This window comes from Deinococcus sp. Arct2-2, assembly GCF_004801315.1.
Taxonomy (GTDB): Bacteria; Deinococcota; Deinococci; order Deinococcales; family Deinococcaceae; genus Deinococcus.
Genome location: NZ_SSNW01000017.1, coordinates 1 through 57,671, shown reverse-complemented (window position 1 = coordinate 57,671; position 57,671 = coordinate 1). Strand labels below are relative to the sequence as shown.

Genomic DNA, 57,671 nt, shown 5'->3' with positions numbered 1-57,671 from the left:
GAACGGGGTGTAAAGATTATTGCGGGCTGCTGGGTCAGCTTGGGCGTGCAGCACGCCACTGGGCAAGCTGAGCCGTCAGCGACTCGGTGGCCTGTGCGGGTGAAACAGGCGTGGCGGACAACTGGGTGCGTGCCCACGTCAGTTGGCGTTTGGCATATTGACGAGTAGCGAGCGTAATCGCCTGCTGTGCGTCCTGTGCGGTCAATTCCCCCCGCCAGACAGCCAACGCCTCCCGGTAGCCGAGAGCTTGCCACGCGGTAGGCCGGGGCAGGGTTTCTGGGTCGAGCTGTGCCGCCAGCCAAGCCGCTTCATCGGGCCAACCCTGCGCCAGCATTGCGCCTACGCGCTGTTCTATTCGCCCCTCCAATTCTGCGGCAGGGCAGGTGAAGGCTGTGACTTGATATGAAAACGCGGGCTGCGTGCGGCCAAACTCGCCGGGAAAGCGTCCGGTGCGGCGGTAGACTTCCAATGCCCGGACGACGCGGCGGGGGTTACGCTCCATGCGGGCGGCTTCGGCAGGGTTAGCGGCGGCCATATCGGCCAAAAGTGCGTCTAGCCCGCGTGCGGCAAGCTCGGCTTCTACTTCGGCCCTCAACTCTGGTTCCGAGGGCGGCGTGAGCGGTAGCCCCCGAGTGAGGGCACTCAAATAAAACCCCGTGCCGCCTACCACCAACGGAATGTTTCCCCGCGCCAACACGCCCCGAATGGCCGCTTCGGCCTCCCGCACGTAGCGGGCCACATCGTATTCCTCGTGTACGTCGGCCACATCCAACAGGTGATGCGGCGCAGCCTCCCGTTCGGCGGCGCTGGGTTTGGCTGTGCCAATACTTAGCCCCCGGTACACGGTAAAGGCGTCGGCAGCGATGATTTCCAGATCATGTTGTGCGGCCAACTGGAGAGCTAGTGCGGTTTTTCCGGCAGCGGTGGGGGCAGTCAGAATGGGCAGAGCAGGAACGGATGGGGCGGGCGGGACAGACATCACACCCAGAAGTTTAGTAGCGTTGTGCCTATGAATGAGCCTGTGCTTGCCCGCCTGCAACAACTGATGAACCTGCGCGAAGAGGTCGAAACGCTGGGCAGTAGCCGCCCGTGGACGCCCGCCGCCGATTGGATAGACGGCGATTCTCACCTGATCTTGCTGCTGGACGTGCCGGGCGTGAATCTGGACACGCTGGCCCTGTCGGAAGAAGACGACACCCTGACCGTTCAGGGCGAGCGGCCCGCAGTAGATGAATCGCTGGGGCGCGTGCTGAGTGCCGAACGTGCCAGCGGAAAGTTTTCCCGCACACTGACATTTCCGGAAGCCGTGCTGCCCCAGAGTGGCGAGGCCCGCCTGAGTGCCGGAGTGCTGACCATTCAATTTGAAAAGCGCCACCCCACCATTGACGCTACTGCACAGGAACTTGGGGACGAAGCAGAGGGCTGAGCTTGAAGCTACGGCAGAGCAATCCGGCGTTGCTGACGCAATTTTGCAGCTGAGTTGGAAGGTGAACCCCCCGTTGCTGTGCAACGCCCCCCCTTAAGGGGAGGACAAGTGCTGTTGCGCTCCCCTTGAGGGGGGCTGGCTGCACAGCAGACTGGGGGGTTCACCCGGAATCGTCAACTTCAGACAGGACTGAGCTTGGCCACTTTTGGATGCTCAGTCGCCCAGTACGCTCTACGCCCGCTTCACATCCCCGTCCGCCGCCCACACGCTGCGGGGCTGCTCGGCGTGCTTCAGTTCCAGAAACTCTAGTCGCACCCGCGCAGAATCGCGCTGATAACGCAAGTCGTGATTTTGCTGAGCCAGCGCCACTACACGCGCCTCGGCCACGTTCAGGCGGGCTTCGGTTTCGGCCAACTGCTGCTGGGTATCGTGTTCTTTTTGCTCCGACACACTGCCGCCGCGCCACTCCCGAATGACGTGCGACAAGCCGAACAAGAGGGCGATGACGACAGTGGCTGCCCCGCTTTTGGCGATCAGTGGCAGTACAGCGGCAAGGTCTGTTCCGGTCATGACTGGCTCTCCTCTAGTGAATGTGGAAGCTTTAGCGAAATCTATTATTGATCTATTCCCAAGTTAGAGGCGAGAAAAATCGGCTTCCGCAGGTTTGGCCGGATGAAAGCGCCTGATCTTCAATTTGCGGCGGATCTATGAATAGAATAAGACTATATGTGCAAATTGTCAATCTTAATCTAGGTATAATCCTAATTTAGGCGTGACCCATACTCACTTCCGGTGCAATATGTTACACTTCAAATATGCATACACCAGACTGGGCTGGGAACAGATTCGGTGTCAGGGCGGTTTCAGATGACGACTGCTAAAGCGGCTCCTGCGGCCAAAGCTGTACGGGAAACCGATCCCCGCGCCGCGCAACATGGGCAACTGATTCAGCGGCGGCGCTTGGAATTGGGGCTGAACCGTCCGGCATTCGTGGCGCAGATGGAGAAGCATGGCCAGCAGATCACGCCGGATTATTTGAACAAGCTGGAACGCGGTACGGCAGCCCTCTCGCGGGCGTCTTTGGAAGTGCGGGAAGCGGTGCGGGCAGTGCTGGGGTATTCGCCGGAGCAGTGGCAGGCCAGCACCGGACTCTTTACGCCGACAGCCGTAGCCACCGCACCTGCACAGGCGTTCAGCGCGGCGGCGCGGGGTTACCGCTCGGTGCCCAAGCCTCTGCCGGAGCCTTTGCCAGAAGCACTCCAAGAAGCGGTGCGCCTGTACAGCGGTCAACCGGAATTCGCGGCGCTGGCCGAACCGCGCTGGCCCCGTTACCTTCACCGCCTGCACCACAAGCACCGCCCCACCACGCCCGATGGCTGGCTGGCCCTGTTTCTGCGCTACCGCCACGAGTTCGACCCACCGGAAACTGCGGCAGAGGCCGAATGATGGATGACGTGCTGCACGATCTGTTCCTGTATCACGTCGCCCGCCATGCCGAGGCGGAATTTACCCCGGAGATGCCCGAACTTGCCCGCAGATTGGGCATGCGCTACCGGGTCGGCCCCGACAGTTTGGCGACGCCAGAACGGGTGGTGTACGTGCGGGCCGATGCTTCTGCGCCCCAACGCCGCAGCGAGGCGGCCCACGAAATCAGCCACTTGCTGACGGCGGAAGCCCAACCCGGAGACCCCAGCTACGAGGAAATTATCCGCTGGTATCACGCCAGCGTGCCTGATATGCAGGCGCACTTAGAGGTGTTGGCCGACCACGGCGCAGACCGCCTGCTGATGCCGGAAGCTTTGGTGGGGGCCATCTTAGGTCACTGCGGCTACTCCGGGCGGGCGGTGTGGGAACTGGCCCGCTTTGCCGATGTGCCCACCGAAGACGCGCTGCGCCGCCTCGTGTACTTCGACGAATCGGTGAAAATCGGCGGCTTCATTTCGCACGGCGGCTTTATTCAGTCGGCTTTTTCCAAGCGCTGGCGGCTGCCGTTCTGGTTGGGAGACCGCGTGCCAGAGCCTCATATCTTGGTAGATGAAGGCGTGTCGCTGTTCGCCGTTCCGCACAAATCGCGCCAATTGATCGGCGTGATTACGGTGGGCGAATTTGATGCGGCTTGAGGCTTGCGCGTGTGCTGGCTCGCCCTAATATTCCGAGTCGTTTGGCCGAGTGGTCAGGCGGGCCTGTGTCCAGAACACCACGAAGTCTTCAATTTGGGTCAGAAAGGTTTGGAACTCTACCGATTTGACTAGGTAAGCGTTGGCATGGAGCGTGTACGCCTTGCGGATGTCTTGCGGCGCAGAGGAACCGCTGAGCATCACCACTGGAATCGGGCGGAGATGTGGCTGCGCTTTCATGGCTTCCAGCACGGCGAAACCGTCCATACCGGGCATATTGATATCCAGCAGCACCACGTCGGGCCGAATCCCATTTTTGTCCATCAGTGCTGCCAGCGCGTCGTCGCCGCTTTCCATCATCACGACTTCGCAGGGCTGCCCAGACAACGAAAACGCTTCCTCGGCCAGCCCACGCGCCGCCGGGTTGTCATCGACCAACAAGACTTGAAGAGGGCGCATCAGGCCCCAGCACACGGGCTGGCAGGCAACCTGAAGAAGGAGTGGGCGAACATAGGCACAGTCTAATACCGATTCCGGTAGCAGGGCATGAATTTTGGGGAAAGAGGACGAGCCACACGATATGAATGCGTAGTCAGTGAGCTTGTCGGGCGTGGAGTGAAACCGGTAGAACACGATAAGCACTATTGCAAAGAAGCTCCGCCGAGCTGGGCAACGGCCTGACGACGCCTCCGCGTGGCTGGGGCCGCCGCAGGACGTGAAGCGAGGGCCAATGGCCGCAGCCCGCTCCCCACTTTTACAGCGCACCCGCCTCTTTTACACTGCCGCATGCCCTCCACTGACAACACTGCTCAAAGCGAAACCGCACCCAACCTCAGCGCCGCCGCAACGCAGATTCTGGATTTTCTGCGTCAGGAAGGCAATAAGCAGCACAGCGCCGATGAATTGACGGCCCTCTTGTCGCTCGAACAAGGCCAAGTGGATCAGGCGCTCGCAGAGTTGCAGGCTGCTGGACTTGCCGCCCCGGAAGTGGTGACTGGGTACGGCGGAAGCGCGACCATGTGGGGCGTCAGCGCGACCTGAGTTCGTCCATTTCAATCCTTCACGCCGCAGTAAGGCGGGTTTGTACGGGCATCAGTTTGCTGTTCAGTTCTGTCAATTCTACGCGGGCGGCCCTCTCTTCGCCCCGGTTTTTTCCCTGATTCACAGCGCTTCGGAGCCGCGTTTCGGCCTGCACAATTTCCTTTTGCAGGTCGGTTCGGATCATTTGTAAGCCAGCCAAATCGGTGGGCAGCGACGCAAGCCACCGTTGCCACTCCACGGCCTTCATGGCGGCCCTTTCTGCGGCTGAGACTTGCTCTGGACTCCGAACAAACGCATGAGGCTTAAGTTAGAGCCGCAGACCTGACGCCAACCGCCTGAAAGATGAACGCAAGCTTGAGGCAAGGAGGAGCCCCCGGCAGCGTAAACCAACCTTAACCTGAGGGCCGGGGCCACCAAAGCTGCAGCTCCAACCCTATTTACCGTGCCGGGCGGCAGAACCCACTCAAAAACTCAGCTCAGGCTGACAAATTTTATAGAGTGACGCCTCTGTCAGAGGACTCCCGGTAAAGTCAGGGCATGACCTTTCAAGAGGGCTTCGGACGGCACGCGGTACGCCTCAGAGACTGGGATGAAGTCCAAGAGACGGTCACTGACGCCAGCGGGCCAACGTTGACCGCACCGCCGGAATTGGCAGGCGGCGCTTCCTTGCCACTCGCCAACCCAGCCTTTTTGCTGGAAGAAGACGAGGAAAAACGCAAGCCGATGATGGGCTGGGAAGTGCGCTTTTCAGGTGTCGCCGCACTGTTTTTCGGCACCTTAGTGGTCATGGGCTTCGTACTAGGCCGCTGAATTACCAAGCATCAACGCGAAGTTGACTCAAACGAAAGCCGCCCATTGTAGGGCGGCTGGAATTAGGCACAAGCTCAGGCAGCAACGATAGCTACAACAACGTGAATATTGTGTCCCTCACGCAGTTGTTCCACAATAGCCTGCCTGTGTTCATTGGCAGCTTCCAAGCCCATATCTTCAATAAGCCTGACGAAATCCACTTCACTTAAGGGCTTGCTGCTATCCGGTTGCGCCAGCACGAAGTAAGAGACCAACTCCTCAAGCTTCAGATGTGTCATTTGTTTAGATATTCTAAACGTATTTTTAGAAAAAAGTGCAAGTTGTGGTTCGGTTTGAACGGAACCTCGGGCGACAGGGTTTTTTGAACGAGGGTCGATCAAATGCGGCCCGTTTGTTGAGTCTTATTGTGTAGGGCGCATGTTGGCGTGCAAACAGCGCGGCTTCGCGTTCCGCACGGCACGCTTCCAACCCTTTATGGCAAACGAAAAAACCCCGCCAGAAGCGAGGTTTGGTGGTGGGCGGTGAGGGATTCGAACCCCCGACCCGTCGCGTGTAAAGCGAAAGCTCTACCGCTGAGCTAACCGCCCCACCCGACTGGACTCCCCTTCTCAGGATCATCCGGCCCCACATGGTAGGGACTGCGGGGCAAAACGTCAAGCGGGGGGCTGGGGTGGCGCAGCAGGGAGAGCGGGATCGAGCGGAAATTGCAAGCCGCCGAGGGCTGTATTCAGGTGGGCAGCGAGGGCCATCAGGCGGGCGTCGCTTCCGGCAGGGCTGGTCAGCAGGATGCCGCAGGGGGGCGCGTCGGGCAGAGGAATGGGCAGGGCGAGGCTGGGATATCCGGCCTTTGCGACGATGCCGTACCCGTGAATGCCGGGAAACACGATAGCGTCCAGACCCTCGGCGTACAGGGCGTCTAGGCCGCGTCTGGCACTCAGGTCGAGGTCACGCTCACGGGCGTAGGCGTAGCTGCGTTCGCTGAGGTCGCCGCGTGTGCCCTGCGCCGCATGCAGCAGCGTTTGACCGTAGGGGGCGAGGCGGGCCGGGTCTTCGTCGATTTGATCCAGAAGATCAGCCATAGAGCGCGGGCCATGCTGCACGCCGCCGAGGTAGGCATTCAGGGTTGCCTTAAACTCGTATTCCAGCACTTCCAGTTGCCAGCCCGACAACTCGGCGCGGGTGGGGAAAGTGAGGTCGTGCAGGGTAGCGCCCGCTGCCTTCAGGTGGGTTTCGGCCACTGCTAAGGCCGCCGTTTCCTCCGGGGTCAAGTGGGGTTCATCCCGAATAATGCCGATGTGTGCGCCTTCTAAAGCGTTGGGGGCCAGAATCAGATCAGGCACAGGCAGGCGGCGGCTGGCCGCGTCTTGTTCGTCGGGGCCAGCCATCACCGACAGCAGCAGGGCCGCGTCGCGCACCGAGCGGGTCAGCGGGCCAGCCGTATCCTGACTGGAACTGATGGGCACCACGCCTGTACGCGGCACGAGCCCCACCGTCGGTTTGACGCCTACTACGCCGCTCTGGTGCGCCGGACTGACGATGCTGCCGCTAGTTTCGGTGCCGATGGCCGCTGCACACAGCCGGGCCGCTACTGCTACGCCGCTGCCGCTGGAGCTTCCGCCCGTATCGCGCACGCCGCCGCCGAGCAGCACGTTCCAAGGATTCACCGTTTGGCCGCCTGCGCCGCTAAAGCCGTTGGGCATCCCCAGCGTCATAAAATTGGCCCATTCGGTCAGGTTGGCTTTGCCCAACAGCACCGCGCCCGCCGCCCGCAACCGGGCCACCAGCGGCGCGTCAGTGGCCGGAACGTGCGCCAGCATCAGCAGGCTTCCGGCGGTAGTCGGCAGGCCCGCGACGTCTATGTTGTCCTTGATCAGTAGCGGAACGCCGTGCAGCGGGCCACGCTTGGTGTCGGGCAGAGTATCCAGACGCGCGGCGTCGGCTTCGGCCTGCGGATTCACGGTAATGACCGCGTGTAGGCGCGGATTGTGGGCGTTCAGGCGCGACAGGTACGCCCGCGTCACCTCGCTGGCAGTCAGGTCGCCACGGCGTGTGGCCGCCGCCAACGCACACACGTCGAGATCTAGGATCGGGTCAGGCAGAAGTGAGGTGGGCACGCCCGAAAGTGTAGACCGGAGGCGGAATGGATTGTGTACCGGATGAAGAATTGCAGGGGAATGGAGAATGGAGAGCAGACGTAGGCAAGAGGGTCAGTGACGCCAAGTCGTGAGCGCGAGCGGCGAGGGCCAGCCCTCCAGACCCGTAATTTTTTAATGGTGTATGCAGAGGCGAAAACTGAGATTGGACGTATTTTTCTGCCCACCTTGTTCCTCCCTTTCTCAGCCCACTTCTCACCACCGCCCTAGCCCAATTCCAGACCACTTTCGGCACGGGGGCAGCCTGTGCGCTAGCCTCGCTGCCATGAGTCACGGCGAGATCGGTCACACTTCTGAGGACACGGCGGCACCGCAGGGCGTCACGGTGGCGTTTCAGGGCAACCCCGGCGCATACGGCGAAATCGCGGCGCTGAATGCCGTCCCCCATACGGCGCACACTCGCGGCTATCCCACTTTTCATGAGGTGGCCCGCGCCGTGGAATCGGGCGAGGCCGACTACGGCGTGCTGCCTGTGGAAAACAGCCTGATGGGGGCCATTCATCAGGCCATAGACCTGCTCTCGGACACCGAACTGCATGTGATCGGGGAAGTGGTGGTGCGCGTGAGCCACTGCCTGATGGCGCTGCCGGGGGTGGCCCTAGAGGACGTGCGGCGCGTGTCGTCGCAGCAGCCCGCGCTCGATCAATGCACGGGCCTGATTCGCAAATACAACTTTCAGCCGGTGGCCGCGCACGATACGGCGGGCAGTGCCAAAGACCTCGCTGCACGGGGCGCACGCGATGAAGCCGTCATTGCCTCGGCCCGCGCCGCCGAGCTGTACGGCCTGAATATCTTGGCAAGCGAAATCGAGGATGAACCCTTCAACCTGACCCGGTTCATGATTTTGTCGCGGCATGAGGGCCAAATCTCGGACGCGCCGCACAAGACCAGCCTGATTTTTGCGGTGCGCCACACGCCCGGTTTTTTGGTGGAAACCTTGAACGAGTTGCGCGGCCTGAACCTCTCGCGCATCGAGTCGCGCCCGCGCCGAGACCGGGCGTGGAGTTACCTGATGTACATAGACATCGAGGGCGACGCCCGTGACCCCAAGGTGGCGCAGGCGTTGGCCGGGGTGCTGCGGAAGGCCAGTTATGCCCGGATTATCGGCAGCTATCCGGTGGCTCAGCACACGGTTGGGTAAGGTTCAGGCTTATTGACTTCTGCTGAGTTGGGTAACACTTGAGGGACGTGAAGTTACAAGGTGAACCCCCCCGTTGCTTTGCAACGCCCCCCTTAGAGGTGGGATAAAAGCTGTTGCGCTCCCCTCAAGGGGGGCTGGCTGCAAAGCAGACTGGGGGGTTCGCCCGGAAGCATCAACGGTCAATGCTTGCCGAACTTGGCGATCGGTGGCTTGGATTAGTGTCTGTGGCTCAGCCGGGCAGGAACCAAGAGGCCGGAATCAGACGGGGCGCACCAGCACGCTGTCTCCTGCCCGCAGGCCAGTACGCATCAGTAGGTCGGTGGGAATCAGGAGTTGTGCGCCTAAATCGGGGCCACTGCGAACAGGCAGCGTGTATACGTTTCCGGCGTCGTCACGGATGGCAATGTGTTGCGGGGGCCGCACAAGATCCTCCTTCCAGCGCCTTAAGATCAGATCGTCGATGACCACCACACCGCGTACCGTGCGCGTCACGGTGACGTTCAGGCGGGCCACACGGGATTTTCGGGGCGAGAGCAAACGCATTCTCACTAGCTTGGCAAGCATCCGGCTGGTGTGGGAGTCGCGGGTCAGATCAGAGAGCGGGCGCTGACTTTCGATCTGGCGCAGCACATCCTGTTCTTGCAGCGTCCAGCGCATGGCGGCCACACGCTCCGGCGACGTGATGCGGGCGGGGCCATCAAACAGCGGCTTTTGCTCGGTCAGCACGTCCAAAGCCTCAAACGCCACTTCATCTAGGCTGGCATCCATTTGGGGCGCAGGGTGCGTCAGGCCATCATCGAATTGAAAGCGGCCACGCGGATCAAGCAGCAATTTGCTGGCAGCGTCCACACCCCGTAGCGCCCCAAATTCCAGTTGCCGCACCCGCCCGCCTTCTAGCCAGCACTGAAACAAACCGTCTGGACGTTGAACAGACAAAGCTCCGGTTTTCCCGCTGCCAGAGAGCATATACAGGAGTTCCAGAAAATCGAAAGTTTCGAGGCTAGACGTAGATTTGCTCATGGGTTCGGGTTCATAAGTTTGGGTGCGTCGGTTTGGTTGCAAAGACTTGAAGGTGAAGCCGCAGGCAGACTTTCACATCTTCTCTCACCTGAAACAGACATATAGAAGCATAAATGGGCCGAACAAGATCGGGTGGCGGTTCAGGCAGCGAGCACATGCTGGGAGCGAATGCGTCCAGAACGCCAGATTCCAATGGCCCTCCTTCTCCAGTCTGCCTAGAGGACAGCCAGAGCAGTCTCATGAACAGGCAACTTCAGCCGCGCAGCAAATGCGAGAAGTCCGCGCCTTCCAGTTCAGGCAAATCTTTGACACTAGACAGGCCGAATTCCAGCAAAAACTTATCGGTGGTGCCGTAGAGCAGCGGGCCGCCAACCGTGTCGCTACGGCCCAACACCTTCACCAACTCGCGCTCTTGCAGCGTGACCACCGTTCCGGCACTTGCGCCGCGCATAGCCTCTATTTCGGCGCGCGTGACCGGTTGGCGGTAGGCGATGATCGCCAGCACCTCCAGCGCGGCAGCACTCAGCGCGGGCAGAGGGGGCGGCGACAAGAGGGGCGCAAGGTGCGCGGCGAGGGCAGGCAACACGACTAGGCGGTAGCCGCCCGCCACTGCTTCTACGGTAAATCCGGCGTCGGCGTCGGCCAAAGCCTGTGTAAAGGCCGTCATGGCCTGCACTGCTGTTTCGGGCGACAGGGCCAGCAAGTGGGCCAGTTCTGCCACCGTCACGGGTCGCCCCGCCGCCAGCAACGCCGCGCCGATCAGGGCAGATGCGCTAGGGGCAGAAGGAGTAGGGCCAGTCATTTCGGCTGCTCTATTGGGGCCAGATGCACACCGACCCGCGCCAAAGCTTCGGCCAGCACCGCAACAGGCAGCCCACCTTCGCGCAGAACCCGCGCCACCCGCTGCCCAGTGTTAGGCAGCCCAATGTTAGGCAATTGAATCACGGTGCTGGCGACCCCGGCAGGTGCATCTTCCCCATTCTGGGAGTCGGTCAGCAAAAGATCGGCCAAAGCGTAGGCCTGAGCTTCGGCAAAAGTGCGTGCGGCAGGGTGGCCGCTGGGATTGAGACTGGTGGTAGCGAGCAGACCACCGCAGCGGGCCAGCAACGCCTGAATCACCGGATGAGCGGGCACGCGCACGCCCACCCAGCCGCCGGGCGCAAGGTCTGGCGGGCAACTGGGAAGGGCCGCCGTGACGACCGTGAGCGGGCCGGGCCAAAAGGGAGCCAACACCTCCAGCGCCGGGTTCCAATGGGCCACCGCCCGCACCGCCTCCAGATCCAGACATGACACCTGAATAGGTTTACCCACCTCTCGGCCCTTGCGGAGTGTGAGCGCCTCCACTGCCCCCGGACGAGCGGCGTGAGCGGCCAAGCCCCACACGGTTTCGCTGGGATAGCCGACGATTTGGCCTGCTTCTAGGGCAGAAATTGCCTGCCGAAGCTGAGGCGTAAGTTGTGAGGAGGAGGGGGATAGCTGCATGTTGTCTTTCGTCCTTGTGCTCTGCTGTTCAGATTCCAGCCTGCTTAGATTGACATTCTTGGGACTTCTGAACGTCGCGCCCTGTAAGGTACAGGCAAGACCGCCCCGACTATACTGACCTTATATGCCGGTCTTCGAATATCGTGTCCGGGACCAGAGCGGCAAGGTCCTGAAGTCTCAGATGGAAGCTGAAACGCTGAATCAGGTTCGCGATACGTTGCGGGCCAAAAATCTGATGATTGTGGAGATCAAAGCTCCCAAGAGCGGCATGAACGCCGATATCAAGATTCCGGGCCTCACAGATCGTCCGCCGGGACTGAAGCAAGTGGCAGTGTTCAGCAAGCAGTTGGCCACCCTCATTAATGCAGGCGTGCCGTTGGTGCAGTCGTTGGCTATTTTGCAACGGCAGATCGAAAGCAAAGCGTTTCAAGCCGTCCTTAAAGTTCTCCGGAACGACGTAGAAAGTGGGACGCCGCTCAGTGAAGCGATGGCGAAACACCCCAAAATCTTCAACCGCTTGTATATCAACCTCGTCCGCGCAGGCGAAACCAGCGGCACGCTCGATAGCATTTTGGAACGAATCGCCAGCTTTCAGGAAAAAGAATTGGCCCTGCGCGGCAAACTGAAGAGCGCCCTAACTTATCCTGTAGTAGTGCTGGTCTTCGCTATCGGCATCACCTATTTCCTACTGACCACCATCGTGCCGCAGTTTGCAAGCATTCTGTCGCAGCTTGACGCCCCATTACCATTCATTACTAGAATGCTGATGGCTGTGTCCGACTTCCTCCGATATAGAAGCTTATTGATCTTTGTATTCATTGCGATCTTCGTGGTTATTTACCGTTGGTATTACAAAACACCCAAAGGCCGCATGATTATTGATGACATCAAGTTGCGCTTGCCTGTCTTTGGGCCACTGACCAAAAAGAGCGCAATCAGCTCGTTTGCCCGCACCTTCGGCCTCCTCATTGGCAGCGGCGTGAATATTATCGAGAGCTTGGAGATTACTAAAGGCACAGCTAACAACGCTGTCGTGGAAGAAACCATTGAGAATGCCAAGAACGTGGTCATGGTGGGTGAGCAAATGAGTTCGAGCTTAGCCACCAGCAAAGTCTTCCCGCCAATGGTCATTAGCATGGTGTCTATTGGTGAAGAAACGGGCGCACTCGATACGATGCTGGGCAAAGTCGGTGACTTTTATGACCGCGAGGTGGATGAAGCAGTGGATAGTCTAACCGCCGCTATTGAACCTTTAATGATCGTATTCTTGGGCGGAATCGTAGGAACCATTGTTGCGGGCATGTTCTTGCCTATGTTCGCCATCATCGGCCAGTTAAGCAAATGATTGTTGTCGCGTGCCATGTAAAGCACGTAGATAGTTGTCAGTGTCCGCCTATTCATGTCAGTACCCAAGAAAGACGCCTTAACAGGCGTCTTTCTCTCTTGCTTTCCTTGTCCCTGCGCAGCTCAATGGAACCCAAAGCGCCTGTCTCCCCACGCAGATCTCGCTGCATCCCACCTGCATGGACATCAATACACGACAAAACCGCGCAGAATTTTCCAAAAAAGGCTGTCCTGGTGGTGCCCTCGCTCTATCTGTCAGTGTCCGCAGATAGTTGTCAGTGGATGAGCACCGTGAGACAACGCACAACCCCGACCAGCCCTAGCCCTTTCTGAAGCCGCTGGCCACATGGGCCGCCCTGAACTGCAGCCTTCACGGGATTGCCCGGCGCCCCCATTGCCTTCCGGATACTGAAAGAAAGACGCGGCAAGCCCCGACTGTCAAGCAGTACTTTTTGCCGTTCTGGTGGGACTGAGCGTCCTCTTGTCCGTATCCGCAGAAAGTTGTCAGTCCGCGCACCGAACAAGTGGCGCTGCCTCACCGGCAGCGCCACTCGATTTAAGTCTCAATGTTGCAGAAGAGCCACATCAAGGATGGCCTGTACCTCCCGAATCACTCTGGGCGTCACCGCGCCCCTCAGCTCTACGTGCCGGGTCGGCAGGCGGTCTAGAAAATCCACCAGTACCACCCCTTCATCCGGATCATCTCCCAGCAACACCTCCAAGGAATTGCCCAACGAAGTCCACGCGAGCCACGCCACGATCAACCCTGTGTTGACGGTATTGAGCTCGTCATGACTGAGCACGAGCGCCAAGCGCGGCCGCTCGCCCGCGGGCTGGCGTGTATCTCTTACCAGATCCCCCCGCCGGAAGACCATGGCCATCACCAGGACCTTTCATGCTGATTGTCGGGGGTGAGTCCCCGAACCAGGTCAAGCAGCAGTCTGCGCCGCACCGGGAACAACGACAGGCAGGCCGGCTCCATCATGGGGATGAATTCATCATCCACGTCGATGCCGTAATATTCCCACACCTGCTTTGGAATCACCACCGCCTTGCTGCCGCCCCACTCGCATATTTTCAGAGGCTTCAACGCCCTGGCCCGCTCCTTCCCCTTCATGACCCCACCGGCCCCAGGAACTCAGTCGCTGTCGCCCGCAGGTTCGGTGGATACGTCGCTGGCAGGCGCACCGCGCGCAGCAAGGTTTGTATCTCCTCATAGCCGCCCGCAGGCAGGCCTGCCTCCAGTAGATCGTCGGGGAAGGCCTCCCGGCCCTGCGGGCGCAGGCCGTAAGCATGCACCACATTCGTCCCGTGCCCAGACAGCACGGGGCGTGCGACTTTCTCTTCGTTGTTCTCGAACAGGCTGTCAAAGGGCTTATTGATTGAGCCATTCATCCGCATCCAGCTGGGAAGCTTCATCCAACCCCCTTCACACACCGGATCAAAGTAGTGTGCGCGAAGATTCAACTCCCGGGGGTTGATGTGCCCCGCGCCCGTCTCGCCGCAGGCCAGCAACCAGAGCTTGGTCATGGCGCTGCCGTGAGGCACCTTGAAGCGCTTGCATCCGCCCAGCACCCCGAGCACCACCGAGGCCACTTCCCCTGCCCAAGCTTTCAGGGCCTGCTTCTCCAGTTCCAGTTCCAATTCCAGTCGCCGATCTGCTGAACTGCTGGTCGGCGTCCCACCCCGCCACTGGGTGACGCGGGCGGCCGCCTCTTCCTTTGTCAGGTCAAAAGTCAGGGCCGTCTGCGCCAGCATGCCGTCCCACACCTGGCAGATCAGTCCCGCCCGCTGCTCAAAGGTCTCCTTGGACGGCGCTGGCACCACGTCGCCACTCCCCAACAGGCCCCAGACCTTGGCCTGAAGTTCGAGGAACTTCTGCAGGTTCCCCTCCTCATACCCCAGCCGCGTTTCCGGCAGCTTGACTTGCATTTGCACTTCCACGATATTCTCGCTCACCCCTTTCCTCCTTTCAGACCGTCGTCAGACGGACACGCGGGCGCGCGGCACTGCCTTTGGGCAGTGCCTGTACAGAATCAGCGGGGCGCGTGGTCAGATGCCAGCATCATGGCTCACCTCCCAGCCTGGGCCGTGGGGTCCGGGGAAGTGGCCGCTGCCTGCCAGAAGGTGCTGGGAGCAGCCTCCTTTGCATGCCAGCAGCGGAACCATGTATCGTCCTCTTGCGACAGTGGACGGGATCCCAGTCAGGCGTGAGACCAGCGTAATGCTTCTCAGCCTGGCTGGGCCTCGTCTGCTCTTATTTAGACTTTTCTCATTTAAGGCGCCCGATTCTCATCTGACTTCTGGCGAGTGGGGTAAGTGAGATGCTTTCCCCCACCTTCCACCAGCTGTCTGGAGCGCGGCGCCCCGTTCACCCCGGGCTCCTGACGCCCAAATCTCACTTTTCCGCTCCGGCTCTTTCTGCCTTCCCGGACGCACTTTTTCGCCCCTTCCACCCCTTGCGAATCGGCTAAGCTGGTCGTACAGTTGAAGGCGGAAGGGGCAGTGACACCTGTCACAGTCGAAAGCACCGAGTCTCCCGCAGCGAACGGATCCCGGTGCTTTCCTGGCCTTCCCGACAGGAGAAGCCAATGGCAGGATACCGCGTTGTGCCCCAGCACAGCGACGGCACCGCCGTGCAGCATGCGCCTGAGCGCGTCGCCGCCGGTGCCCGTCGCCATCCCCCGCCGCTCCCCCTCCGACCTCCAGCCGCCCTGCCCCCAGCCCAGAACCGCGCTCACCCACCCGGCGAGCGGCCCCGGTTCTGGGCTGCCCCCTGCATTCCCAGGAGGCCCACATGGATCGCCGCGAAGTCACCTACGCGCCCCGACACAAGCAGACTGTGACCCGGCCTGCCAGCGAGCTGAGCATCCTCGACCCGGAGGATCTGCTGCCCCTGCGCCTGCACTACGAAGGGCCTCCCGGTCAGAAAAAGCGCACCGGCCGCGACGCCGCCCGCCCCACCAACTACCGCGGTCAGACCTCGATCGGCGGCACCTACTGGTTCACCCGCACCGGCCGGCGCCTGCCCTACGCCAGCGTCCTCGAACACCTGCGCCTGCGGTACGCCGACCTTGACCCGGCCACCCTCGGGGCCGTCACCCAGCCGTTCCTTCTGAAGTTCCACCGCGGGGGAGAAGAGCACCTGCACATCCCCGACCTGTTCCTGCGCCGCCGGGGTCAGCCCAAGCTGCTCGTCGACGTCCGCCCACGCGCCCTGCAGGGTGACCCCCGCAGCCAACTGTTCTTTGAGACCACCCGCGAAATCGCCCAGGCCGCGGGCCTGGACTACGAGGTCTGGGGCGAGCCCACCGTCACCCAGGCCCACAACGTGCGGTTCCTGAGCGGCTTCCGCCGCCAGCCCCTGGGCTTCACCGAGGCCAGCCCCGAGGTGCTTCACCTGGCCCTGGGAGACCGCCTCACCATCGCCGAGCTCGAAGCCGCCTGCTTCACCCCCCCGTACTTCATCCGCCCCACTCTGTTTCACCTGATGTGGCGCGGCGAGCTCAGGTACGATCTCGACCGGCCGCTCAACAACCGCACCCGGATCCTGCCCGGCCCCCTCGCGCCCCAGCGCCCGGTGCACCCATGACCCGCGCGGCCCAGGTGGAGATCGGCACCCGGCTCCGCTACGCCGGGCGGGAGTGGAAGGTCGTCGCCCAGCCCGCCCACGACCTCCGCCTGCGTGACGACGAGGGCGTGGAAATCACGGCGGTCTGGGCCTCCGTCCTGCAGGCCCACGATTACGCCGTCGTCGGCCTGGAAGAGCCTCCCCTTGACCGCTACCAGGCCATGTTCGACATGCTGCCCCGGGAGGTGCAGGAGAAGGCACAAAAGCTGGCTCGCCACGTCCTGGAAGTTCTCCACGGCACCTCCGAGCGGGGCGGGCCCATTCACCCCGACTATGACCCGGCGCTGTTCTCTCAAAATGCGCGCGTTCGCCGCAAAGTCGCTGAACTCCGCGCGGAAGACCCGGCCTCGAAGGTCAGCGAGCGCCAGATCCACCGCTGGATCGCCGCCTATCAGCACAACAACCGCGGCGTGTTCGGCCTGGTGGACCGCCGCCACCTGCGCATCGCCAACCCGCACTCGGCCAGCGATCACCTGATCATGCGCGCCATCGACAAGGTGCAAGACGACCTGGAGGGTCGGTCGGACGTCACGCTGGACGAGCTGCGGCGCCTCACCACCCAGAAGCTCCGCGCCCAAAACCAGCTCGCAGGGGATGAGGGGGAGGGGCCCGGCAAGGTGCGTCCACCGGCCCGCACCAAGTTCGCCGAGTTGGTTCGCGCCACGGCCCCCACGCTGTTCAAGACCGCCCGGCAGCGCGACAGCATCCGCTCCAACCTCAAGAAGCGGCCCTTCGGGCGGGCCCGGGCAGACCGTCCGGGGCAGATTGTCCTGCTGGATTACACCCGCCTCGACCTGTCCGCGATCAGCGAGGTCGACGGGACCGAGCTGCGGCTGTCTCTGCTGATCGCCCTGGATCTCTGGAGCCGCGCCATCGTCAGCTGGGACCTGGTCGAGGCCGAGCCCGCTGGACGGGACGCCACCGGCTTGGTCATTGGCATCCTCTTTCCCAAGGTGTGGCATCCCGACTGGCCCAGCGCCTCGAGGTGGCCCTACACCGGCGTTCCCGAGGAAATCGTCATCGAGGCGTTCGGTCTGGACGCGGACCTGCACCTCGCCGCCTCCCCTCCGTTGCTGGTTGAACTGCTGGTCGTTGATGGCGGCAAGATCTTTATCGGCAGCTATCTGGAGGCCCTGGCAGACGACTACACCTTCGACTTCCGCTTTGCCCGTCCCTTGAAGGGCAGCGACAAGTCCCACGTCGAGACGCTGTTCGGCACCCTGAGAGAGCGCTTCGCCGAGTCTCTCTGGGGCTACGTGGGCCCGAACGTCCAGAAGCGTGGCAAAGATGTCCGGGGCTACCACACCCGCACCGAGCTGATGAGCTTGATCGGTGCGGTGATCACCTCTGAGTACAACGAGCGCAGTCACGACGCCTGCTTTGACCCCCTGCGGCCCAAGCTGAAGCTCAGCCCCAACCAGATGCTTGAGCTCGGCCTGAAGATGCAGGGCTTCCTGACCGTGCCCCGGTCGCGCAATGCCTACTACCTGTCCCTGCGCCGCGAAAAGCGCCGCATCGGGGAGAACGGCGTCACCATCCAGTACCGCCGCTACGACGGGCCGGAACTCAACCCCTACCGCCAGGCGGCCTCCCCCTACCCCGAGCTGGAGGGAAAGTGGCCGTTCCTGATCGACCCCCGTGACCCCTCCTACATCTTCTTCCAGGATCCCTACCCCGCTGACGGAGCGGAACCCGTCTACCACGCCCTGCCCTGGGTGGACATCGACCATCCCAGCCGGCCCTTCCAAGACCTCCTGTACGAATCCGCCTCCGCTTCTTTCCGGCAGCACGGCTTCAACAACCATCAGGCCATCGACAACCGGCGCGACGAGCGCCGCAACCTCTACGATACGCGCCTGGCCCAGGAAAGGCGGCAGGCCCGTGCGGAGGCCTTAGAGGTGCTCTTGAAGCTCAACCGCAAGCCGGAGGGGGGCAAGCTGGGCCGAACGGAGCGCAACGAGCAGTCCCGGCAGCAGGCCGCGCAACGGGAGCGCGCGGCTGCACTCGGCGTGGAGGCCCCGCCTCCCCTGGAGCGGCCTGCTCCGCTGGAGGCCGCAGAACCCCTGACCCGGGCCGTGGTCATTCCTCACAGCCGGGGCCAGCAGACGCTGGACCGGGATGACCGCGCCGGCCTCTACGACGACCTGAAAGATCTTCTGAACGCGGCCGCCGCGGAGGAGGACGAGCCATGACGGGTGGAGACCTGAGCCGCAGACTCTTCGACGACAACAGCATCCTGACCCGGGAAGACTGGGCGGCTTACTGCGCGCATCAGTCCCCGGAACGCCCGCCCCGCCTGACCCCCGCGGAGTATGCGGCCCTGGATGACCAGGAGCGCCGGCGGTACAACCGTCGCCGAGCAGCCTGGCACGCGGACTGGGGGCTGAACACCACCAGCACGATGGTTCTCGCGCGGCAGGAATTCGCGGTCATCGCCGAGAAGAATTTTTACAGCCATGATCCGGTCAAGGATCACGTGGCGCTCAGCGGTCCGCCCACCCTGGGCAAGACCACCATCGCCCAGATCCTGGGGCGTGACTTCGAAATCGAGGTGCGGGTCTTGCTGGAAGAACGCGGCGTCAAGCTCGAGGATCTCGACGAGTTCCAGCCGGTGCTCTATCTCTCGATCACTTCAGAAACGACGACCGACACGCTGAACCGTCAGATGCTGCTGTTCCTGGGCACGCCCATATCGGTCAGCAAGGAGTACCGGAAGGGCGACCTCGAGCTGGCCGTGGCCGAGACCCTGCGCCGGCATGGCGTGCGCCTGATCATCCCTGACGACGTCCATCTGCTGCGGCCTGGGCGGCGCAATACCGAGGGCGTGCACAGCTACCTCAAGGCCCTCAGCAGCCGGGCCCCCATCATGCTGCTGATGGTCGGCATCGACCTGGAAAAGACCAACCTGTTCGATGAACTGCGCCACAAGGACACGGTCGAGGGCGGACAGACCGGGGGCCGCACGACCCTCCTGCCCGTGGGCCGCTTTGCCAAGGGCAGCCCAGAATGGCTTGATCTGGTGAGGTGGGTGGACGATCAACTGGTGCTGCTTCACCATCCGCCCGGCCGCCTGCTGCGGCTGAAAGATTACCTGTGGAACCGTACCCAGGGCGGCATCGGTTCGCTCATGTCCCTGATCCGCCGGGCGGCCCTGAAAGCCGTCGTGACCGAGCATGAGCAGATCAGCCGCCAGCTGATTGACCTCACCACCGCGGATTACAACGCCGAGAAGCATGGCAACAGGGAGGTCACATGACCCGCCGTCCCTCCCCACTCCACGGCATCCGCCCAGGGCAGGCCACGGCTTCAGGACCCACGGCGGGCGGGCCCTGTTCCCTGCCTGTTCATCTCCAGGAGGTTATCCCCATGGACAACACCCGAACAAGAGGCCTCAGGACGTGCCGGGGGACCCCATGACCGGCTGGCGCTTGCGCCCCGCGCCCCCCGGGGCCGGCCGGCCGCTGCCGATGCGCTGTTCCCCGGTTTCTGGGGAGAGCTTCGCGAGCTTTGTGACGCGCCTGTGCGCCTATCAGCCGCGCGTCCTGAAGATGTCGGTGACCACGATGCTGGCCCGCATCGGCCTGCTGCCGCAGGAGGATCACCGGGCCTTCCTGCCCGGCTACGGGCTGATGCTGAGCCCGGAGCACCTCAGCACCTTCGCCCGGGTGACGCGCCTGGACGAGCAGACGGTGGCCGCTATGCTGCTCACCCACTACGTGGGCATCTGCGTGACCCTGCCTGACCTGAATCCCGCCAGCCCGGACTTCGCGCGGCGGGCGGGCCTGGGGAACTGGGCTTACCTGACAGGCACCCACGTTGGCCCCTGCTGCCTGGCGCAGCCTGCCGCCACCCCCTGGCCGGATGGAGACCCGCTGGCCCGGGCTGGGCTGCTGGCCTGGAAGCTGCCCTGGTCCTTCCTGTGTCTGACGCATGGGCGCTTCCTGCTGGGCGTCTGCCCTGGGTGTGGCCAGCGCCCAGGCGACCAGCGCATGGAACTGGGGGCGATGCCGCGCTTCCGCACCCACGCGGCCCGGCCCGGCATCTGCATGAACCCGGCTTCCCGGCACCGCAGCAGCCCGGGCGTCTCAGCCATCTGCGGCTATGACCTGACCCAGGCCCCCACCACCGCGGTGACCGGGCGCCGCCTGCTGGACGCGCAGCGCACGGTGAACCAGCTGCTGGCCGGTGAGCCGCTGGCGGTCGCCGGGGAGTTGGTCGCACCCTCCGAGGTCTTCGGCCACCTGCGTTCACTGGTCAGCCTGATCCTGCATGTCGCGCAGCCCGGGGATCTGGGTCAGCTGCAGGCCGAGGTGGATTCAGTGTTCGCGGATCACGTCAGCGAGCGAGACTGGCAGCGCGCCGCGCGCCGCGAGGAGGCACCTGGCCGCAAGGGCACGTCGCTGCACCCTTACAAGGCCCCGCCCACTGATCCCCTGCTGCTGGCGGCCACCGTGCCGCTGGCGCTGGACATCCTGGTGGCTGGAGACCTCGCCAGGATGGGTGAACGCCTGGCACCCCTGGCTGCCCGCACCCGCGAGGTCAAAGGCCCTCAGGCGCGTCAGCTCGCCCGCTACTTTCATCTTGAGGGCCCGCTGGCGACCGCCTATGACGCCTGCTTAGCAGACCGGTCCCACCTGCGGCGCCGACTGGGCCGCGACACGCACGCCCGGCCGACCTATGCCTTCACGCCGGATCACGTGCCCCCCGAGCTCTGGCCGGAGGTGTACCGGGAGCGCTTCGCTCCCCTGCTGGCGGGCAGCGACTTGACGGAGACCTCGGGGCGCCGCTTCGTCTCCATGGTGCTGGTGCAGCTGGTGAGCACGCTGGACCGGGTGGGCGCGGCGCAGACCCTGGGCCTGCCGCCTTCCCATGCCGCGGGCCTGTACAACAAGGCCATCGGCGTGGTGCGCAGCCGGGGGCACACGGCCGCCTTTGACACGCAGGTGCGCGCCCTGGCCTCCGAACTTTCGGCCCGGGTGGACCGGGTGGATTACCGCGCCCGGCGCCGCGCACTCACGGAGTTCCGGGAGCTCACCCCGCAGCAGTGGGCGGAACTGGGCCTGCCCCAGGGGGCCGGCACACCAACCCAGCGGCGCAACGCGGCCGCCTGGGTCTGGTCACACCTCACCCTGCAGGATCCCAAGGATTCGCCCGCCCTGGCTTCCCGGGACAGCAGTCAGCGGGAGTCACTGCGCGAGGTGTACCGGCGCTTCCGAGACGGGGATCTGCAGAGGCTGCGGCCGGCCCTGAAACGGCTGGCCGAGCAGGTGCAGGCCGGACTGGGCTGAGGGCTGACGGCCAGGAAAGGACGCGGGCAGCCTCCCACGGCTGCCCCACTTGCTTTCCCGGACTGCATGTGCCTACACTATGACAGGTGTCATATGACTGAAAGCGAACTGACTGGGCGGGCGCGGGATGTGCTGCATGTGATCGCCACGCTGGAGAATGCCGGACAGATGGTGACGCTGCACCGCATTGGAACCGAGCTGGATTTGGCCAAGCAGAACATCTGGCTTTATGTGCGCCAGCTTCAGAACCGTGGTCTGATCGTCTACACGCCGAAGGAGCGCTTCACCACGCCGATCCACCTGAGTGAGGCGGGGTGGGCCCTGTCCGAGGTGCCCCGCGCCTCGGGGCGCGACCTGCAGTTCCCGATTCTCGGGCAAATCGCTGCCGGGCAGCCCACCCTGGCCGACGATCAGATCGAAGCGTACGTCACGCGGCTTCAGGATGTGCTGGACCTGCACGAGGGTGACTTCCTGCTCAGGGTGCGTGGCCACAGCATGATCGGGATCGGCATTTACGACGGAGATCTGGTAGCGATCCACCCGCAAGAGGACGAGCCTCTGAAAGGCGAGATCGTGCTGGTCACCATCCCCCGCGACAACACCGCGACACTGAAGCGCTGGGAGCGCAAAAACGGGATAGTGAAGCTGAGCAGCGAGAACCCGCACCCCGATTATGACCCCATGGAATTCCCGGTGGAGGAGGTGCTGATGCAGGGCTGTCTGGTGGGGCACATCGGCACCGGTCGGAGCCGGCGCGCCCAGAACGGGGAGTAGCGCATGACCGCCCAACTGCGGGAGCATCTCCACCCAGCCACCCCGAAGCTCACCCCCCACCCGGTGGTGCGCTACGGCGAATTGGTGCCGGGAGACCGGCACATTCTCCTGGTGCTGGAAGCCCAGGGAGGCAGTGCCGAGCTGCGCACGCTGGGGGTGGCCTTGGAGCTTTCAGAGGGCGAACTCCAGAACCGTCTGTCAGCGCTGTCGACCCTGGGCATGGTGCGAGTCCTGGCGGGCCGATGCACACTGGAGCAAGAACTGCGATCCCGGGTGCAGCGCGATCTCAATGCGACTGTGGGGGCCCGAATCGTGCTGAAAAGTGAGGACACAGTGCGTTGCCCGCCCGGGAATGCCGGCGAGCGGGTGCTGCGCCAGCTCTGCCGCGAGCTGTTCGCCCCGCACGTGGTTCGCCCCCGGGTGCCGCTGCGCCAAGTGCTGGATGTCCAGGCCATGAACCCCCTGCTCGACGAGGAGGACCGGGCCTTCCTGGCCAACGGCAGCGTTCATTTCGACCTGATCGTGGAACATGTCGAGACCGAGCAGCCCTTGCTGGCGTTGGAACTGGACGGCCCGCAGCACGGGCGCAGCCCCCAGCTGGAGCGCGACGTGCGCAAGGACCGGATCTTGCGGGTCTCCGGCTTACCGCTGCTGCGGTTGTGGACCTGCGAGGCCCAACCGCCCGGGGAAGGCTTGCTGCGCGCCCTGCTGCACTGGCGGCTGCGTGACGCGTTCCGGGACGCCACCTTTCGCGACGCCTGCCACCCGGCCCTGCAACAGGTCTTCCGGGATTGGTCAGGCGAGCCGGAGGGGATGAAATGCCAGCCGGAACAGGCCGAACCGTGCGTTGGAGCGAACGGCGGGCCAGGCTGATCCAGAACGGGGCGAACGTGCACGTGACCTCCAGCTTCTTCGCCCCCTGAACCCGTGAGTGGAGAAGGACACAGCGAGCCCCACCCACTCTGGAATCGGCACCAAGTCGCCTGAAGGAGGGTTCTGCCATGAACGAGTTGGTCCCCGTCCAGCTGGACTTGAACACGTACACCCTGATGCTCGCCACCGGCCGGGAAGGCGACCAGATCCTGGAAGTCATGGTCACCCCGACCCGCAGCCGGGAAGAGGCCCGCCGCGACTTCCTCACCCATTTTTATCCCGATGAATGGGGCATTCAGCAGCGTCTGGCCCGCAGTGTGTATATCCGGCCAGGCGTCGACCACCACGCCCTGGGCCGCATTTTTACCGAACATTTTTTACTCGGCCTAGAACAGGACGGCACCCTGGTCGGCACCTTCCGGATGCGGAGTTACGAGCCTGCGGGCTGAGGAGAGAGATGAGCAAGTTCACGGTGTACACGGTGTCTTTGAACCACTTCGCCACCGGAGAGGGTGTGCTGATGCAGGTATTGGTGGCCTGCGCGCAGAGTGAAGACGAGGCGCTGGAGTTGTTCTGGCACGCTTTTTACCGTGGGGAGCCGCAGCCGAGAACCTTCTGGCCGACGGTGCGCCCGGGCGTGGACCGCGAGCTGTTGCGGGATTGGTGCACCGCGGGCGCTCTGGACCAGTTGGAAGCGCTGGCACGAGCCTCCGACAATTTGAGCTTCAGTCTGAGCTGTTCGTACAGCCTGGAATGAGGAGCGCCCCACGCTGCCGAACCTACACGCTGTCGTTGCACGTGGTCACCCCAGGGGAGCCGACCCTGCTGCTGGTGACCCAGGCCACCAGTCTGAACTTGGCAGAAGAGGCTTTTGGGAACGTGTTCTATGCGCATGATCCGCTGGCCTGGGTACTACGATCCTCAGAACTACCTGACGTTCGGCCTTGCCTCCATTCTTCTGGCAGACCCGTGGTGAACCTTTGAGGGAGCCCTCAGCCTTAGAAAGAAGATGCGATCATGGAGGATCAGACGAGGCAGATCAGAGCGCCGCAGACTGCTTGCGTATGCGTCAGCCACGCATCCTCTTTCCCGAATACGGATTGCCCCTGGTTCTCCGATCCGTCCGAATTGAGAACGCTAACTATGGAAAATGATGAGTCAAGCCTGAGCTTCATGAACATGTCTCGGCTTGGCGGCGGCACAGACAAGCAGTCTCGCCGTCAGGTGCCGCAAAGTTACACCACGGCGTCGACAATTTTCTATAGCATCATGGGAACCACCATGACTCACGCTCCTCAACCTGTTCCTTTACCTGCGCCTTCTACCCTGGGCAACATTGTCTGGGAAGATGTGGAGGCGGCTGTGGCCCGGGAGCAGTCGAACCGTGAGAAGTACACCCCCTCTATTTCGGTGTTCCGCTGGTGGGCCAGGCGTCCCCACAGCCTGATGGGGGCCATCATTGACGCTGCTGCTCTGGCGACCGGCAACAGCGACCTGTGCCTGTCTGACCCCTTCAGCGGCGGAGGCACTGTCGCGGTGGAAGCCACCCGGCGCCACCTGCGCATGTACGCTCAAGATCTGTATCCCTGGCCAATCACCGGACTGATGACCAGTGTGGCGCCTGCCGAGCTGGACGAGTTCGACACCGCCGCTCAACTGCTGCTCGAGCGCCTTAAGCCCCTGAACAGCCATTACGAGCGTGAGGACGGCCGCACCCTCTCGCATGTGATGCGCGTGCGCGTCGGCTGCTGCCCCACCTGCACCAAGGACGTCTACCTCTTTCCCGAGCATCTCATCTCCAAGGCCTCACGGCACCCCAACGAGCAGCTCGGCTTCTACGGCTGCCAAGGCTGCGGACACGTCCACGCCCAGAAGACCAAGGGGGCCAAGGTCACCTGTCCAGCCTGCAAGCTGATTCATAAGCCGCAAACGCGCGGCACAACCCTCAAGCGTTGCGTTCACTGCAAGCACGAGGCCATCACCACCGCTTTTTACGGACGCGCGCCGCGCTGGAAGGAAGTCTTGGTTCAGGAGGTCGCCCTTAACCAGCATGGCCGTGCCCACGCGAAATTGCGCTTAACCGAGGACGGTGATCCTCTCACCGATCTGACCACGGCTCAGCCCACTGCGCTGCACGTTCCACTGCAGGCTGGGCAGGAGACCAACCGTCTGATGAACGTTGGCTTCCACACCTGGGGAGACCTCTACACTCGGCGTCAGGGCGAGACCATTCTTGAAGCGCTCAAGCAAGTCGCCGCACTCGAGGTCTCGCCAAGTTGCCGCGACCGGCTGGCCCTCGCGGTGATCGGCATGGCCGAGATGCCCGCCTATCTCTGCCGGTGGGACCGTTTTCACCAGAAGGTCTTTGAGGGAATCGCCAACCATCACTTTGCGCACACCACCTTCGTGGTCGAGACCAACCTGCTGTCCCCGGTGGGTCGCGGCACTCTGGGTCGCCGCATCAAGGGTGCCCGTAAGGCGCTGGAATGGCGCAATGAAAAAATGACCATGCCGGGCGGCGCCCTCAAGGTCAAGTCCCAGGAACGCATCGCCACCCTGCCCCGGGGGCTCACCGTGGCGATCGGCAGCAGCGAGCAGCAGGCCCTTCCGGACGGCTGCATTGATTTAGCCCTCACAGACCCTCCCTACTTTGATGACGTGCAGTACGGCGAGCTCGCGCGCCTCTTCCACTTCTGGCTTGCCCAGTACACGCCGTTGTCCGCCTACGACGAGCACCAAGAAGCCGTGCCGAACCGAGTTCGTCAGCAGGGCGCTGACCACTACCAAGACGCCATCATGGCCTGCCTGAAAGAAACACGGCGCACCCTCAAGCCTGGGGGACGGCTGATCCTCACTTTCCATAACCGCAAGCTCGCTGCATGGACCGCCCTGGGCAGCGCCCTGCATGGTGCCGGCTTCCGCATCAGCGCCCTGGCCGTGACGCACGCCGAGAACAGCGCTGACCACTCCAAGCGGGGCGGCAAGGGCATGCTGCACGACCTGGTGATCGAGTGCGTGCGCGACGACCAGCCCGGCGGGCCACCCACCGTCGTGCACGCGGGTGAAGGGCAGGAAGCCCGCGAGCTCGTCGCAATGGGCCAGGCACTCGCCGAGGCTGCTGCAGCGGATGAGCCGGGCCAGGCCGCCACCATCTTCCAAGTGCATCTTAAAAAGCAAGACCTGAAGGGCGAGCGGATCACCTGATGTGGGTGCGGGCGTTCCTGCAGCTGGCGCAGATGGAGCGCAGCGCCGCACGCGGCATGCTGCACCACCAGGTCCTGCCGCGCGGAACCACGCCTGCCCAGAAGGCCACGGCTGTTCTGGCCTCCCAACTGCTCACTTGCCCCCCCGGGGAGCGGCCCCTGCTGAATATCGTGATGCCGCCAGATGGAGCGCAAAGCGCCGTGATCGTCGCTACCGGTCTACTGGTGACCGATTTCTTGCACCAACACCTGGGAGGCCAGCGCCTGAACGGCAACCTGTTGCTGGTCACCCACGCCATCACCGGAAGCCTCGAACACTTAGAGAACCTGCAACTTGAGGGCAGCGATATCCGGTTCAGTCAATTCTGGTCGGTCGAATCGTTCTCTCGCTACCACCCTGTCGTGGATGACCGCCCCCACGTCATCGTGGCCAACCCTGGCTGGATCACTCGCCTGGAGACCCTCCCCAGCAACATTGGCGCAGTGATCGTTGACGCCACGCACCCACGGACTTTCTCTCGCCTGGGTGAGCTGGAACGCGCCACGCGGGGCGCGGCCCTGCGGATCTTTCTCACGCCGCCGCTCGGGGAACGCCTTCTCGCTGAGCTGGGGAACCCTGCCGCGCGCCTGACCTGGCTGTGGTCCCCCGGCGCGCAGCAGGCCGTGGCAGAGGAATTGCGCGGTCCCGCTCCCAGCACCGTTGCCCCTCAGCGCCGGCTCTACGTGTGTCAGGACGACCCAGCATTCGACCGTGCGCTCGCTGAGGTGCGCGGCTTGCTCGTGACCCTGATGGGGCTCGCGCGCAGCGCCCCCGCCCTGCTGGACGCCTGGAGCATCTACCACCGAATGCGCCAGCTGGCTGTGCCGCTGCTGCAGTACGAAGCGCTGGCCCGGAAAGGCTGGGGCGGTCTGATGCTGCGCGAGCAAATCGACCAGCTGACGGGCATAAGCCTGCCCAACGCCGCCCTGCAAGGCCCCTGGGCGCAGCTCACGGCCTTGTTGCAGGAAGCTTACGACCTTCTCAGTCAGCGCCAGGAGCCCGTGAAGCTCTACGCCCTGACGCAGCGGATCGAGACCCTGCTGGGCGAGCCTGGCCCGCCCCTGATCGTGGTCGCTCCCAGCCGGGCCGAGACCGAGCTGCTGCGTCGGGCCGTCACCCTCATTATTCCTGGACTGGACAGGCACGAACTCAGCGGACAGATCGAGTTCCTGCATGCCCGTGAGGAAGCGCGCCGTGCAAGCGCCGGCCAGACTTGGCGCAGTGTCCTGCCTGGATACCGCCACGGGACGCTGCGCTACCTTGACATCCATCCCAGCATCGCCGCAGAGAGCATTCTTTACCCCCACGAAGTGCCGCTCGAGCAGGGTCTGCACCACCGCAGCTATGCGGAGCTCGAGACCCTGGAAGCCACCGACCACCTGCGCTCGACCCTGACGTGTCTGGGCATGACCTGCCCCCCCGGTGACCTGATGACTTCCTCGCCCCGCCCTGAACTGCACATCGAAGGTCTGGATGGTCAGCCGATTCGCCTCCTGCAGACTGTAGAGACCCAGGGCCTGCACCTGGACATGGACGAGCTCGTGAGCGCTGAACTGCGCCGCTTGGACTTGGAGCCAGGCGCACCGGGGATCCGCCCCTCGCCCCTGCAAATGTCTGGGGGGCAGGTAACAGTGCGCTACGAAGACGGTGAAGTGCAGACTCTACCTGAGAAACGCATCGTGGACGTGTTCTACCCCGATACCGGGCAGCTGGTTCGGCACTGTGCCAGAGATGTAGCCGCAGGCATGCACGTCGTCAGCATGGTGGACGACGCTTACAGCACATTGTTCGAACGCCTGGTGGAGGTGCTTGACGCACGGTCTTCGCGCGGGCATCAGATCGCCCTGCAGCTGTGGCGGCACGCCAAAATTATCCTGCTCGATCAGTACCCGAGTATTCGCGCCCTGGAGCGGGCGCTGCAACAAGACGGCCTTGATGTCCACTACACCACCCTGCGCAGCTGGTTGACCGAGTTCGGCAACGAGCCGCAGAGCTTTTCCCACATGCGTCTGCTTGCGCTGCGCAGCGGCCTGTACCCGAACGAAGCCATGATCACGCACACCTACGAAGCGATCCAGGGCGTGCGCAACCGCAACCGGTCCGCCGGTCGGGCGCTGCACGCCGTGCTGCGTGCCATCGCCACCGGCGAGGGGTACAAAGCCGCTCTGAACAGCTCGCGCCAGCTCGACGCACACGTGAGTGAAGTGCTCGCAGCCGTGGAACTGCGCCGCGTGACGCAAGTCACACGCCTGCAGCCCACTGCTTCTGTTGCTTGACCGCCCCTCTGCCCATCCAACTTTTCCGAAGGAGAAATTACGTGAGCGCTCCCCCCACCCGTTACCCACAGGAAATCGAGATCGTCAATCACTTTATCAACCGCCTGGAACGCCGGCTCGCTGGCCGGGAAGAACTGACCCTGGTCAACCGCCTTCCCATCGACGAGTGCCATCTTGGTGTTCTGGCGCCCTGGCGCAATCCTGATGAGGCGGAGCCTCTCGATGCCGGGGAGATGGCTGAGGGCGAAAGCCCGGCAGCCCCGCCGAAAGTGGCCAGAGCGGTTCCCGTCGCGGCACCCAATTCCAGGACAGGGACCAGCGGGGAAGCAGACGACGAGGAGCCGGAGGCGCGCCGAGCTCCGGTGGAGCGGGTGGACGACCAGGATGTGCCGCGCCGCCCCCCCTCGGCACTGGGGTGCGAGCTGATGCTCACCCCTGTGGACGGGAAGGTCAGCATCACAGTGAACCTGTCCTTCGCCTTTTACACCACGCACCTGCCAACTTACCGCCAGCAGCTCGAGTCTCTCGGCGGCACTTACCGGCCGGGCACCGCCCCGAAAGCCCCACCGCCCCCTACTCCAGTGCCGACAGGGAAGCGCGGCAAGCAGTCGGAGACGGCGATGACCCTGGCCTACGCTCTGCGGCGCAACGCGGTGCAGCTCGAGAACCTGACCTTCACGCTGGACGCGACCAAAATGACCGAGCAGCGGGACGCTGGCCGAATTCAGACTGCCCTGGACGACGCCATCACCCGCGGCCTGGTCGACCGGCCAGCCCCGGAGAACACAATGGCCACCCGCGCTGGTGCGCAGCTGACCGAGGCCGATCTGAAAGACGAGAAGGCCTTCGAGCAGTTCATCGCCGCTCACATGCGGGACAAGAAGCCCGGTCGACCGGATCCAGCGCTCCAAGCCTCTCTGATGATCCGGACCGAGCCCCAGGCGAACGGCAACGTGCGGGTCAGCCTCTACCTGTCCAACGATACGCTGCGCAACGACCAAATCCGAACCCAGGACAACGTCAATATCCTGGCTGACGCACGGTTGTGGGGGGACGTAACCCAGGGAACGGTCGCCCCGATCGAGATCCTGCCCATTCCCCGCGACTACCAGTACGACCGCCGGGTCTGGGGAGTCGGGCACAACACGTCCGTGACCATCGACCAGCAGACCGGGCGCTTCGAGACCCACGCCCTGGCGCGTTTCGACCAACCCCGGCTGACCACCAAAGATCATCTGCCGACCGAGTTCGGCCGCTTTGCTGAAGACACCTTCGACGTGCTTGCCGAAATTTACGCGGCGATGGAGGCCGAGGTCACGCACTGGCAGGACAAAGTGCTGGGCACGAACAGCGAAGGCCTGACGCCGGAAGAACTCATTGAATGCCAGACTGACTTTGAGAGGTTCCAGGGGGAAGTGCACCGCTTTGCCGCGGGCATCGCGGCGCTGCGCGCGCAACCTGAGCTGCTGCGCGCTTTCCAGGCAATGAACCGGGTCATGGGGCGGATCGCAGCCAAAAAGGGGTTCCACCGGTGGCGCCTGTTCCAGATTGCGTTCATCGTCACGCAGCTGCCTGCACTGGCGCTCCGGGAGAACGTGTCTGGGGGTGAAGATCACCTGGGCCAACACCATGACTGGACCGGGGATCTCGACATCGCGGATGTGCTGTGGTTCCCCACCGGCGGCGGCAAGACCGAGAGTTACCTGGGGCTGATCTGCTGCGCGATCCTCTACGACCGTTTGCGAGGCAAGGCCATGGGAGTCACTGCTTGGCTGCGCTTCCCCCTGCGCATGCTCAGCGTGCAGCAGCTGCAGCGCGCCGTGACGATGATTCATGAAGCGCAGATCGAGCTTGACGGGCTGGGGATCCAGGGCGAGCACGACAAGCTGCTGCTTGGGTACTTTGTGGGCAGCAGCACCACACCGAACACACTGGACGACAAGTTCTTCAAGGACCACGCCACGCCCGAGAGCTGCGAGAAATTCAAGATGATCGCCGACTGTCCCAAGTGCGGGGGGAAGGGCACGGTAAAGATGGAGCCCCGCGCCAAGCAAAGTCGGCTCTACCACCGCTGTCAAGACCCGAAGTGCATGTATTACCTGCCCGTGGTGATCACTGACGCGGAGATCTACCGCACGTTGCCGGCGCTGATCGTCGGCACGGTGGACAAGGCGGCCACCTTGGGCATGCAGGAGCGCTTCGGCATTCTCTGGGCTGGGCCCCGCTGGAAGTGCCCGACCCACGGCTACGGCAACATCGACTTCTGCATCTATGGGTGCACCCTCAAGATGCAGGACATCGCTAAGCTGCCCCTGATTCAACCCAAGGACCCCTCGCCGACCTTGCACTTGCAAGATGAGTTGCACCTGCTGCAAGAAGAGCTTGGCGCCTTCGCCGGCCATTACGAGACTTTGATTCGCTATTGCGAAGAGCAAGCCGGCGGTAAAAAGTCCAAGGTCATTGCTGCCACAGCCACCATTGAGGGCTTTGAGCACCAGACCCGGCACCTGTATGGAGTCCGGGATGCCCGGCGCTTTCCGAGCCGCGGCTACAAGCGGCACGAGAATTTCTACGCCAAGATCGAGGAGACCGCGCCGGGCGTGGCCAAGACAGCACGCGTATTCGTGGCATTCCGGCCCAGTGGGCTTTCCACGGAAGCGGCCGCTCGCTGCGCGCGAATTCTGAATTCAACCGTCACGAAGCTGTTCGAGGAAGAGGCAGCCACCCTCGCGGCGCTCAAGGAGACGACCACGCCCGAGGAGCTCGCCGCACTGCGGCACTATTACTCCATGTCGCTGACCTATGTGGCCAGCCTCACCGGTGGCACCCGCGTCAAGGACTTCCTGAACGACGCCAGCAAGGAAATTCTGAATGGCGCGCGGGATCTGGGCGTCCGCTATCTCTCGGGGCGGTCGAGCACCGGGGAAATCGCAGGGGTAATCGAGGAGATTGAAAGCCCGGGGGACTGGAAGTCCGCGTTGCACGTCGATGCGTTGGTCGCCACCAACGTGATCAGCCACGGAGTCGACCTGGAGCGTTGCAACCTGATGGTGATGGAAAAGTATCCCGCCGAGACAGCCGAATATATCCAGGCTTCCAGCCGCAGCGGCCGCAAGAAAGTCGGCCTGGTGGTGGTCGTGCTGCCGGTGCGCAATCTGCGGGCCTCCAGCATCTACAGCCGTTTTCAGGAATACCACCAGCACCTGGACCGCATGGTTACGCCGGTGCCGGTCAACCGCTTTGCCAAGCAGGCGCTGCGCCGCACCCTCAGCGGCACCGTCGCGGGGCTGATCTACGGCCTGGCCATGCCCACCGAAAAGGACAAGCCACAGAATGGGAGGATGACGCAGCTCAAGAACGTCACCCAGGCGCTGAAATGGCTTGACCGGCCACTGGCACCCGGCGGCGCGCACCTGTGGATCACCAACCACCTGCGCGGCGCCCAGGCGCTCGGTGACGGCAACTACGACGCAGAGCTTGAGTCTGGCCAGGTTGCACTGATTGATGATGCCTACAGGCTGCTGCATGCCCGCCTGGTGCAGCACACCAAGACGGCCGCACGCCAGAACCTGGGAGACGCGCTCAATCCAAAGCCGATGACGAGTCTGCGCGATGTGGAACGTTCCATTCCATTCCGCCCCGATAGCGTCCCCTACGACACGCTGGACTGGTTCGAGCACTCCGGTAAATAACCCTTCCCCCGGGGGAGAGGCCGAGCCAGCCACCCCCGGAAGATCTGCCCATTTTGAGGACTTCATGCCCAGAGAACTTCAGCGCGGCCAGACGCAGGTCTTGTACCGGTACCTGCCGGAAGCGATCTTCGACCACGACGACTTCGGCCTGTGCCGCGTCACCACCATCGAACTCGACCCCCTAGAAGAAGACAGCCTCAACGACATCGCGCTGTTCGACGCGATCGGGGACGCCGTGGGCCAGTGGACTGACACCTTCCGCACCCGTTTCCCGGACGTACGCGACCCCGCCAAGCGGGTGGGCCGCTTTCGCATCGGGCAGCCGCGCGCTGTGGGTTTCACGCCCTATCCGGAGAACGTGCAGTGCCGCAAATGCGGCTACGTGACGGCGTACGCTGACGTGGAGCGCAAAGGGAGTCGCCGCGCCCAGTGTCCCCGCCATGGGTGCAGCGGCACGATGAAGCAGCTGCGCTACGTCGAGGCACACAACTGCGGGCGCATTCAGGAACTCAACCTTCCCCGCAACGAACGTTGCCCCAGCTGCGGAGGAACCGAGGCAAAGCTGTACGATCCAGGGCGTACAGCCCTTGCCCGCTGGGTGTGTGTGAAGTGCGACGGCCAGATTCGTTCCCTGCGCATGACGCCCTGCAAATGCGAGTACAGCGAGGACGCCAAGACCCAGAATCGGCCGAACCACGAGCGCTACATGCGGGTCTATCCCACCGGCGAACCGGGCCTCTACAACCCGCTGGTCGTGACCTTCATCAATTTTCGCAAGAGTGACGAGCAGCGCCTGCGCGATACGCCAGATGCCGAGAGTCTGCTGCTCGCCCGCGCCTGGGGCGTGCTGGACGGGAAAGTTTTGGATCTGGCCCGCGAGCGTGAGCAGTGGGTTGGGGGGAATGCCGCGAAGGACGAAATGAACCGCCAGATTGTCGAGGCGCTTCGTAAAGCGGATCCTGGTAATGCGTTGGTGAAGCAGTACGATGATAAGGTTAACAACCCTCCCGGTCAGGATGCCATCAATCAGGTGACCACCCATCTCGGGATGGCGCTGGGCGGCGCCCCTTCCCGGCGCTTGATCGAGCATGTGGCTCTGCGCGACAACATGCGCCTGACCACGCCGCAGCTGGTGGCAGACCGCCTGACGGACCGCGGCGAGGCAGTCCGGGGGAGTGAGTTCCTGGACGGCGCCCAGAAGGCCATGCAGAGTCTGGGGCTGTGCACGGTCGAGGCGGTGGAGGACTTTCCTATCGCGCAGGCTGCGTTTGGCTACACGCGGGTGACCAAGGATCCTCGGCGCAGCTCGGTTAACCCTTTCATGGCAGACGAAGACGGCCGACTGCCTCTGTACACCCTGCCCACAGAAACCGAAGCGCTGTGGTTCCAACTGGATCCGGTAAAGGTGGCCAGCTGGCTGGTTCGCAACCAGATCGTTACTGGGCCGGCGCCGACGGATTCGACTGCCGCCTGGGCGTGGCTTTGGCGAACGGCGCTGCGGGATCCCAACGTCGCGCCCGGAGAGTTAACCCCCGCGGCGGAAGCGGTGCAGACGCTGCTGCACAGCATCAGCCACATCATGCTGCAGCGCATGGAGTGGAGTGGGTACGCATCGTCGAGCATCGGCGAGTACCTGCTGCCAGAAACGCTGTCGTTCGCGTTGTATGCCAACCGCTTTACCGAGAGCAAGATTGGTGGGCTGCTGACCCTCTTTGAACAGCGCCTGCCGCTGTGGCTGCATGAGGCCGGGCAGCAGGGGCGCGACTGCATTTATGACCCGATCTGCGCCCACGACGGCAGCAGCTGTGCGGGCTGCTTGTACCGCGAGCACAACTGCGTGCATTTCAATAAGTACCTGTCGCGTGCGCTGCTGTATGGCGGTCCGTTGCCGCAACACGCTGGCTTCGGCAAGGGGCGCATTACCCACGGGTACTGGACATGCTGGACAGAGTCCGGCGACCGGTGATGTCCATGAACCTGACCGACCATCAACTCAGCCGCATGGCGGGTGCCCTCTGGGCGCGCGTGGGTCAGCGCACTGCTTACCACGACCTGGTGTGGGCAGACGACCTGCTGGGATCGGGGGGGCGCGACATCCTTTGGGCCGAGCTGCAGGCAGCAGGCGCCCTCAAGGAAGGGGAAATTCAGCCTCGCCCTCTGGCGGGCTACCTCGCGCAATGCAGCGCTGCGCTGGAGACGCAGTTGCTGTGGACGCTGCCTCAAGGGCTTCAGGGCCAGGGCTTGAGCTATGTGGAAGGCCTGGCGCAGACCATCCAAAGCGCGCAGCGCGAGCTGCTGTTGATGTCCCCGTTCATCGCGGCGGGCGGCGTTCACGTGATGGAGCGAGACCTGCGTGATGCCTTACACCGGGGCGTCCACGTGACTCTGATCGGCCACGATCTTGGGGACATGAGCAGCGCGCAGAGCAGGGCGATTGAGACGCTGCGGCAGGAGGCCGAGCGTATGGTAGCCGCCTTCAGAGCCTATACGGCTAACCATCAGAGTGGTCTGCTGCACGCGAAGCTCGCGGTGGCCGACCGAGAGCGGGTGGTGCTGGGCTCGGCGAACATGACTGGGCATGGCTTGGGTATCAACTTCGAGGTGGGGGTGGTGCTTGGGGAGCCCCATGCGGGGCAAGTCGCGCAGACCTACGATCAGTTGTTGAACAGCGCGTTGGTAAGTCACGTATTCACCACCCGCGTCTGATTGCGGGCTAGAAGCGGTTGAAGGGAATACTTCCGCGTCTACCTTCGCCACCATGTCGGGAGAGCAGGCTGAATCGTAACCCACATTGAGGACATGCTCGGTTGGATTTCTGTGGGGACAGGCTGCTGTATGCAAGAGCAACAGCCCGTGCTGGACAAAGACTCTGAGACAGACTTGATTTGGTGCTTGGGTAACTTCTTGCAGGGGCTTGTCCTGCCCTGAGCAAGAAGTCGTTTCTGGTGGGAAAGCCCTGACAGACCGAAAGATCAGGGGAAAGCATTAGAACATGTGAAGCCTATTCGGACTCGTGTCGTGTATTATAGCGACACGAGTCCGAATAGGCTCGAAAGGAGTTGGAGATGTCTCGTGCAACACATGCAGTGAAGGAGCCGCTTCTGAACCAACAAGCTCCTGACCTGACCGATCCTCAGACGGCCCGGAAATTGTCCGACGGGCTGCCAGCTGGCATCCGGATCCTTGAAGCGCTGAACCTGAACCGTGAGCAGCAGGCCTGGCTGTTGGGCCTCAGCGTCCGGAGCCTTCAGCGCGCAGGGACCGAACGTGGACCGACGCTGACTCAAGACCAGCTCACCCGGCTCAGTCTGGTGGTGGGCATTTACAAGGCGCTGAACATCCTCTACGACAAGCCAACGACCGTCGGCTGGCTCAAGCGCGCGAACGACCGCTACCCCTTTGGAGGCAAGACGCCCTTTGAATACATGTCTGAGAGCGGGATCCCCGCCATGTATACGACTCGCCAGCTTCTCGACGCTGACCGTAGCGGCATGTTCTCGGTAACCCCTGAAGCCCGCAAGGCCGCCTCAGACTTTGAGACTGTGGTGGACCTTTGAGGGTACCCGAACCGCTCCAAGCTCATGAAGCCCGCACCTCGCGGCTGATCCCGTCGAAGCATGAGCAGCTCAGTCCCCGCCCTTCGGTGCTGGGCGATATTGCTCAGAGCCCGCGTGAGCTAGATATCTTGCTCGACTTGGATAACCTCACGAACAGCCGGGTGACCAGTGGTCAAGGCGTCACCTATCACCCCCTTGAGCACATGGTTCTGGCCGCCTTTGAGCATGCGGGCAACAATCGCTTTAACGTGCAAGTCTTGGGTCACGGTGCGTGGTATGCGGCCGACGAATTGGCGACGTGCGTCTACGAGGTCGCCCATCACTTCAAGGCACGGGCCATTGACGAAGGCTTGACCACGACCGCCCACGTGACGGAATACACGATCTACGAATGTGACGCCCAAGATACGTTCTACGACGTGATGCAAGATCCAGAGTACGTCAGGCACCTGGCCATCGACCCGGACTCCTACGCGTATTCACAGCCGCTGGGCGAAGAGGTTCGCGCTCAGAACCGAGCGGGGATCCTCTACGACAGCAACCGCTCCCCAGAACCCGGCAAACGCTGTATCGCGTTTCTGCAGCCTTGGGCGGTGCGCAGCGTAAGCCGCGGGGGTCAGGTCTACATCCTGTGGAACCCAGAGAGGCAGATTGCTTACGCGACCCGGACGGCACCAGGTCCGGACGTGGTGAGGAAATAGAACCGCCCTGGCTGAGGCTCTTGCTGCCCGAGGGTGACAACTATCCGCGGCAGACGGGGAGTGACATGAATAAAAATCCCCCGATGGACGTCGTGTTCATCGGGGGTACTGGTGACAACTTCGCGCGGGCTGTACATGCCACTTAAAATGTCCATTTTTGCCATTTGAAATGTCCACTTCACTACCCACCTCCCCCCGTCTGTTGAGGAAAATCTCCTCGCAGACGGGGTTTTCCTGTTTATGAAGCTGAAGGAAAATGGACAAATGAGAATAGAGATGAGAAGCGAAAACTTCGTGCCAGACAGCTTGCAATGCAATTTGTCCATTTTTGACACTCATTTGTCCATTTTGTATAGAGGCATGCATAAAAACACGGAGAAGATATGCACACCTCTCTTTGTCTTACTTAAGGCACAGCGTGATTCTTATTTGTCGGGTGCCAGCATCACGAGTACCGAATCAACTCCAGCAAGTAAAGCAAAGGCTATTTCCCCCGTCTAAGACGGGGGAAATAGCCTTTATAGAATTTCGTATACCATTCAACCTTTTAGTCAATCAGAGCAAGTTCCCCCTGCCTGACAGAGGCTACACAACAGTTTGAACACTTACGTCACTCATCTGAGCAGTCAGAGCTGATGACAGGGGAGGTCTGCAAATTAGGGCTTGTGTCACTTGACACAAGGCACCTTTGTGTGATTTATATAAGGGAGAGAGAAGTTGCCCATCGCTGGTTAGCGAGACAACAAAAAGACGCTCAAGAGGGATTCGCAGCCCTACTCCAGAGCGTCTTGACCTCTCTATGGAGGAAAAAACCTTGGCCCTAGCATACCGCGTTACCTACCAGCTCGATAGTGGTGAAGTCCACGACGATCAACACCCGTTGTTACTCGCTGCTACACCCATCCAGACACTGGCCCCCATTCGTGCCCCCAACAACTACCGGGGACAACATCACATCACGGGCCTACACTACTCGCCCAACACCGGCCACCTGCACGCCTTCGAGTCCAGACTTGAGCAAAGTGCCCTCCTGCGCATTGACTTTGAGCTTCGGCCGCAAGCGATTGCCACTCAGCCCTTCGCCCTGCTCTACGACGACCAGGGGAAACGGCGCGGCCACATCCCGGACATCCTGGTGGGCCGCACCCACACCCGCCCGCTGGTCATCGACGTCAACCCAAAAGTCTTCGTCGAGAAGAATGCTGGCCCCTTCAGCGCTCTACGCGACGCCTGTGCCGAGATGGGCTGGGACTACGCCATCTGGACTGAGCCCAACCGTGCTTACGCCAGCAACCTCGCCTTCCTGTACGGGTATTACCGCCCGCTCCCCGGCGCTGCGTCCGTCACCGCAGCCTTGCTCGACCGCCTTACTCCTGGCCCCCTTCCCCTCGCCGACCTCGAAGCCGATCTCGGATCCCCCTGTCTTATTCGCCCCATTCTGTTTCACCTGCTGTGGACCAAGATGATCCACGCTGACCTGCTGCGTCCCCTGACAGACTCCACCTTGATCAATAGGGAGGCTGCATGATCCGCTTTGCTCCTTTCGAACCAGGACGCGCTCTCCAGTACCAGAACATGCGCTGGACAGTGGTGGCTGGAGCCGGACGTACCGTCACGCTCTGCTCCGCACTCGGGGCGACTCGCGAGTTTGATCTGCTCGAGATCATCGGCGACCCCACCTACTATCCACACCTGCGTCCCGATGAGTACACCCCCGCCAACCGGTTGTTCCTCTCCGGCCTCACCGCAGAAGACCGCGCCAGCATCCTCGAAAAGGAAGCAGTCGTTCAGGAAGTGCTGACTGGATACCGCTCCGGCCGGCCCGACGCCGCAGCTCAGAATGAACCCCGTTCAGCGTTTGATCCCCTCACCACCAAAGTGATGGACCGTTACGCGGCCGCCGCCGAGGAACTGGGCTGCACCACACGTACCATCCGCCGCCTCTGCAAACGGTACCGCGACTCTGGCCTCGCCGGACTCCATGACCGCCGGGTTGAAGGCAACCGGAAGAGCCACTTTGATGATCATGCCCTCCAAGACACGATCACCAAAGTGAGCCAGCAAGCAGCGCAGAGGAGCACGGTCACTCGGAAGACCCATATCGGGGCCATTAAACGAGCTTTCCAAGAGGCTCACCCAAATGTCTCCCTCCCCAGCACCCGCACCCTGTACCGACTCACAGACGGCCCCGCTCGCCGGTACGGTCTTGCTTTACAGGCCAAGACCAGGCGCAGCAAAGCCAACAGCCCGCAAGTGATGTACCACCAGATTGTTGCCAGCCGACTCGGCCAGCACGTTGAAACCGACGCCTCGCCCTGGGACATTATGCTGCGCGGTATCCACCACCCCGAGGAACCCCGCCGCTACCGACTGCTGGTCTTCCTCGATCTGTACCACCGGGGTGTCGTCGGGTTCAGTCTGCACGCGGGTGAACCGCAGGCTGTGGACGTCGTCTACCTGCTCCATGACACCCTCAATCCCAAGCACATGATGCCGGGCTGGCCTGAGGAGATGCGTTATCCCTACGTCGGTGCGCCGGAACACATCGTGCTCACGGAATATAGTCTTGGTGCCGACGTTCAACTCACTGCACAGGGGTTTGTGACGCCCAGCAACATCACCATCGACAATGGCACGATTTTCAAGTCCCGCCTCTTCCAAGATGCCTGCCGACGCCTCGGCATCAGTATCATCATCAGCCGCCCCGCCACGCCCACCGACAAAGGGGCCATTGAGCGCTTCTTCCTCACAGTCCAGCAGGAGTTCGCTGCTCAGTTCCCGGGATATGTCGGGCAGAACACGGCGCACCGGGGTCAGGAATTACCGCTTCAGGAACTCATGTGGGTCGACGAGTTCAGGGACGCCTTCCTGCGTTACTACTGCAACGTCTATATGCGGCGGCCCCACAGCGCTCTGTTTCACCCGGATTACCCCCAGAAGAAACTGAGCCCCGCGGAAATGTTCGAGTTGGGCCTGAAGACTGGCGGACTCCTGCGGGTGCCGCTGGATCCTGACATCTATTACCAACTCCTGCCGTCGGACACCAGAAAAATCACCTCGCAAGGCATCGAGAAAAATGGTCTGAAATACGACCACCCCGGCCTGAACTCTTTCCGGGGCGACGGACAGCGTCACGCCTTCTCATACGATCCCCGAGACCTGCGGTACTTGTATTACCGCACAGACACGGGCGATTGGCTCCGCCTCCAACGCAAGCCTGCCCGCTTCCCCGACCTGCCCTTCACCGAAGGCATGTTGCGAGCCGCTCGCTCGGAACCAGACTCAGGCCTCCGCATTACCCCTGAGGAAGCGGGCACCCGGCTCGACGACATCATCCGCAGTACGGAAACCCTCAGCCGGAAGCGCAAACGTGGCCGACCGGAAGCCACCGCCGCCGCCCGTCTCGACCGCGTACAGGAAGACCGCGAACGCACCCAAGCCCCACTGCCCGTTGACCCTCCAGCCCCACTACCCAAGCAAGCTCCAGAGCCTCCCATGCCGGCCAGCTTTTCCAAAATCGAGTTCACGCAGGCCGCCAATGCAACCGACCTCAAGAAGCTTTTTGATGACTAAGGGTGCCCCTCCTACACTGCGTGGGCTCTCCTCACGACTCAACCCACACACCGTCGAAGGTTGGCGCCACATCATGAACGAACCCCGCTCGTACGCTCCGGAGCGCGCGACCCCTGACGAGCGTGCCCAGTGGACCGAAGCCGAGCGGCAGGCCTACGACTTTGCCCGCACTCGGCATCACAGCAATATGCCCGTCATTCTTACCCCCGAAGTGCGACGAATCTTGCGTGACACCCGCCTACAACTCCAGGCCAATGTGCATTCTTACGGAACAGTGTGCGGAGCAGTCATCACTGGACCCGCCACCTACGGCAAGACCACCCTGCTCGAGGAGATTGGACGCCAGTATGAGACCTGGTTTCGAACTCAATTTCCCCCGGAGAACCCAGACGAGGCCGCTTTGGTGATTCCAGTGGTCAAGGTCGGCCTCCCTGAAAAAGCCACGACCAAAAGCCTCAACATTGCCATCGCAGAGTTTTACGGAGCAGCCCTGAGCCGCCGCCAGACCACCCGCGACGAGTACCAGGAGATCATCCGCGCACGGGTTGCTGCACATCACACACGCCTGATTATCATTGACGACATTCACTACCTGAACCGCAAGGCCCGGAGAAACAAACAGGGTCAGCGTCTCTTGAACGATCAGGAACTGGCTGCCCTGATCAGCATCAACAATCACCTCAAGAGCCTTGCCGATGAACTCGGCGTAACGTTCATCTTCGGCGGGATCAACGTTGAAGACACGGGTCTCTTTGATGAAGGGAACCGCACGGACACAGTCTTTTCACAGATCGGGGGGCGTATGGCCCGCCACGACCTGACGGGCTTCCCCCACGGCAGTGACGAGTGGAAGGAAGTCGTGAGATCCTTTGAGAACGAACTCTGTCTCGATCACCACGTTCCCGGTACCCTTGAAAGGCTCGCAAACTACCTGCATCACCGCACGAATGGCAGTATTGGGAGCCTGAAAAATCTTTTGAAGCTCGCGGCCCTCCGCGCTATGATCATGGAAACGGAGCGGGTCGATTTCACGCTGCTCCAGAAACTCAAGAGTGACCGCAACGCGGAGGAAAACTTCCAGCGGCATGATTCCTTGTACCAGGCCGGAGAGCCTTCGTGACGCCGGGCCGTCGGCAGTTCAATTACGCTCCCCGGCCAAAACCAGGGCAGAGTTTTACGTCGTACATCGAGACATTCGCCGCCGAGCATCTCCCGCCGCTGGACATCCTCACCATGCTCTATAGAACCGGTGTGATTGAGGAAGATCACTTTCGTGCTCTTCCCATTGGCTATGGACTCACCCTCACGGACAAACAGGTACAAGATTTTGCATTCGTCTTGCGGCTTCCCGAGGAACGCGTCCGGGCCATGCTCCTCACGCACTATGACGGGATCGCGTTCAGCCTCCAACCCATGGACGTCACCACTCCCAAAGCGTACGCAGGCGCGGTGCGCTCGAACTCCAATCTCTTCACCACCACCCGCCTCTGTCCCTGCTGCATGGCAGAAGACCCCTATTTCCGGCTCGCCCACCGTCTGCCGTGGCTGTTCCTGTGCTCGACCCATCAGGTGCTCCTGCAGCACCTCTGCCCACAGTGCGCCCGGCCATTCGGAAACTTTTTGAAGAGTCGCGGCGGAATGCCCACCTACCCAGCTAACGTCCCTGATCCCTCCTGCTGCCGCAATCCACCTCCCCGTGGAGAAGGCGACAGCGGACGCAACGCACGCTCCTGCGGCCAGCCACTGGCTGAGGTCACTGCTTACGACGTGTCTGGTTACCCCCGGGTGCTCGCCACGCAGGGCCTCTTGGAAGAGGTTTTGGAACGGGGCGAAGGCACCGTCTGTGGGGAACGGGTGAGCAGCGTGAGCTACTTCGGCCATCTCCGGAGTGTCCTCTCCCTGCTGGACTACGCAGCGGATCCGGAGGATCTCGGCCCGGGTCTTCCCCCCCGCGTACTGGAAACGGCAGGGCAGCATGTCACCGAGCGGGGCAGCGCAGACGATGAAGGAAGCATACGCCGGCAACGGGCCACAACGGCCTACCGCACACCGGAGTGGATGTGCGCCTTCCTACCCAAAGCAGTAGAGCTACTCGCACAGCCTGACGAGATCGCCCTGACCGAAACGCTTGAACCTCTCTTGAATCAGGCCCGCCGGTTCAAACGGCTGCACTTTCGGACACTGGGCCATTACTTCAAGTTTGAGGGGCCAGTGCTACGCGCTTTCGACACCGCCTTAATGCCCACGGCCTCACCGCGGCGGCGTGCAGGGTACACCAGCCCGCACAGTCATCATCCTGACCGGCCTTACAGGTACCGCCCCGAACACGTGCCGCAACTGCTGTGGGAGGAGACCTACCGCACCAACTTTGCTGGGTTCTTCGGGGAGAGTGGCATGGGGGAGCGACACCTACGCTCTTTCGTTGCCATGGACCTCGTGCGGTTGTGCGGCGACTTTGGCTGGATCGAAGCCGCCAATGAACTCGGTTTTCTCCCCGGGCAAGCGAGAGGCAGCGCCAATAAGGCCATCGGGGTGCTCAACAGCCTCGGGCAGTATGAGACGTACCTCACCCGCCTGCACGCCACCGCCGCGACCTTGGAGAGCGTGGGGCGTCCGTTCGACTTTGGAAGACGGCGGCAGCGATACGCCGACCTCATGGACTTCCCATTTGATGACTGGCAGCTCGACATGCGTGCCCTAGAGCTTCATCCCGGGAAACCCGGCGGCAAGAATCGATGGGCAGCCGCGCATGCCTGGGCGTTGCTTACCGCCGGCCACCCGCGCCGCGCACCCGTCTTCCAGCGCCTTGCCTACCCGGCGTACGAGAACTCGCTGGAGGTCTTCTACCGCTTCAATCGCGACCATCTGGTACAGCTTCTGCCGTTGATTCGAACCCTGTCACTGACCCTCACCGCAGATCAGCTTCTAGCCGCAGAGATCGCGTTTGGGGCGCAGGAGAATCCCCTAAGTATCCCCAGGGAGGAGCAACAGCCGTGAGCACTCCTGCGGAACATTGTGTTCCATGCTTTCTAAACTTCGTAAGCCCTTGCATTCTGCCCTCCATTGCTTCACAGTTGTGTCAGGTGACACAATGACTTTAGAACAACTTACCTCGAGACAACTTGATGTCCTTAAAGAAGTGATTCGCCTCGACCTGAAAGGCGAAGCGGTCACGACCCGGCTCCTCGCCGACGCGATGAGCATGCCTCGCCAAAACGTCCGCATTTACCTCAAGGCCCTCCAAGATCACGCCCTCATCGAGTACAAAGCGGCGGAGCGTCACACCGCCATCGTCCGCGCCACCGACAAAGGATTTGCCCTGCTCGGGCATTCCCGCGTGACTCTCTCGCTCCCCATCATCGGGGACGTGGCTGCTGGACAACCTGGCTACGCGGACGAACACATTGAAGGCTACGCCACCCGATTACAGGACGTTCTCGATATTCACGAAGGAGACTTCCTGTTGAGGGTGCGCGGGGAATCCATGCTCGGCGTCGGGATTTACCCTGGCGATTTTGTGGTCATCCGTCCTATGCAAACCGAACCGCTGGCAGGTGAGATCGCCCTGGTGGCTGTCCCTGGTGACAACACGGCCACACTGAAGCGCTGGCACCGCAATAACGGTACGGTCACGCTCCTGAGCGAGAACCCCGACTATGCCCCCATGACCTTTCCCACCCAGGACGTCCTCATCCAGGGCTGTTTGGTCGGCCACATCGGCACTGGCCGGAGTCGGCAAGCCCGCTAAAGGAGAATGCATGCGCCCGACACTCACCCTGTACGCGCCCACGCCCCTCGCTCTGGACACCCGGCTCCGACTTGACCGACTGCTTCAGGAGCGCTGCGGCCCCTGTACGCTTGTGGTAACCCTGTCAGAGGGTGAACCGGGGCGTCCCATCACGTACCTGCTCACCGGGCCGTGGCAGCTCTCGGCTTCAGACATCCATCGCCACCTGGTGGACGTGTTTGACCGGCTGGTGACCTCATGATTACCGAGGTTCTCCCCGACAGCGAAAACCATTTCTGGGTGACGGTCGGCGACGAGACCTTTCACCTTCGACTGCGCCCCTTGCAGGGTTCCAACAGCATGCTGCCCCTGAACATCCTGCGGGTCTTTAACCGGGTGAAAATTGTCGAGCAGGGACTCGCCCTACGTTGGCCTGGTGGATTTACTCTGCCCCTGACGATGCTGACTTCTCGGCGTCATCCCCAGTGGCTAACCCATCTCGGTACCGTGCCCACCGCTGAGCGGTTCCGGCCTCTGCTGCCCCTCCTGCGACACGCCACACCTGGGGCCGCCCTCCGCACACAGCCCACGCGGGTTCAGATCATGCGGATGTTCGGGCTGCCTGAGGGGCAGTTGGATCTCGTGCTGATGGCCTTTCCCGTCCCTGAGCCTGTCATGTTGCACCGCCTACATGACATCGGGCTCTTCCTCCAGCACCACTTGGCTCCGGAATTGCAGGTGGGACTTTTGCGGCGTCCCTGGGCCTACGCCGCGTACCGGCACCCCCAAGAACGCCACCTGCACACCATCATGTCGTGCCTGACGTCCGGACGCCTCGACCTGATTGAAGCGCCCCTCTGGGCCCTCGCCCGCGCCGAAGCTGCCAGGTAGATCACGCGACCTGTTTCCCGCTGTACAGGAGGCCCTAATGACGGAACCCATCCTCATACGTCCATTGCAACCCTTCACGGTGTCTATGGACTATTTCGCGACCGGCGAAGGCGTCACAGTGGCCGTGCTGGTTCTCAACGCCCATAACAACGAAGAGGCAAAAAACGCTTTTCTTGATGCCAACGGCTATTACGGCTCTTCTCGCGAATATTTCGGCCGTGGTGTGGACATTCATGAAGGGGTCAATCGCGAACTCCTTGGCCGTTGGCTTGCTCCACGATTTATTGACGCGCTGGAACGCCGGATGCAGGTCCGTGCCCGGTTCATGCTGAACTGGCATTTCAACGCGAGCTGAACACAGAAGAGAGCAAAACATTCGTCCTTCTGTATCCATCTGAATCCTTTGATACAAAAGGTGTACTCCAGCTTGCTCACCCTGGAAAACTTCCAACTCGGCATTTGCAAGTTAAAGTAGTCGCGCTCTGCCCCTGAGAACACCCTATGCAGACGTATGGTGCGCGCATACCCGTCCTCATGAAGAGAAATGGAAGTGGACAATGTATATGGCGCAGGCAAGCCAAACCCTATTTGTCCACACCCGCTTGAGTCCATGTTCATCGCACGCCAGTGGACAAATCAAATGGCAACGGACAATCTTGTCAAATTCTGGTGAAACTGTCGTTTTCTAACTGAATATGTCGTCCGTCGTGTTGGAGAGCGTTAGCGCTCTCCAGCACGAATTATTTGTGGATTGATCATTCTCCTGATGGTGTTTTCGCCTGCAACGACATGATGAGCGCAACAATCCACCCTCCGAACACAAGAAAACCAGCCTCCCAACCCCTCTTAGACAATGGTTCGGACAGTTTTTGAGGTGCGTGGGGACGACCCACCGAAAATGGGTCTGTGAATACGCAATTTCCAGTGGGTCTGGTCGGCATCTTACAGCACGTCCTGCAGGCAGTTGAGCTGCGTAAGACGCAGCGGAATTTTCTCGCCGTCGTCCTGAGCGTTTTCCTGGCGGTTCCGGGACGGCTGAATGCTTTGAATCTTTCCCGCTACGCGTCCTGCTCGGACCGCACCATTCGGCGCTGGTTGCACCGAGACGATGAGGGCGCTGTGCCCTGGTGGTCGCTCCAGATGGCCGCGGTGACCACCGCGATGCAGAGCGGACTGATCAGTCCGCTCTGCATCCTGGCCATTGATGCTTCCTTCCACCGGAAGTCTGGGAAGAAGACCGCCAACCTCGGCTCATTCTGGAATGGGTGTGCAACACGCGTAGAACGAGGCATTGAGCACTCCTGTTGTGCACTGATTGAAGTCCAACACCGGCAAATCTTTCCCATTCATGCCCGTCAAACCCGCACGGATCCTGAAGCACCTGGACGGATGGAACAGATCACCGATCAATTGGAGGAGGTCCTGCTGGATCTTCGAGCCCATCCTCAGATCGAGCTCGCGGCCATCGTCGCCGATGGCGACTATGCCAACATCTCCGTTGTGGAAACCGTGACAGGTCACGGTTTCCCGTTAGTCTCAAAACTCCCACGGAATGCCAATCTCAAGTACCTGTACGCCGGTGAACACGTCAAGCGTCAAGGACGAAAGAAAACGTTTGACGGGAAGGTCGACTTCCACGATCTGAGGCGATTTGAGGTGGTCTGTGAGACGCCCACCCAACGGCTCCTGACCCAAGTCGTCTGGGGATGCCACTGGAAACGGAAACTGCGTGTGGTCGTCATTCAGCAGTTGGATCCCACGGAGACAGTGACTGGGTATGCGGTGCTGTTCAGCACCGCCGTGACCATGCCAGCCCATGAAGTCGTGGCCCTGTACCAGAGCCGTTTTGAGATCGAACTGGTCTTTCGGGACGAGAAGCAGTTCCTTGGCAGCCAGGATGTCCAAGTTCGGTCACAACAGGGCATCGAAGCCCACTGGAACATGGTCATGCTGGCTTTGAACTTGGCGCGCCTGGAAGCTTTGCAAGCTGCTGGAGGGGGACAGGGCCTCGTGTTTAGTCTGGAGGACATGAAGCGCAGGGCGTATAACGCCCTGCTGGCCCAAGTCATTTTGTCCAATCTGGGTCTCGAAGCTCGCTTTGAGGAATTAGATTCGCTTCCCTCCAGGCCGCTGGATTTCGGCCTCAAAGCTGCCTAAAACTGTCCGAACCATTGTTCTAAAGAGATTTACACAGAAATCGCGTTCCAGCCTACTCCGCTGGAACGCGCTTGTTTGAACTTGTTCAGCCTACGTCGGTAATGAGAGGCGAACGGAACAAACGGTCTGGAGCATACTGCCAACGGCGGCGGCTGAGCAGGGCAACCATGAGGCTCACCACCGCAATGAGGCCCATTCGGAGCATGAACGTGGCGTACTGGCCTTCATACGCGCCGAACATGGCGTAGCGCAGGGCATTGATTACGTCGGTGACGGGAATAAAGCTGTGAATGGCTTGAAACACGCCGGGGCTGAGTTCTACCGGATAGCTGCCGCCCGACGCCGCGAGTTGCAGCACCAGCAGCACCAACGCCAGCAAGCGCCCTGCTGCGCCCAGTAGCAAATTCAGGGCCAAGATCAGCACCACGAAGGTGAGGCTGGCCGCCAACGTGGTCAGGATCACCAGACCGGGATTCTGGAACTTGACGCCCAACAGGTCGACGCCCAGCAGCACCAATGCAGCTTGCCCCAGCACCAGCACGGCAGGCACAGCCAGTTTTCGCAGCACGCGGGCGGCCTGAGAAGAGGTGCGAGCGCTTTCTGGAATAAGGAGGTAGGGGAAGATGAAGGTGGTCAGCGTGCAGCCCACCCAGAGGGCCAGCGCCATGAAGTAGGGAGCGAAGGCTGCGCCGTTACTGCCCACAGGCGCGAATTCACGGGTCACGGTTTGTACGCTTTGAGACAGGCCCGCCGGGTCGCCGCCCAATTGTTCAGTCTGATCGGGAATCTTGGCGTACAGGGTAGTCAGGCCGTCGCGCAATTGCTCGGAGCCGTCCTGAACGCGGGCCGCGCCACTGGCAAGTTTTTGTGCCCCTGTAACGAGAGTCGCTGCCCCCGTTGCCAAGTCATCGCTGCGGGCGGCCAACGTAGACGCGCCGCTTTTGAGGGTGTCTAAATCGGCCTGTTTGGGCAGGCTGGCGGTGGCCGTGCCGAGTACGGCTTTGAGTTTCAGGTTGCCTGCTACCACCGTATCCACGCCGCCCTGAAGCTTGCTGGCCCCAGTAGCCAGTTGGCCCGCGCCGCCCGCCGCTTTGGTCAGGCCCGCCGAGACTTGCCCCGCACCTACGCTCAGGCTGCCCGCGCCCTGAGCCACTGCCGCCGTGCCTTTGGCGAGTGCAGCGGCTCCGGTGGCGGCTTTCTGTGCGCCCGCTTGGGCCTGTGTCAATCCTGTTCCCAGTTGTGCAACCCCGGTCTGCAAGCCCGCCGCCCCGGAGGCCAGAGGCGTTCCTGCTGCTCCCGCCGCGAGTTGGCCCGCGCCGCCCGCCACCTTGCCCGCCCCGCCCTGCAACGTGGTGAGGCCGCTGGCGAGGCCCGGCAACTGGGCGGCCAACTGGCCTGCTCCGGCGTTGGCCTGTTTACTGCCCGCCTGTAAGCGCGAGGCTCCGGCAGCCACCTGATTCGCGCCGTCCTGCAAGGTGTTCAGACCGCTGGAGAGTTCAGTGACGCTGCTTGCCAACGCCTTAGCCCCCGTTTGCAAGGGTGCAAGTTGGGCCTCTCCGGGGGCCGCTGCCTCTAGCTGCTTCAGGCCGCCCGACAATTTTCCCACGCCGCCCGTGAGCGTCCCGACGCCGCCCGACAAATCGGTTGCTCCGGCGGCCAGTTTGGTGCTTCCATCGGCCAGTTTGCCCGCACCTGCCGACAGATCGGCGGCCCCGGTGTTCAGTTTGGCCGTGCCTTCTGCCAGCGTGCTCGCGCCGTCACGCAGTTTTCCGGTGGCAGCTTTCAGGTCGCGGAAGCCCTGCTGTACGTCACTGAGGCTAGCCTGCACCACTTCCCAGCGGCGGCTGCCCAGTTCGGAATTCAGGTCGGTGGTCAGGCGCTCGGTCAGATTGGCGCCCACCCGACTGGCAAAGTAGCTGAGGCCGGGGGCGCTGTAGAGGTGCAGCAGACCGTGAGAGCGGCTGTCGCCCGTGACTGCCTGCGCCGAAAAGTTGGCCGGAATGGTCAGGGCAAAATAGACCTCGCCGCGCCGCACCGCTGCCTGAGCCGCCGCCTCATTGGGAAAAGACACGAATTTGACGGGCGGGTCTTCACGCAACTTGATCACCAGATCGCGCCCCAAATTCACCTGTTCGCCGCGTGTGGTGGCTCCGGTATCGGTGTTCACGAGGGCCACAGGCAACTGCGGCAAGTTGCCATACGGATCCCACACACTGCCCAAATACAGCGCCACGTACACCACCGGGATCACCAGAATCGCCAGCGCTGCCGCCCACATCAGCGGCATTCGCCACAGCCCCCGCTCGGTAGGCGTGAGGGCGCGGAAGTCTGCGAGGAAGCCGCGCGAGCGGGCAGGCATAGGGATTGGCGGTTCGGGAGCAAAGGGTTCAGTCATGGGGAAACCTCGCAAAGTGGGGGAGACAAAGGGACATAGGCAGCGTCAGGTGACAACCTGTCAATAGCCAAAGCATGAGCCTTAACTGTCAATCTGTCAAGTGACAATCTGTCAGCAAAGTGGTAGGTTGTAGTTATGCCCAAGCCTCGGCCCTCCCCTGCTTCCCCTTCCTCTGCTCCGCCCGATCCCCGCCGCCGCTTGCCGAGTGCAGATCGCCGCCAACAGATTCTCGACGGCGGTGAACTGCTCTTTACCACTCGCGGTTTCGAGGCCGTGTCTATGGGCGATCTGGCGAGCCATCTGGGGGTGTCGCGCCCCACCATCTACGCCTATTTCACGTCTACCGAAGCCATTCTGACGGCGCTGCTGGATGCACGACTGGCCGAATTTGAAACGCGCTTGGCCCCTTTTTTAGACAATTTACGGGCCAGTAACAGCAGCACCCGGCCTTTCGGTAACCTGTTTTTGCTGCTGGTGAACGAACGCGCCCTGCTGACCCTGCTGCAAAGTGGCGGCGGCCCAGTCTTCGCGGCGCGGCGGCAAGCGGTATTAACTGAACTGGAACGCCGCTTGGAAACTCATTTTCCACCCCCAGTGGGAACGTCCAGACAGCCGTTTTTGCTGGCCTGCATCACTCAGTTGTTGCAGGGCATGGCAACCAACGCAGTCAACACCCGCCTGAGCCACGCCGAGATAGGCCAGTTGGCCGCCACGCTAGACCGCTTTGCCAACGCCGGACTGCAAGGAGTGTTGCCGTAAGGGGAGGGGGGAAATCTCCCCGAAGGCAGTTCTCAGGCCCGTAGACCCTCGACTCTTAGACGCCCTTCACCCCACTTCGACTGTCCCAACAACACCCTAAAACCGCTTGCGAATCTTCCTCATGCCGTGCCGCATCCCGTGATCGGGGCGCACACCATCGGCGATCAGGTGAAGCCACTGGCTGAGGTAATAGCCCAGCAGCAACGGCAAAAGCGCAGGCCAAATGGCCGCGAAGCTGAACGACTGTGGGAGGGCGGGCACGCGCACACCGGGAAAGACCAGCGACAGCAAGCCGAACACGATGCCCACCATGATGCCGAGGTAGGCCAGCCGGGTCAGCGGCCCCAGAATCCACGTATGAGACAGCCCCCGGTGGCTGAAGATCATGCCGTAGGGTGCCCACAAAAAGCCCAGCACGCCCCAATAGCGCTTGCTGTTCACATGTCCTTCGGCCAAATCCAGATCGGGCGACAGCAGGAAGGTTCCGGCGACGTAGGCCAGCGTGAAATACAGCGCCTGCGTGGGCACAACGGTAACGATGTTTTGGTTGGAAGCAAGCAGGACGCCGCCTGCCACGACAGAAAATACGGCGATGTTGATCAAATTATGAACTCGTCCACTGGGCACGCCGCCCATGATGCACGCTGGAGCGCCCGCTTGTCCGTGCGGATTCGGGGGTTGGAGCAGCTTGGGCGCTACTGGGGAGCTGTAGTTTGCCGAGCTGTATTGCACCGGGCTGCATTTTGTCAGGCTGGCGTAACGCTGATGTGCGAATCTAGGGGCAATGAACCGCTCTTTGCCTCTGCGTTTGCCTTTGGTGGCCTTGCTGACCCTGTCGCTGATGGCCTGCACGGTAGATCCGCCTGTGGTGCCGCCGCCGCCAATAGTGGAGGTGCCGCCCGTTGTAGAAGTGCCGCCCGTCGTGGTGGTTCCCCCAGCACCGCCCGTCGTGCCTACTCCCGCACCCACCAGCCTCGCCAACCAGACGGTCAACCTCGGCACGGCGCTGTCCGGCACGGCTAAGCAGAGCTTCAGCGGCAACTGGAATGTCAAGAACGTTCCCGATTGGCTGGCCGTGTCCGTGACGGCGGGCAGCGGCGACGTGACTCTGACCCTCACCGCAGACCGCGTGAAAGTGGCGACGGCAGCGGCCAACCTCCGTACTCTCAGCGGCGACGTGGTACTCAGCTGGGTGTCAGGAACAGCCAGTGGCACCGCGACATGGACGGTGACGGCAGACAATTACACCTTGACCGGACGCGTGGTAGACGGCGCTGCGGCACAGAGTCTGAACGTGAGTGGAGCCGATGCCCAGCTAGGCACGCAGACGCAGGACAGTTCAGCAGAATCGCAGGCGCGGGGTATACAGGCGCGGGGCGTGGTGGTGAAGTACCGGGCCACTGCCGCTCACAACGCGGTGCTAAACAGCAAAACCCTGAACGCTCAGGCGCTCGGCTCGCAGCTTTCTACGGCTCAGCTTCAAAGCTTGCAACGCTCTGCGGAAGTGCTGACCAACTTAGGCATAGCGCCCAGCCAGCGCCGAGATTTGGGCGGGCGTGACGTGCTGCTGAACACTAAGGAAGTCGCCCCTGCCCTCGCCGCGTTGCAGGCCGATCCGAATGTGGAATATGCCGTGCCCAACGCCGTGTTGCTCCAACAAGCCAGCACACCCGTGATTCCCACCGACCAATACGCGGGCCTCCAGTGGGCCTATCCGCTGGTGGGCTACGGGGCCGTGTGGCGCGACATGGAGGGCGGCGGCTACACCCGGCCCATTACGGTAGCGGTCATCGATTCCGGCGTGCGGTTCGATCATCCGGACTTGGCGGGGCAACTGTGGCAGTCGGGCGAAGGGGCGCTGGATGTGCTGAGCGACTCCAACAATGGCGACGGAGACGGCATAGACAACGATCCCACCGACCCCACCACCCCTGACCGGGTGCGGGCGCGGGCCGTCGACAGTCACGGCACCCATGTGACCGGAATTATTGCCGCCCGCTGGGGCGCTATTGCGCCTGTGGGATGTGCCGAGTGCAGCACCAGCGGCGTAGTCGGGGCGTCTTACCTCGCGCCCATCAAGGTGCTGCCGATCCGGGCCATCGACGCCAACGGAGACATTACGCTGGCCGATGTCATCTTGTCGGTGCGCTACGCGGCGGGACTGAGTGTGCCTACGATCACCACCACTCCCCACCCCGCACAGGTCATCAATCTGAGTCTGGGCGGAGAGATCAGCGCCGCCACCGCCGCGCCCATGTGCGACGCCATTGCCGAAGCCCGCACCGCTGGGGCGTTGGTCTTCGCTGCCGCCGGGAACAGCGGAACCACCGTGCCTACCTATCCCGCCGCTTGTTCGGCTGCCGTCGCAGTGGGCAGCGTGGCTCTTTCTGGAAGCAGTGTGCCCATTCACGCCTCTTACAGCAGCACGTATGCCGCTGTACAGCTCAGCGCACCCGGCGGCACCGACCCCAATACGCCTACGTCCTTCAATGGCGGCACGCTGAATGGCTCCCCCTTTCCCGACATGATCTTTTCTACGGGCTGGGATTATGGCCGAAATCAGCCCACGTATATGGCCGAATCGGGCACCAGTCAGGCCGCGCCGCAAGTGGCCGCTCTGGCCGCCCTGCTGCTCAGCAAAGGCGTGACCAGCACCCCCGCCAATACTTTGGCCCGCCTGAACGCCACCGCCACAGACTTAGGCGCAGCAGGACGTGACACGCAATTCGGCTTCGGCATGATCAACGCTGCCGCCGCCCTGAACGCCCCAGCCACCAGCAGCGGCGTGGGCCTGCGCCTGCAAGATTCGGCGGGCACAACCTATCAGCCCGCACTCGACAGCTTGGGGCGCTTTACCGCCTTCTTGCCCAACGGCACATTCCGGATGGTGGCAGGCCGGGACACCAACAGCAACGGTATTTTCGGGGAAGTGGGTGAGACGAAACAGGAACGCAGCGTCAGCCTTAGCCCCAGCACGCCCAGCAGCGATGTGGGGACGCTTACGGTGGGGAACTGAGGGTCGGCGGGAGGGTCTAAAGGTCTAAGGTGTTGGGGCGGGGGCTTTGCTGACTTGCCCTCTCACCCCGCCGCAACTCAAGCGCCCCTCTGCAAGTCCGGCAAGGGGCGAGGGCTAAGGGCAAGTGCAACACTCTGGGGCTGTTTGCTCCCTCACCCTTGAGGGGGGAGGGCCGGGGAGGGGGTGAGTGAGCGTCAGCGATTACCCTTGCCCTTCCTTAGACCCTTAGACTTCCCCCCCGCTCAGCCCACCTCAATCACCACCCGCCCGCGCACCTGTCCAGCCAGAATCTGCTGGGCCAGTGCGGGCGCGTCTGCGAGGGGGTGAATCTGGGTCACGTCTTGCAATGTTGCGGCGGGCAAGTCGCGGGCCAAGCGTTCCCACGCGGCGCGGCGGCGCGGCATAGGGCAAGTGACCGAATCTATTCCGGCCAGTGTGACGCCGCGCAAAATGAAGGGAAAGACACTGGTAGGAAGGTCGCTGCCGCCCGCCAACCCACAGGCCGCCACCGCGCCGTGCGTTCGGGTAGAGGCGATGGCTCCGGCCAAAGTCGCGCCCCCCACGCTGTCTATGACGCCCCCCCAGCGTTCCTTTTCCAGCGGGCGCTTAAGGGCGGGCAGGTCTTCGCGCCCAATGACAGTGGTGGCCCCCAAACCGCGCAAATAGTCGGCCTCTGCGGGGCGGCCTGTGCTGGCGGTCACGGTAAAGCCTGCGGCGGCCAAGAGTGCCACAGCCGTACTACCCACGCCGCCCGCCGCGCCCGTCACCAGCACCTCTCCCCCATCCGGCGTGACACCGTGATCTTCGAGCGCCATGACCGCCAGCATGGCCGTGAAGCCCGCCGTGCCTACGCTCATGGCCCACTGCGGCGTCGTTCCGGGCGGCAGCGGCACCAGCCATTCGGAACGCACCCGCGCCAGCTCGGCATAGCCGCCGTCGGTGCGCTCGCCTATGCCCCAGCCCGTCAGCACTACGGCGTCGCCCAGTTGCCACTGGCCCGATTCACAGGAAATGACGGTTCCGGCAAGGTCGATACCCGGTGTCATGGGATAGCCGCGCAGCACGCCGGGTTTGCCCGACACCGCCAGCCCGTCCTTGTAGTTCAGGCTGGAATAGTGCACCTGCACCAACGTGTCACCGTCTGGCAAGGCTGACAGCGGGAGGGTCTGAACCTCGGCCCGAATGCCCGCCTCATCTTTCACCATCCGCAGGGCACGGAAGGACTGTGGTGTTTCTCCGGTCATGGCTTCAACTTGGGTCATAAATGCTGTCTCCTTGGGGTAAGGAGGCCAGCCTAACGCGCCGCAAGCAGGAACAGGAAGAAGCGTGTGGAGAAGGTAAAAACTAGGGTGATACGGATTCCGATTGAATCCTGCTCCTTTCTGGATTCAATCCGAGCGGAGCGAGTAAGAAAAACTACGGGATACGCGATATGGAGCCGCAAGCGGTGCTTTCCCGATTGTGGCGGAATTAAGCGGAGTCCGTATGAATCTGCGCCCCGCCTTTTCCACAACCCACGCCCCGCAGCCCTAATTCAACAGTTCCGCGAAATCCTCGTCGTCGCCGTCTTGGGCCAACGGCAGCGTGAAGGTAAAGGTAGCGCCCTTGCCCCGTTCGGACTCCACCATAATCGTGCCGCTGTGTTCCTCGATGGCCAGTTTGCAAAAAGCCAGCCCCATGCCAGTATCGAAGCGCCCGTGTAGCGTCAGGCGGCTTTGCTCGAAGGCGGCGAACAGGTTGGGGAGGTCTTCGGCGGGAATGCCCTCGCCATCGTCGCGGATCAAGAATTGCACGTCTTCTTTGCCCTGCCGCACGATCAGGGTAATGACGCCGCCTGTGGTCGTGTGCTTCATGGCGTTGCTGATCAGGTTAGCCATCACGCGGCGCAAAATTTCGGGGTCGGCGCTGGCCGGGCTCAGGCCGGGTTCGACTTCTACCCGCACATGGCGGTCACGCAGACCACTGCCCACGTCGCCGCGTGCGAGGTCTATCACTTCTGCAAACATCGGGCTGAACATCAGTTCCCGGCGCAGGTTCATCTTTCCGGCCTGAATCTTGCGGACATCCAGCATATTCACGGCCAAGTGAAGCAAATGCTGGGTTTCGTCGCGGGCCACTTTAATCAGGTCGCGGGAGTCGTCGGGCACACGGGAATCGTCCTCCACGACTTCTAGCAGGCCCATCACGGCGGCAATCGGGTTTTTCAGGTCGTGCACCAGCATATGCACCAATTGGTCACGAATCCGTTCTTCGTGTTCCCACGTATCCATGCGGCGCTGCAACTGCGCCACCCGCTCCTGAATATCGGCGTGCTGCTGCGCCCGCCCCAACATTGTTTTTACCTGTGTGGCAACGGCTTCTACAGGCGTGGTGTCGCTGATGAGGGCGTCGGCTCCGGCAGCCAGCAGCGCCCCCAACCCTTGCGTGCCTACCGCCAGCCAGTGCGTACCTGCCAGTTCTGCCCGTTGCCGCAGCAGCGGAAGCACCTGCGCCAACGGCACACCCGGCGTATCGGTGTACAGCAGGGCCACTTGCGGCGGCCTCACATGCGCTTCACGCAGCAGCGTTTCTGCATCGGGCACATAAATCACCTCGGCAGAAGGCAATACGGGAGCAAGAAGTGACGCACGGGTGCGATCCCGCGAGACGACGAAAACAACTTGAGGATCAACGGAAGCCATGCTTAGGAGCAAGTGTAGCGCGGCTTTCCCGGATGTGGTGCATGAGCAAAGGCTAAAGGGCTTGAAAATGACGGCTTGTTCACCGATAGGCGCGCGAAAGTCAGGATTGCTCACAGGCCCGCGCCGCCCCCGTGAGTCTCAAGACGCCTTAAGAACACATCACGTCCACATCAGCTTGATGCGTGACAGTAGGGGTATGAAGAAATTGCTGCTGGGACTGGTTGGGTTGAGCGCCGCGTTGGCAAGTTGCGGGGTAACGGTTGATGTAGGTGGCCCAGTAACTATTACTGCCCTTAACTCTTACACATCTGATTGGTACCGGAATGTTCCTGACGGTAACGGCGGCACAAAGCCTGAATACGTCATCTGTGACAACCGCGACACGACTGTAGTCATGAACGTCAGTTGGGTAGGCACACTTGCACAACTTGATGTCAGCTTCGAGGGTTCGAAGGGTGGAAAGCTGGCAGAATCGACGGGCCAATTTACCCCTGACTCCTCTGGCAATGATGTCTTTACCTATATGTTCGGCCCCAATATGGCTCCTTTAAGCTTGAACAAGACTGCAATCTCGGCCCAATCGTTGAAGCCGCAGGCCATCATTGTCAACCCTACAAACAAGGGAACTACTTTCGTCACTCTGACTGGCTACTCCGCGAGTGGCCTCAAGAGTAACAGCCTTGTCGCACCACAAGGAATCCCTGTCGTCGATTGCATCTGATCTAAACCGCATTTGAACAAGGCCGCCTCCAACCGGGGCGGCCTTGTCCTATTCGCAATTACCCGACAGGCTTTAATCCAGCTTCGATCTGCGCCCGCTTAGGCTCCAAAAAGGGGGCCAGCACCAGCTTTTCTCCCAATTTATCGGCGTCTTCGTCTACGCCAAAGCCGGGGCCATCGGTGGCAAGCTCTATCAATATTCCTTGTGGTTCGCGGTAGTAGATGGACTGGAACCAATGGCGGTCTACCTCGCCGCTGGTGCGGAGGCCCAAGCCGCCCAATTCGGCATTCCAGTCGTGGTATTGCTCATCGTGAACGCGCAGGGCAATGTGATGCACGCCGCCTGCACCGGGGCGGGCCGGGGCCAAATCGGGCCGAATCCGCAGGTGAAGTTCAGCGTGTGGGCCGCCCTCCCCCATCTGGTACACATGCACGGTATGTTCGGCGCTGGCCGGGTCAGAATACGTGCCAGCGGCGGTCAGGCCGTACACGCGGGTCAGCACGCGGTCGGTGGGAAACAGCGCGGGCAAGGTCAGTTCGCTGGGGCCGAGGCCGGAAATCTGGTGGGCAGCAGGAATCACACTAGCGGCCCACGTTTGCCCGCTGGGGCCACCTTCGATCAGGCTGAGGCGTTGGCCTTCGGGGTCGGTGAAATCGAGGCTGGGACGGCCTGCACGTTGGCTGTGGGTGGTGCTTATGCCCTGCCCCACCAAGTAATCGCCCCACCAAGTTAGGCTACCCTCCGGCACGCGCAAACTCGTTCGGGAAATAGAGCGGTTGCCGGGTTCTTCGGGCGGCACGGGCCATTCGAAAAAGGTCAGGTCGCTGCCGGGATTGCCCGCACCATCGGCGAAAAACAGGTGGTAGGCGCTGGGATCGTCTTGGTTCACGGTCTTTTTGACCATCCGCATCCCCAGCACGCCCACATAAAAAGCGTGGTTGGCGGGCGCGTTGGCGGTCACGGCGGTCACGTGGTGCATCCCGTGCGGAATGAGGGAAGAAGTAGTCATACCATCAGTATAAAACGTTTGATGTTAAGCGATTGTGTTGGGGCGGTGGAGGTCTGGATTGGCGGGTGACTTGGCGGGTGAACCCCCCCGTTGCTGACGCAACGCCCCCCCTTAGAGGACGTGAGTTCGGGTTAAGCCACGAGCTTCAAGGGGCCTCCTTCAGGGATCAGAGA

The 57,671-nt window shown here is 62.1% G+C and carries 51 protein-coding genes and 1 tRNA gene; 34 read left to right on the top strand and 18 right to left on the bottom strand.

Annotated elements, in window-relative coordinates; genetic code table 11:
• Positions 1-34: 34 nt before the first annotated feature.
• A complete protein-coding gene (gene miaA / locus E7T06_RS09550; RefSeq protein WP_136365601.1) occupies positions 35-979 on the bottom strand; it encodes a tRNA (adenosine(37)-N6)-dimethylallyltransferase MiaA in 945 nt (314 codons plus the stop codon).
• 30 nt (positions 980-1,009) lie between these two features.
• Here miaA and E7T06_RS09545 point away from each other — a divergent pair, with 30 nt between their 5' ends.
• Complete coding sequence (locus E7T06_RS09545; protein WP_136365600.1) at positions 1,010-1,426, top strand: Hsp20/alpha crystallin family protein; 417 nt, start codon at positions 1,010-1,012, stop codon at positions 1,424-1,426.
• A gap of 231 nt (positions 1,427-1,657) precedes the next feature.
• Here E7T06_RS09545 and E7T06_RS09540 read toward each other — a convergent pair whose 3' ends face one another.
• Complete coding sequence (locus tag E7T06_RS09540) at positions 1,658-1,996, bottom strand: hypothetical protein (RefSeq protein ID WP_136365599.1); 339 nt, start codon at positions 1,994-1,996, stop codon at positions 1,658-1,660.
• 297 nt (positions 1,997-2,293) lie between these two features.
• Here E7T06_RS09540 and E7T06_RS09535 point away from each other — a divergent pair, with 297 nt between their 5' ends.
• Entirely contained in the window at positions 2,294-2,872 is a 579-nt protein-coding gene (locus tag E7T06_RS09535; RefSeq protein ID WP_136365598.1) for a hypothetical protein, read from the top strand.
• Positions 2,869-3,546 carry an ImmA/IrrE family metallo-endopeptidase gene (locus E7T06_RS09530; RefSeq protein ID WP_136365597.1) on the top strand — a complete coding sequence of 226 codons (678 nt, stop codon included), beginning with the start codon at positions 2,869-2,871 and terminating at the stop codon, positions 3,544-3,546. Before E7T06_RS09535 ends, E7T06_RS09530 begins: the two co-directional genes overlap by 4 nt.
• Before the next feature lie 24 nt (positions 3,547-3,570).
• On the opposite strand, the gene E7T06_RS09525 is transcribed toward E7T06_RS09530, so the two are convergent.
• Positions 3,571-4,002, bottom strand: coding sequence for a response regulator (locus tag E7T06_RS09525; protein ID WP_136365596.1), 432 nt, complete (start codon positions 4,000-4,002; stop codon positions 3,571-3,573).
• A 327-nt stretch (positions 4,003-4,329) separates the two neighbouring features.
• On the opposite strand from E7T06_RS09525, the gene E7T06_RS09520 reads away from it, so the two are divergent.
• Complete coding sequence (locus tag E7T06_RS09520) at positions 4,330-4,584, top strand: MarR family transcriptional regulator (protein WP_136365595.1); 255 nt, start codon at positions 4,330-4,332, stop codon at positions 4,582-4,584.
• A gap of 19 nt (positions 4,585-4,603) precedes the next feature.
• Here E7T06_RS09520 and E7T06_RS09515 read toward each other — a convergent pair whose 3' ends face one another.
• Positions 4,604-4,831, bottom strand: coding sequence for a hypothetical protein (locus E7T06_RS09515; RefSeq protein WP_136365594.1), 228 nt, complete (start codon positions 4,829-4,831; stop codon positions 4,604-4,606).
• 290 nt (positions 4,832-5,121) lie between these two features.
• Here E7T06_RS09515 and E7T06_RS09510 point away from each other — a divergent pair, with 290 nt between their 5' ends.
• Positions 5,122-5,394: a hypothetical protein gene (locus E7T06_RS09510; protein ID WP_136365593.1), complete on the top strand. Its 273-nt coding sequence runs from the start codon at positions 5,122-5,124 to the stop codon at positions 5,392-5,394.
• A gap of 74 nt (positions 5,395-5,468) precedes the next feature.
• Here E7T06_RS09510 and E7T06_RS09505 read toward each other — a convergent pair whose 3' ends face one another.
• The 3 genes from E7T06_RS09505 to E7T06_RS09495 all read right to left on the bottom strand — a co-directional run bounded on the left by E7T06_RS09505 (position 5,469) and on the right by E7T06_RS09495 (position 7,508).
• Entirely contained in the window at positions 5,469-5,672 is a 204-nt protein-coding gene (locus E7T06_RS09505) for a hypothetical protein (RefSeq protein WP_136365592.1), read from the bottom strand.
• 234 nt (positions 5,673-5,906) lie between these two features.
• Positions 5,907-5,981, bottom strand: a tRNA-Val gene (locus tag E7T06_RS09500).
• 66 nt (positions 5,982-6,047) lie between these two features.
• Entirely contained in the window at positions 6,048-7,508 is a 1,461-nt protein-coding gene (locus E7T06_RS09495) for an amidase family protein (RefSeq protein WP_240740941.1), read from the bottom strand.
• Positions 7,509-7,812: 304 nt separating this feature from the next.
• Here E7T06_RS09495 and E7T06_RS09490 point away from each other — a divergent pair, with 304 nt between their 5' ends.
• Positions 7,813-8,688 (top strand): prephenate dehydratase, encoded by an 876-nt coding sequence (locus tag E7T06_RS09490; protein ID WP_136365591.1) that lies wholly within the window; start codon positions 7,813-7,815, stop codon positions 8,686-8,688.
• A 258-nt stretch (positions 8,689-8,946) separates the two neighbouring features.
• On the opposite strand, the gene E7T06_RS09485 is transcribed toward E7T06_RS09490, so the two are convergent.
• From E7T06_RS09485 to E7T06_RS09475, 3 genes are all read right to left on the bottom strand, one after another.
• On the bottom strand, positions 8,947-9,750 hold the full coding sequence (locus E7T06_RS09485; RefSeq protein WP_240740940.1) for a DUF4388 domain-containing protein: 804 nt from the start codon (positions 9,748-9,750) through the stop codon (positions 8,947-8,949).
• Between the two features lie 211 nt (positions 9,751-9,961).
• On the bottom strand, positions 9,962-10,510 hold the full coding sequence (gene scpB / locus E7T06_RS09480) for an SMC-Scp complex subunit ScpB (protein ID WP_136365590.1): 549 nt from the start codon (positions 10,508-10,510) through the stop codon (positions 9,962-9,964).
• Positions 10,507-11,190 carry an L-threonylcarbamoyladenylate synthase gene (locus E7T06_RS09475; protein WP_136365589.1) on the bottom strand — a complete coding sequence of 228 codons (684 nt, stop codon included), beginning with the start codon at positions 11,188-11,190 and terminating at the stop codon, positions 10,507-10,509. The genes scpB and E7T06_RS09475 overlap by 4 nt, the downstream gene beginning before the upstream one ends.
• Before the next feature lie 124 nt (positions 11,191-11,314).
• Here E7T06_RS09475 and E7T06_RS09470 point away from each other — a divergent pair, with 124 nt between their 5' ends.
• Positions 11,315-12,535 carry a type II secretion system F family protein gene (locus E7T06_RS09470; RefSeq protein WP_136365588.1) on the top strand — a complete coding sequence of 407 codons (1,221 nt, stop codon included), beginning with the start codon at positions 11,315-11,317 and terminating at the stop codon, positions 12,533-12,535.
• Between the two features lie 562 nt (positions 12,536-13,097).
• On the opposite strand, the gene E7T06_RS09465 is transcribed toward E7T06_RS09470, so the two are convergent.
• The 3 genes from E7T06_RS09465 to E7T06_RS09455 form a co-directional block, all read right to left on the bottom strand.
• Positions 13,098-13,337 carry a hypothetical protein gene (locus tag E7T06_RS09465; RefSeq protein WP_136365587.1) on the bottom strand — a complete coding sequence of 80 codons (240 nt, stop codon included), beginning with the start codon at positions 13,335-13,337 and terminating at the stop codon, positions 13,098-13,100.
• A 77-nt stretch (positions 13,338-13,414) separates the two neighbouring features.
• Entirely contained in the window at positions 13,415-13,651 is a 237-nt protein-coding gene (locus tag E7T06_RS09460; RefSeq protein WP_136365586.1) for a hypothetical protein, read from the bottom strand.
• Positions 13,648-14,493 carry a hypothetical protein gene (locus E7T06_RS09455; RefSeq protein WP_136365585.1) on the bottom strand — a complete coding sequence of 282 codons (846 nt, stop codon included), beginning with the start codon at positions 14,491-14,493 and terminating at the stop codon, positions 13,648-13,650. The genes E7T06_RS09460 and E7T06_RS09455 overlap by 4 nt, the downstream gene beginning before the upstream one ends.
• Positions 14,494-15,331: 838 nt before the next feature.
• On the opposite strand from E7T06_RS09455, the gene E7T06_RS09450 reads away from it, so the two are divergent.
• The 24 genes from E7T06_RS09450 to E7T06_RS09335 all read left to right on the top strand — a co-directional run bounded on the left by E7T06_RS09450 (position 15,332) and on the right by E7T06_RS09335 (position 46,917).
• A complete protein-coding gene (locus E7T06_RS09450) occupies positions 15,332-16,126 on the top strand; it encodes a TnsA-like heteromeric transposase endonuclease subunit (RefSeq protein ID WP_136365584.1) in 795 nt (264 codons plus the stop codon).
• Positions 16,123-18,357: a hypothetical protein gene (locus E7T06_RS09445; protein WP_136365583.1), complete on the top strand. Its 2,235-nt coding sequence runs from the start codon at positions 16,123-16,125 to the stop codon at positions 18,355-18,357. The genes E7T06_RS09450 and E7T06_RS09445 overlap by 4 nt, the downstream gene beginning before the upstream one ends.
• Positions 18,354-19,421 carry a TniB family NTP-binding protein gene (locus tag E7T06_RS09440; RefSeq protein WP_136365582.1) on the top strand — a complete coding sequence of 356 codons (1,068 nt, stop codon included), beginning with the start codon at positions 18,354-18,356 and terminating at the stop codon, positions 19,419-19,421. The genes E7T06_RS09445 and E7T06_RS09440 overlap by 4 nt, the downstream gene beginning before the upstream one ends.
• A gap of 157 nt (positions 19,422-19,578) precedes the next feature.
• Entirely contained in the window at positions 19,579-21,453 is a 1,875-nt protein-coding gene (locus tag E7T06_RS09435; RefSeq protein WP_168733458.1) for a TniQ family protein, read from the top strand.
• A 93-nt stretch (positions 21,454-21,546) separates the two neighbouring features.
• The gene (locus E7T06_RS09430; protein ID WP_240740939.1) at positions 21,547-22,227 is read left to right on the top strand and encodes a S24 family peptidase; all 681 of its coding nucleotides are present in this window, start codon (positions 21,547-21,549) and stop codon (positions 22,225-22,227) included.
• A gap of 3 nt (positions 22,228-22,230) precedes the next feature.
• Positions 22,231-23,100 (top strand): DUF2726 domain-containing protein, encoded by an 870-nt coding sequence (locus E7T06_RS09425; protein WP_136365580.1) that lies wholly within the window; start codon positions 22,231-22,233, stop codon positions 23,098-23,100.
• A 128-nt stretch (positions 23,101-23,228) separates the two neighbouring features.
• Positions 23,229-23,549 (top strand): hypothetical protein, encoded by a 321-nt coding sequence (locus E7T06_RS09420; RefSeq protein WP_136365579.1) that lies wholly within the window; start codon positions 23,229-23,231, stop codon positions 23,547-23,549.
• Positions 23,550-23,557: 8 nt separating this feature from the next.
• The gene (locus E7T06_RS09415) at positions 23,558-23,857 is read left to right on the top strand and encodes a hypothetical protein (protein WP_136365578.1); all 300 of its coding nucleotides are present in this window, start codon (positions 23,558-23,560) and stop codon (positions 23,855-23,857) included.
• 386 nt (positions 23,858-24,243) lie between these two features.
• The gene (locus E7T06_RS09410) at positions 24,244-26,304 is read left to right on the top strand and encodes a hypothetical protein (RefSeq protein ID WP_136365577.1); all 2,061 of its coding nucleotides are present in this window, start codon (positions 24,244-24,246) and stop codon (positions 26,302-26,304) included.
• 5 nt (positions 26,305-26,309) lie between these two features.
• A complete protein-coding gene (locus E7T06_RS09405; RefSeq protein ID WP_136365576.1) occupies positions 26,310-28,619 on the top strand; it encodes a hypothetical protein in 2,310 nt (769 codons plus the stop codon).
• Positions 28,620-28,660: 41 nt separating this feature from the next.
• Positions 28,661-32,311 (top strand): helicase-related protein, encoded by a 3,651-nt coding sequence (locus tag E7T06_RS09400; RefSeq protein ID WP_136365575.1) that lies wholly within the window; start codon positions 28,661-28,663, stop codon positions 32,309-32,311.
• Between the two features lie 64 nt (positions 32,312-32,375).
• Entirely contained in the window at positions 32,376-34,277 is a 1,902-nt protein-coding gene (locus tag E7T06_RS09395; protein WP_136365574.1) for a hypothetical protein, read from the top strand.
• A 5-nt stretch (positions 34,278-34,282) separates the two neighbouring features.
• On the top strand, positions 34,283-35,017 hold the full coding sequence (locus tag E7T06_RS09390; RefSeq protein WP_168733457.1) for a phospholipase D-like domain-containing protein: 735 nt from the start codon (positions 34,283-34,285) through the stop codon (positions 35,015-35,017).
• 359 nt (positions 35,018-35,376) lie between these two features.
• On the top strand, positions 35,377-35,868 hold the full coding sequence (locus tag E7T06_RS21480) for an antitoxin Xre-like helix-turn-helix domain-containing protein (protein ID WP_205750867.1): 492 nt from the start codon (positions 35,377-35,379) through the stop codon (positions 35,866-35,868).
• Entirely contained in the window at positions 35,865-36,569 is a 705-nt protein-coding gene (locus E7T06_RS09380) for an RES family NAD+ phosphorylase (protein WP_136365572.1), read from the top strand. Before E7T06_RS21480 ends, E7T06_RS09380 begins: the two co-directional genes overlap by 4 nt.
• An 814-nt stretch (positions 36,570-37,383) precedes the next feature.
• Complete coding sequence (locus E7T06_RS09375; protein ID WP_168733456.1) at positions 37,384-38,097, top strand: TnsA-like heteromeric transposase endonuclease subunit; 714 nt, start codon at positions 37,384-37,386, stop codon at positions 38,095-38,097.
• Positions 38,094-40,142 (top strand): helix-turn-helix domain-containing protein, encoded by a 2,049-nt coding sequence (locus E7T06_RS09370; protein WP_136365570.1) that lies wholly within the window; start codon positions 38,094-38,096, stop codon positions 40,140-40,142. Before E7T06_RS09375 ends, E7T06_RS09370 begins: the two co-directional genes overlap by 4 nt.
• A 73-nt stretch (positions 40,143-40,215) precedes the next feature.
• A complete protein-coding gene (locus E7T06_RS09365; RefSeq protein ID WP_168733455.1) occupies positions 40,216-41,262 on the top strand; it encodes an ATP-binding protein in 1,047 nt (348 codons plus the stop codon).
• A complete protein-coding gene (locus tag E7T06_RS09360) occupies positions 41,259-43,139 on the top strand; it encodes a TniQ family protein (RefSeq protein WP_136365568.1) in 1,881 nt (626 codons plus the stop codon). Before E7T06_RS09365 ends, E7T06_RS09360 begins: the two co-directional genes overlap by 4 nt.
• A gap of 94 nt (positions 43,140-43,233) precedes the next feature.
• Positions 43,234-43,890, top strand: coding sequence for a S24 family peptidase (locus E7T06_RS09355; RefSeq protein WP_240740938.1), 657 nt, complete (start codon positions 43,234-43,236; stop codon positions 43,888-43,890).
• A 10-nt stretch (positions 43,891-43,900) separates the two neighbouring features.
• Positions 43,901-44,131: a hypothetical protein gene (locus E7T06_RS09350; protein WP_136365567.1), complete on the top strand. Its 231-nt coding sequence runs from the start codon at positions 43,901-43,903 to the stop codon at positions 44,129-44,131.
• Positions 44,128-44,760: a hypothetical protein gene (locus E7T06_RS09345; RefSeq protein ID WP_136365566.1), complete on the top strand. Its 633-nt coding sequence runs from the start codon at positions 44,128-44,130 to the stop codon at positions 44,758-44,760. The genes E7T06_RS09350 and E7T06_RS09345 overlap by 4 nt, the downstream gene beginning before the upstream one ends.
• A 37-nt stretch (positions 44,761-44,797) precedes the next feature.
• Entirely contained in the window at positions 44,798-45,115 is a 318-nt protein-coding gene (locus E7T06_RS09340) for a hypothetical protein (RefSeq protein ID WP_136365565.1), read from the top strand.
• A gap of 569 nt (positions 45,116-45,684) precedes the next feature.
• Complete coding sequence (locus E7T06_RS09335) at positions 45,685-46,917, top strand: transposase (protein WP_168733461.1); 1,233 nt, start codon at positions 45,685-45,687, stop codon at positions 46,915-46,917.
• Positions 46,918-47,002: 85 nt separating this feature from the next.
• Here E7T06_RS09335 and E7T06_RS09330 read toward each other — a convergent pair whose 3' ends face one another.
• Complete coding sequence (locus E7T06_RS09330) at positions 47,003-49,312, bottom strand: YhgE/Pip domain-containing protein (protein ID WP_136365563.1); 2,310 nt, start codon at positions 49,310-49,312, stop codon at positions 47,003-47,005.
• Between the two features lie 135 nt (positions 49,313-49,447).
• On the opposite strand from E7T06_RS09330, the gene E7T06_RS09325 reads away from it, so the two are divergent.
• On the top strand, positions 49,448-50,071 hold the full coding sequence (locus E7T06_RS09325; protein ID WP_136365562.1) for a TetR/AcrR family transcriptional regulator: 624 nt from the start codon (positions 49,448-49,450) through the stop codon (positions 50,069-50,071).
• Positions 50,072-50,167: 96 nt separating this feature from the next.
• Here E7T06_RS09325 and E7T06_RS09320 read toward each other — a convergent pair whose 3' ends face one another.
• Positions 50,168-50,803 carry a metal-binding protein gene (locus tag E7T06_RS09320; protein WP_240740937.1) on the bottom strand — a complete coding sequence of 212 codons (636 nt, stop codon included), beginning with the start codon at positions 50,801-50,803 and terminating at the stop codon, positions 50,168-50,170.
• A 52-nt stretch (positions 50,804-50,855) separates the two neighbouring features.
• Between E7T06_RS09320 and E7T06_RS09315 the strand changes: the two genes are divergently transcribed.
• Positions 50,856-53,087 (top strand): S8 family serine peptidase, encoded by a 2,232-nt coding sequence (locus tag E7T06_RS09315; protein ID WP_240740936.1) that lies wholly within the window; start codon positions 50,856-50,858, stop codon positions 53,085-53,087.
• Between the two features lie 242 nt (positions 53,088-53,329).
• Here the strand turns inward: E7T06_RS09315 and E7T06_RS09310 are convergent, their stop codons facing one another.
• Both E7T06_RS09310 and E7T06_RS09305 read right to left on the bottom strand, forming a co-directional pair.
• Positions 53,330-54,331 (bottom strand): MDR family oxidoreductase, encoded by a 1,002-nt coding sequence (locus E7T06_RS09310; RefSeq protein ID WP_136365612.1) that lies wholly within the window; start codon positions 54,329-54,331, stop codon positions 53,330-53,332.
• Positions 54,332-54,616: 285 nt separating this feature from the next.
• Positions 54,617-55,768, bottom strand: a complete 1,152-nt coding sequence (locus tag E7T06_RS09305; protein ID WP_168733454.1) for an ATP-binding protein — start codon at positions 55,766-55,768, stop codon at positions 54,617-54,619.
• A 196-nt stretch (positions 55,769-55,964) separates the two neighbouring features.
• Here E7T06_RS09305 and E7T06_RS09300 point away from each other — a divergent pair, with 196 nt between their 5' ends.
• Positions 55,965-56,489 (top strand): hypothetical protein, encoded by a 525-nt coding sequence (locus E7T06_RS09300; protein WP_136365561.1) that lies wholly within the window; start codon positions 55,965-55,967, stop codon positions 56,487-56,489.
• A 58-nt stretch (positions 56,490-56,547) separates the two neighbouring features.
• On the opposite strand, the gene E7T06_RS09295 is transcribed toward E7T06_RS09300, so the two are convergent.
• Positions 56,548-57,498 (bottom strand): ring-cleaving dioxygenase, encoded by a 951-nt coding sequence (locus E7T06_RS09295; RefSeq protein WP_168733453.1) that lies wholly within the window; start codon positions 57,496-57,498, stop codon positions 56,548-56,550.
• Positions 57,499-57,671 lie beyond the last annotated feature (173 nt).

What these genes read in the sequence shown, in the direction of transcription:
- E7T06_RS09325 (WP_136365562.1), top strand. Translation starts at nt 49,448, where the DNA reads ATGCCCAAGCCTCGGCCCTCCCCTGCTTCCCCTTCCTCTGCTCCGCCC.
- E7T06_RS09365 (WP_168733455.1), top strand. Translation starts at nt 40,216, where the DNA reads ATGAACGAACCCCGCTCGTACGCTCCGGAGCGCGCGACCCCTGACGAG.
- E7T06_RS09530 (WP_136365597.1), top strand. Translation starts at nt 2,869, where the DNA reads ATGATGGATGACGTGCTGCACGATCTGTTCCTGTATCACGTCGCCCGC.
- E7T06_RS09330 (WP_136365563.1), bottom strand. Translation starts at nt 49,312, where the DNA reads ATGACTGAACCCTTTGCTCCCGAACCGCCAATCCCTATGCCTGCCCGC.
- E7T06_RS09525 (WP_136365596.1), bottom strand. Translation starts at nt 4,002, where the DNA reads ATGCGCCCTCTTCAAGTCTTGTTGGTCGATGACAACCCGGCGGCGCGT.
- E7T06_RS09475 (WP_136365589.1), bottom strand. Translation starts at nt 11,190, where the DNA reads ATGCAGCTATCCCCCTCCTCCTCACAACTTACGCCTCAGCTTCGGCAG.
- E7T06_RS09440 (WP_136365582.1), top strand. Translation starts at nt 18,354, where the DNA reads ATGACGGGTGGAGACCTGAGCCGCAGACTCTTCGACGACAACAGCATC.
- E7T06_RS09505 (WP_136365592.1), bottom strand. Translation starts at nt 5,672, where the DNA reads ATGACACATCTGAAGCTTGAGGAGTTGGTCTCTTACTTCGTGCTGGCG.
- E7T06_RS09340 (WP_136365565.1), top strand. Translation starts at nt 44,798, where the DNA reads ATGACGGAACCCATCCTCATACGTCCATTGCAACCCTTCACGGTGTCT.
- E7T06_RS09345 (WP_136365566.1), top strand. Translation starts at nt 44,128, where the DNA reads ATGATTACCGAGGTTCTCCCCGACAGCGAAAACCATTTCTGGGTGACG.
- E7T06_RS09450 (WP_136365584.1), top strand. Translation starts at nt 15,332, where the DNA reads ATGGATCGCCGCGAAGTCACCTACGCGCCCCGACACAAGCAGACTGTG.
- E7T06_RS09315 (WP_240740936.1), top strand. Translation starts at nt 50,856, where the DNA reads ATGAACCGCTCTTTGCCTCTGCGTTTGCCTTTGGTGGCCTTGCTGACC.
- E7T06_RS09430 (WP_240740939.1), top strand. Translation starts at nt 21,547, where the DNA reads ATGACTGAAAGCGAACTGACTGGGCGGGCGCGGGATGTGCTGCATGTG.
- miaA (WP_136365601.1), bottom strand. Translation starts at nt 979, where the DNA reads ATGTCTGTCCCGCCCGCCCCATCCGTTCCTGCTCTGCCCATTCTGACT.
- E7T06_RS09420 (WP_136365579.1), top strand. Translation starts at nt 23,229, where the DNA reads ATGAACGAGTTGGTCCCCGTCCAGCTGGACTTGAACACGTACACCCTG.
- E7T06_RS09445 (WP_136365583.1), top strand. Translation starts at nt 16,123, where the DNA reads ATGACCCGCGCGGCCCAGGTGGAGATCGGCACCCGGCTCCGCTACGCC.
- E7T06_RS09300 (WP_136365561.1), top strand. Translation starts at nt 55,965, where the DNA reads ATGAAGAAATTGCTGCTGGGACTGGTTGGGTTGAGCGCCGCGTTGGCA.
- E7T06_RS21480 (WP_205750867.1), top strand. Translation starts at nt 35,377, where the DNA reads ATGTCTCGTGCAACACATGCAGTGAAGGAGCCGCTTCTGAACCAACAA.
- E7T06_RS09535 (WP_136365598.1), top strand. Translation starts at nt 2,294, where the DNA reads ATGACGACTGCTAAAGCGGCTCCTGCGGCCAAAGCTGTACGGGAAACC.
- E7T06_RS09415 (WP_136365578.1), top strand. Translation starts at nt 23,558, where the DNA reads ATGAGCAAGTTCACGGTGTACACGGTGTCTTTGAACCACTTCGCCACC.
- E7T06_RS09350 (WP_136365567.1), top strand. Translation starts at nt 43,901, where the DNA reads ATGCGCCCGACACTCACCCTGTACGCGCCCACGCCCCTCGCTCTGGAC.
- E7T06_RS09460 (WP_136365586.1), bottom strand. Translation starts at nt 13,651, where the DNA reads ATGAAGGGGAAGGAGCGGGCCAGGGCGTTGAAGCCTCTGAAAATATGC.
- E7T06_RS09490 (WP_136365591.1), top strand. Translation starts at nt 7,813, where the DNA reads ATGAGTCACGGCGAGATCGGTCACACTTCTGAGGACACGGCGGCACCG.
- E7T06_RS09395 (WP_136365574.1), top strand. Translation starts at nt 32,376, where the DNA reads ATGCCCAGAGAACTTCAGCGCGGCCAGACGCAGGTCTTGTACCGGTAC.
- scpB (WP_136365590.1), bottom strand. Translation starts at nt 10,510, where the DNA reads ATGACTGGCCCTACTCCTTCTGCCCCTAGCGCATCTGCCCTGATCGGC.
- E7T06_RS09310 (WP_136365612.1), bottom strand. Translation starts at nt 54,331, where the DNA reads ATGACCGGAGAAACACCACAGTCCTTCCGTGCCCTGCGGATGGTGAAA.
- E7T06_RS09515 (WP_136365594.1), bottom strand. Translation starts at nt 4,831, where the DNA reads ATGAAGGCCGTGGAGTGGCAACGGTGGCTTGCGTCGCTGCCCACCGAT.
- E7T06_RS09540 (WP_136365599.1), bottom strand. Translation starts at nt 1,996, where the DNA reads ATGACCGGAACAGACCTTGCCGCTGTACTGCCACTGATCGCCAAAAGC.
- E7T06_RS09520 (WP_136365595.1), top strand. Translation starts at nt 4,330, where the DNA reads ATGCCCTCCACTGACAACACTGCTCAAAGCGAAACCGCACCCAACCTC.
- E7T06_RS09435 (WP_168733458.1), top strand. Translation starts at nt 19,579, where the DNA reads ATGACCGGCTGGCGCTTGCGCCCCGCGCCCCCCGGGGCCGGCCGGCCG.
- E7T06_RS09305 (WP_168733454.1), bottom strand. Translation starts at nt 55,768, where the DNA reads ATGGCTTCCGTTGATCCTCAAGTTGTTTTCGTCGTCTCGCGGGATCGC.
- E7T06_RS09390 (WP_168733457.1), top strand. Translation starts at nt 34,283, where the DNA reads ATGAACCTGACCGACCATCAACTCAGCCGCATGGCGGGTGCCCTCTGG.
- E7T06_RS09295 (WP_168733453.1), bottom strand. Translation starts at nt 57,498, where the DNA reads ATGACTACTTCTTCCCTCATTCCGCACGGGATGCACCACGTGACCGCC.
- E7T06_RS09510 (WP_136365593.1), top strand. Translation starts at nt 5,122, where the DNA reads ATGACCTTTCAAGAGGGCTTCGGACGGCACGCGGTACGCCTCAGAGAC.
- E7T06_RS09425 (WP_136365580.1), top strand. Translation starts at nt 22,231, where the DNA reads ATGACCGCCCAACTGCGGGAGCATCTCCACCCAGCCACCCCGAAGCTC.
- E7T06_RS09370 (WP_136365570.1), top strand. Translation starts at nt 38,094, where the DNA reads ATGATCCGCTTTGCTCCTTTCGAACCAGGACGCGCTCTCCAGTACCAG.
- E7T06_RS09545 (WP_136365600.1), top strand. Translation starts at nt 1,010, where the DNA reads ATGAATGAGCCTGTGCTTGCCCGCCTGCAACAACTGATGAACCTGCGC.
- E7T06_RS09355 (WP_240740938.1), top strand. Translation starts at nt 43,234, where the DNA reads ATGACTTTAGAACAACTTACCTCGAGACAACTTGATGTCCTTAAAGAA.
- E7T06_RS09410 (WP_136365577.1), top strand. Translation starts at nt 24,244, where the DNA reads ATGGAAAATGATGAGTCAAGCCTGAGCTTCATGAACATGTCTCGGCTT.
- E7T06_RS09470 (WP_136365588.1), top strand. Translation starts at nt 11,315, where the DNA reads ATGCCGGTCTTCGAATATCGTGTCCGGGACCAGAGCGGCAAGGTCCTG.